This window comes from Serratia sp. BFP-2025, from assembly GCF_050880365.1.
Lineage (GTDB): Bacteria > Pseudomonadota > Gammaproteobacteria > Enterobacterales > Enterobacteriaceae > Serratia > Serratia surfactantfaciens.
Window position 1 is genome coordinate 346,030 of the sequence record NZ_JBPAFV010000002.1, and the last position, 55,699, is coordinate 401,728.

A 55,699-nucleotide genomic window follows, 5' to 3' on the forward strand; every position below is an offset into this window, starting at 1 on the left:
GTATAAGCGCGGGCGATCTTCACCGCGTTTTCCACCGCTTCCGCGCCGGTGGTGAAGAAGGCGGTTTTACACGGGCCGGCGATCGGCGCGCGCTGGTTGATGCGCTCCGCCAGCGAGACATAGCTTTCGTAAGGAACGATCTGATAGGCGGTGTGAGTGAAGGCCTGCAGCTGCTTTTCAATCGCGGCGATCACCTTCGGGTGACGGTGGCCGGTGTTCAGCACGGCAATCCCCGAGGCGAAGTCGATCACTTCTTTGCCCTCCACATCCCACAGCGTGGCGTTCTCTGCGCGCTCGGCGTAAAAACCACACATCACGCCCACTCCGCGCGGGGTGGCGTCCTGACGGCGTTGGTTCAATTCTGCGTTTTTCATGCTGTTCTCTCCGGTCGGTGCCAGTTACACGTTTCGTTCACATTCGTGAAACAATGCCGTTTATTTACACAGGATGTGGCCCTATAATCGAGTGCCAGTTACGAATAATTGAGGGATCCAATTGCGCTCATTGAGTGGTGATCTGTTGCTGCAGCGCCTTGGCGAACAGCCCGATGACAAGCTGCACAAGCGGCTTTACAACGCGATTCGCACCAGCATTCTCGACGGCAGCCTGCCACCCTCCAGCCGCCTGCCCGCCTCGCGCGACCTGGCGCAGGAGCTCAGCCTGTCACGCAACACTGTGTTAACCGTTTATGAACAACTGTTGGCGGAAGGCTACGTGTCGGCGCGCGCCGGCAGTGGCACCTTCGTCGCCGAAACGGTGCCGGACAGCTGCTTGTCCACCGGCGGCGCTCCGGCGGACGACAGCGGGCAACCGCGGCGCATCGAGCTGTCGGAACGCGGTGCCACGCTGCTGCACCACGCCAGCGCCAGCCCCAAACAGTGGGGGGCGTTTATTCCCGGCGTGCCCGACGTCAACGCCTTTCCCCACCAGCTGTTCAGCAAGATCCAGGCGCGCCTCAGCCGCCGCCCGGCGCCGCAGCGGCTGACCTACAGCAATCAGGGCGGCAGCCCGGAGCTGCAGCATGCGTTGGTGGAGTATTTGCGGGTGGCGCGCTCGGTGCGCTGCTCGCCGGAACAGATCCTGATCACCGAGGGCATCCATCAGGCGATCGATCTGGTGACGCGCATGTTGTGCAATCCGGGGGATGACGCCTGGATCGAAGAGCCGGGCTATTGGGGGATCCGCAATATCCTGCGCATCAATGCGCTGAACATCTGCCCGCTGGCGGTGGACGAGGCCGGGCTGGTGCCGCCGGAGCAGCCGGTCAACCCGCCGCGCCTGATCTTTGTCACCCCGTCGCACCAGTACCCGCTCGGTTCGGTGATGAGCCTGGCGCGCCGCCAACGGCTGCTGGCGCTGGCGCGCAATGCCGGCGGCTGGATCGTCGAGGACGACTACGACAGCGAATTCCGCTTTTCCGGCCAACCGATCCCGGCATTGCAGGGGCTGGAAGCCGACGCGCCGGTGATCTACATCGGCACCTTCAGCAAAACGCTCTACCCGGCGCTGCGCCTCGGCTATGTGGTGTTGCCGCCGCCGCTGGTGCAGGCGCTGAAAACCGCCCACGCCGAGCTGTACCGCGGCGGGCACCTGCTGATCCAGAGTGCGCTGGCGGAGTTTATTCAGGAGGGGCACTACACTGCGCACATCCGCCGCATGCGACTGCTGTACGCCCGGCGGCGCGCCTTCCTGACCGGGTTGATCGAACAGCACCTCGGCAAGCAGGCGCTCAGCGAGTTCAACAGCAACGCCGGCTTGCACCTGATCCTCAACCTGCCGGACGAGGCCGACGACGTGGCGATCGCCGCCGCCGCCGGCGCGCGCGGGGTGTTGGTGCGGCCACTGTCGCGCTATTACATGCTGCCCAACCGCCGACGCGGCCTGCTGATGGGCTTCGCCTGCGTGCCGGAAGAGCAAATGGCCGCCGCCTTCACCCAACTGCTGGCGTGCATCAACGCCCCGCACTAGGTCAGAGCGCCGCCCGCCTGCCTCACCAGGCCTGCAGTCGCCAACCGTCCGCCCGTAGGTGCAGGCGATGCGTCGGCCGCAGCGCCTGCAGGAAGTCCTCGTCATGCGACACCACCAGCATCGCGCCGGGGAAATCCGCCAGGGCGGTTTCGATCGCCAGCGACGACGCCAGATCCAGATGGTTGGTTGGCTCGTCCAGCAACAGCAGCTGCGCCGGTTGTCGCCGCCACAGCGCACAGGCCAGCGCCGCCTTCAAGCGTTCACCGCCGCTGAGCGAGCCCAGCGGCAACGCGATGCGGTCCGCACCGAGCTGCAGCTGCGCCAGACGGGTGCGCAACGCGCCTTCCGCCAGCGGTGAATCCTGCAGCCCCAGATGTTCCATCACCGACAGGCTCGGGTCGAGCTGCGACAGGGTTTGATCGAGGTAGGCCGTCGACAGCGGGCAATGACAATGGCCGGAAAGCGCCGTCAGCTGGCCGAGAACGGTCTTCAGCAGGGTGGATTTGCCGCAGCCGTTGGGGCCGGTCAACGCCACGCGCATCGGGCCGTCGATCCGCAAATCCAGCGGCGGCGCGCTGACGAACGGCAGCTGCAGCCGCTCGAGCACCAGCACCTGCTTATTTGCGCTCACTTCGCTGCCCGGCAACGCCAGCAACACCGGCTGTTCCTCTTCTACCCGCTGATAGGCTTCGCGCACCGCCGCATCGAGACTGTCGCGCTGATCCTGATGCTGTTTGCGCAGCGTGCCGAGGCTCTCCTTCGCCGCTGATTTGTAGGCCACCCGCTCGAAAGAGGCGATATTCAACGTATCGACGACGCGCAGCGTTTGTGCCGAGCGCCGCTGGCTCATGTCGTGCTCTTTCTGCTGACGGGCGCGAGTGCGGCGGCGCTCTTCGCGCGCATGCTCCAGATCGGCGCGCGCCGCCTGCTGCTGCGCATCGCGCTGGCGCCGGTAGTCGTCGTAGTTGCCACCGTAACTGCGCAGCGCGCCGGGCGTCAGTTCGACGATGCGCTCCATGCGCGCCAGCAGTTGCCGGTCGTGGCTGGCGATCAGCAACCCGCCGCGCCACTGATCCAGCTGGTGATACAGCCAGGCGCGGCCGGCGCTGTCGAGGTGGTTGGTCGGTTCGTCCAGCAGCAGAAAGTCCGCCTCGCCCAGCAAGGCGCCGCACAGCGCCGCGCGCATCCGCTCGCCGCCGCTCAGAGAGTGTGCGGATCGCAAAGGATCGAAGGCCGGCAGCCCGGCGGCAGCGAAGGCATTTTTCAGGCGATCGTGGAGATCCCATCGCCCTTCCAGACGATCGATATCGTCCGCCAGCGGCCGCCCCTGATCGAGACGCGCCAGCGCGGCGAACACCTCACCGTAGCCCAGCAGCTGCGCCAGCGTGGTGTCCGCGCCGATCTCCGGCTGCTGCGCAACGTAAGCCAATGCGGCATGGGATTCGACGTGCCCGTTGCCCGGCTGATCCAGCCCGGCGATCAGGCGCAGCAGCTGGGTTTTGCCGACGCCGTTGCGCCCTACCAGGCCGCAGCGCTGCCGATCGAAAGCGAGATCCAACGGGCCGAACAGCGTTTCGCCGTCAGCAAATTGGTAGGTCAGTTGATGTAAAACGAAATAAGGGGACTGCGCAAAATGAGCCATAAGCACTCCTGAATGAGATCAAAACATCCCCACAGGGCGCGAGAGCGCACGGCGTGGGACCAGATATCAACAGGCGTGGTTGTTCATTTTCGGTTATGGCTCCGCAGAGAGAAGGAATTTGCAACGCACAAAGGCTAACCGATCTTTTGTTCGTTATGCAAACAGAGTCTGAGATTCATGATGTCTATCACATTCGGCACAACACAGATTCCCAAGCGGCGCGACAACGGCTAGATTTATCTCATCCGACCACTTTTGTTCACATAATAATAACAACGGGCCCTGATTTCACCCGATGGAGAGTGCAATGAGCAATTACCCTCACCTGCTGGCGCCACTGGATCTCGGTTTCACCACCCTGAAAAACCGGGTGCTGATGGGATCGATGCATACCGGCCTGGAAGAGCTGCCCGATGGCCCGCAGCGCCTGGCTGCGTTCTATGCCGAGCGCGCCGCCGCCGGCGTAGCGCTGATCGTCACCGGCGGCATTGCCCCGAACGAACAGGGCGTGGTGTTTCGCGGCGGATCGATCCTCAACAACGAGGCGCAATTGCCTCACCACCGCCCGGTGACCGAAGCCGTCCATCAAGCGGGCGGCAAAATTGCGCTGCAAATCCTGCACACCGGCCGCTACAGTTATCAACCTAAACTGGTGGCCCCTTCCGCGCTGCAGGCGCCGATCAACCCGTTTACGCCGAGCGCGCTCAGCGAAGCGGAGATTGAGCAAACCATCGCCGATTTCGCCCGCTGTGCGGCGCTGGCGCAGCAGGCCGGCTACGACGGCGTTGAGGTGATGGGTTCCGAAGGCTACCTGATCAACCAATTCTTGACGACGCGCACCAACCAGCGCGACGACCAATGGGGCGGCAGCTTCACCAATCGCATGCGCTTCGCCGTCGAGACCGTCAGGGCGGTGCGCCAGGCGGTGGGCCCGGAATTCATTCTGATCTACCGGCTGTCGATGCTCGACCTGGTGGAAGACGGCTCCAGCTGGCAGGAGATCGAACAGCTGGCGCTGGCGGTCGAACAGGCGGGGGCGACGATCATCAACACCGGCATCGGCTGGCACGAAGCGCGCATCCCGACCATCGCCACCATGGTGCCGCGCGCCGGGTTCAGCTGGGTGACCCGCAAGCTGATGGGCAAGGTCGGCATCCCGCTGATCACCACCAACCGCATCAACGACCCGGCGGTGGCCGAGCAGGTGCTGGCGGACGGCTGCGCCGATATGGTGTCGATGGCGCGTCCGTTCCTCGCCGACGCTGCCTTTGTGCAAAAAGCCGCCGAAGGGCGCGCCGACGAGATCAATACCTGCATCGGTTGCAATCAGGCCTGTCTCGACCAGATCTTCGAAGGCAAGTTGACTTCCTGCCTGGTCAACCCGCGCGCCTGCCGCGAAACTGAAATGCCGCTGACGATGGCGGAGAAACCGAAAAAACTGGCGGTGATCGGCGCCGGCCCCGCCGGACTGGCCTTCGCCACCACGGCCGCCAGCCGCGGCCATCAGGTGACGCTGTTCGACGCCGCCGATCAGATCGGCGGCCAGTTCAACATCGCCAAGCAGATCCCCGGCAAGGAAGAATTCCATGAGACCCTGCGCTACTTCCGCCGCCAGCTGGCGCTGCGTGAAGTGACGGTCAGGTTGGGCGTTAAGGTCGAGGCGGCGGATTTAAGCGAATTCGATGAGGTGATCCTCGCCTGCGGCATCGTGCCGCGCACCCCGGACATTCCCGGCATCGGGCACGCCAAGGTGCTGAGCTATCTGGACGTGCTGCGCGATAAAAAACCGGTCGGCCAGCGCGTGGCGATCATCGGCGCCGGCGGCATCGGCTTCGATACCGCCGAGTACCTCAGCCAGCACGGCGTGTCCAGCAGCCTGGATCAGGCTGAATTCAACCGCGAATGGGGCATCGACGGCCGCCTTGAGCAGCGCGGTGGGCTGGCGGAGCAAGGGCCGCAGGCGCCGCGCGCCGCCCGGCAAATCTACCTGTTGCAACGCAAAACCAGCAAAGTGGGTGAAGGCCTGGGCAAAACCACCGGTTGGATCCACCGCGCCAGCCTGGCGATGCGCGGCGTGAAGATGCTCAACAGCGTCAGCTATCGGCTGATCGACGACGAAGGGCTGCACATCACCCGCGCCGAGCAAGATAGCTGCCTGCCGGTGGACACGGTGATCGTCTGCGCCGGGCAGGAACCGCGCCGCGAGCTGCAGCAGCCGCTGCTGGCGATGGGCAAAACCGTGCACCTGATCGGCGGCGCCGACGTGGCCGCCGAGTTAGACGCTCGTCGCGCGATCGATCAGGGTACGCGGTTGGCGATGGCGCTATAAAAAAGGGGCGCCCGGCGCCCCTTGTTATTCACTCTCAGCGACGCGCGCCAGATTTCACCGCTCGAAGGATCACGAACTTCTTGTTCGAGGCCACCAGCGTACAGTTGCCGAACAGGCGCTTGAGCTTCTGGTGATAGTCGAGATGACGGTTGCCGACGATGCGCAGTTCGCCGCCCACCTGCAGGCAGCGCTTGGCGTCGCAGAACATCTGCCAGGCAGTGTGATCGGTGATGGCGTGTTGCTGGTGGAACGGCGGGTTGCACAGTACCGCCTGCACGCTTTCACGCTCGATGCCCGCCAGCGCGTTGTTCACCTCAAACTGACAGCGATCCAACTCTTGCGGCAGATTGTGCTCCACGTTCAGTTCGCTGGAGGCCACCGCCATGTATGATTCATCGACGAAGGTCACCTGCGCTTCCGGGTTCTGCGCCAGCGCCGTCAGACCAATCACGCCGTTGCCGCAGCCCAGATCAACAATGTGGCCGTTCAGGCCGCGCGGCAGATGTTGCATAAACAGGCGCGCGCCGATATCCAGGCTGCCGCGCGAGAAGACGTTGGCGTGGTTGTGGATCAGCCAATCGGTGCCGTCCAGCGTCCAGTCGGTGGTTTCTGCCGCCGCCGGTGGGACGATGTCCGCCGCCTGGCAGAAGATCAGGCGCGCCTTCTTCCACGCCAGGCTGGTGCGCGTTGGGCCCAGCACCTTTTCAAACAGCTGCATCGTCGAGGTGTGCACGTCGCGGGCTTTGGCGCCGGCGACGATCAGCGTGTCTTCGGTAACAACGTGGCGCAGCGCGCGCAGCTGCTGTTCCAGCAGCGCCAACGCTTTCGGCACGCGAATCAGCACCACCGCCGGCGCCGCCGGCAGTTCGGCCAGGCTGTCCAACAGCGTGACCTGCTCAGGATCCAATCCGTTGAGCTTCAGGTTGTGGCGCGTCGCCAGCTGGCTCATGTACGAGTCGCTGACGCTGTAAGGGCGATGCGCGTGCAACGCACAGGCCAGGGTGCCGAAGTTATCGTTGAAAATCAGCACCGGGCGGCCGCCGATATCTACATTTTCAAGCTGTTGCAGCAGATATTCGTCCGCCGCTTCCCACGCCTGCAGTTGGGTGGATTCTTCCTGTTGGGGATAACGCTCCAGCTCAAGTTGCTGTGTTCCCAGATCGAGTTGGCTCATTGCCCCTCCTGACTGATAAAATTTGGGCTGTTTATCCCCTAAAAACGCCCATCAGTAAAATGTTTTTTCGGATAAATTGCGTATGTCAGGATTTGAGCGAAAAAACAGCATAGAATGACCAGCTGAATGGCCGTTGATACGGAACAAGAATGTCTGAATTGACCTACCTGCAAGGCTACCCAACGCATCTGCAAAGTCAGGTGCAGCAACTGATCCATCAAAACCGGCTGGGTGACGTGCTGCTGCAGCGCTATCCGCAGGTGCACGACTGTACCACCGACAAATCGCTGTATCAGTTTACCGTCGATCTGAAAAATCAGTATCTGCGCAACGCCCAGCCGCTGAGCAAGGTGGCTTACGACAGCAAGATCCACGTCATGAAGCATGCGCTTGGCCTGCATACCGCCATCTCGCGCGTGCAGGGCGGCAAGCTGAAGGCCAAGGCGGAGATCCGCGTGGCGACGGTGTTCAAAGTCGCGCCCGAGCCGTTCCTGCGCATGATCGTGGTGCATGAGCTGGCGCACCTGAAAGAGAAAGATCACAACAAGGCGTTCTACAGCCTGTGCTGCCACATGGAGCCGGATTACCACCAGCTGGAGTTCGATACCCGGCTGTATCTGACGCACCTTTCGCTGTTCGGCGAGCTGTATGCATAGCGAGTGGGGGCGTGATAATCTGCGGTTTTAGGCCTGGACCGGAGCTCGCCATGATTCGCTTTGCCGTCGTCGGCACCAACTGGATTACGGAACGTTTTATCGATGCCGCCCATGAAAGCGGCAAACTCAAGCTGAGCGCCGTGTATTCACGCTCGCTGGAACAGGCGCAGGCGTTTGGCGCCAACTATCAGGTCACGCAGTTTTTCGACTCGCTGGAGGCAATGGCCCAGTCCGACGTCATAGACGCGGTGTATATCGCCAGCCCCAATTCCCTGCACTGCCCGCAATCGCTGCTGTTCCTGCGCCATAAGAAGCACGTGATCTGCGAGAAGCCGCTGGCTTCCAACCAACGCGAAGCGGAACAGCTGGTGGCCTGCGCGCGGGAAAATCAGGTGGTGCTGTTCGAGGCGTTCAAAAGCGCCTATCTGCCTAATTTCCTGGCGCTGCAGCAGGCGTTGCCGAAAGTCGGCCGGCTGCGCAAAGTCTTCATCAACTACTGCCAATACTCGTCACGCTACCCGCGCTATCTGGCCGGCGAGAACCCCAACACCTTTAACCCGCAGTTCTCCAATGGCTCCATCATGGACATCGGCTACTACTGCCTGGCCAGCGCGGTGGCGCTGTTCGGCGCGCCGCAGTCGGTGCTCGCCAGCGCCACGCTGCTGGATACCGGCGTGGACGCCCACGGCACCGTCTGCCTGAACTACGGCGATTTCGACGTTACGCTTTCCCATTCCAAGGTCAGCGACTCGGCGCTCCCCAGCGAGATCCAGGGAGAAGAAGGCACACTGATTATCGACAAGATTTCCGAGTGCCAGGGCGTGGCGCTGACGCCGCGCGGCGGCAACCGCCAGGATCTGAGCCAGACGCAGCACATCAACACCATGCTGTATGAAGCGCTGGCCTTTGCCGAGCGGGTTGAGAAGCACCAGGTCGAGCATCCGGGATTGGAGCATTCGCTTATCGTCGCCCGCCTGCTGACCGACATCCGCCGCCAGACCGGCGTCGTCTTCCCCGCCGACGGAGAATAAGATGAAACCGCTGCTCGTCATGCAAACCGGCGATGCGCCGCAGGCCATTCGTCAGGAACTGGCCAACTTCGAAGGCATGTTCCTGCAACAGGGCAATATCGATGCCGAACGCGCGCACATCGTGCATCTGCCCGCCGGCGAGCGGCCACTGCCGCCGGCCACCTATTGCGGCGTGGTGATCACCGGTTCGCCGGCGATGGTGACCGAACAGCTGCCGTGGAGCGAAGAGGCCGCCGAGTGGCTGCGTCAGGCGATGGCGATCAAACTGCCACTGTTCGGTGTTTGTTATGGTCACCAACTGCTGGCCTATGCGCTTGGCGGCGAAGTGGGCTACCACCCGCAGGGCATGGAGGTCGGCACGCTGGAGATCGAGCTGCTGCCCGCCGCGGCCGACGATCGGCGGCTCACCCTGCTGCCGCCACGCTTCAAGGCCAATCTTATCCACTCGCAGAGCGTGCTGGCGCCGCCCGCCGGCGCGCAGACGCTGGCGCGTTCGCAACAGGATGCGCACCAGATCCTGCGCTATGGCGATCATGCCCTGACCACTCAGTTCCACCCGGAATTCAACGGCGCGGTGATGAGCCAGTATCTGCAGTGGCTCGGTGAGCTGCATCCCGAGCAGCAATCCCTCTATCAGCAGAAACAACAACAGGTTAGCGATACGCCGTTCAGCCGCCTGCTGCTGCAGGGATTCGTCGTCAGCCTCGGCGCGCAAAAAGCGTTGGCCGGCTAACGCGATTCACGTTGACCGCCGACATATTTTGCATTACTTTCTGCTCTGCAAAGGGGAGTAACTTCATTGCCGGTCAATCGTCATTACGATGCGCAAGCATCCGGTTACCGGGCAACCTGATGTCAAAGGTGTAACTACCTTCATCAACGTTGTAAGTGAGACCTTGCCGGAAGGCGAGGTTTGCTTGCAGCGTTCACAGAGCGGCTGGCGTCTTCCGACGTTGGCCGTTTTTGTTTTTGAAGGATACCTCTGATGATGAATACCGTTGGCACACCGTGGTTATGGGGCAGCTTCGCCGCCGTCATAGTCGTGATGCTCGCAATCGACCTCCTGTTGCAGGGCCGTAAAGGCGCGCACACCATGACCCTGAAGCAGGCCGCCAGCTGGTCGCTGGTGTGGGTCAGCCTCTCCCTGCTGTTCAACTTCGGTTTCTGGTACTACCTGAACGAAACCGCCGGGCGCGCCGTCGCCGACACCCAGGCGCTGGCCTTCCTGACCGGTTACCTGATCGAAAAAGCGCTGGCGGTGGATAACGTGTTCGTCTGGCTGATGCTGTTCAGCTACTTCTCCGTGCCGGCCAACCTGCAGCGGCGAGTGCTGATCTACGGCGTGTTGGGCGCGATCGTGCTGCGTACTATCATGATCTTCGCCGGCAGCTGGCTGGTCAGCCAGTTCCAGTGGCTGCTGTATCTGTTCGGCGCTTTCCTGCTGTTCACCGGTATCAAGATGGCGCTGGCGAAGGAAGATGACTCGGCGATCGGCGACAAGCCGCTGGTAAAATGGCTGCGCAGCCGCCTGCGCATGACCGACAGCCTCGAAGGCGAGCGCTTCTTCGTGCGCCGCAACGGCATCCTGTTCGCCACCCCGCTGGTGCTGGTGCTGATCCTGGTAGAGCTGAGCGACGTGATCTTCGCGGTGGACAGCATTCCGGCGATCTTCGCCGTGACTACCGATCCGTTCATCGTGCTGACCTCTAACCTGTTCGCCATCATGGGTCTGCGCGCCATGTACTTCCTGCTGGCCAACGTGGCGGAGCGGTTCTCGATGCTGAAATACGGCCTGTCGGTGATCCTGGTGTTTATCGGCATCAAGATGCTGATTATCGACTTCTTCCACATCCCGATCGGCGTGTCGCTCGGCGTGGTGGCGGGCATCCTGGCGCTCACCTTGCTGATCAACGCCTGGGTCAATCGCCGCAACGATCGCCTGGCGAAGAAATAACCATAATCTGTTATCCGGGGCGCTAGTCGCCCCGTGATTGTTTGGCAATTCCCGCAAAACGCCAAACGTTATTACGATCACACAAATGTAACCAGTATGTTATCAAGTGTTGATCCGCGCTCAGAATTTCACCCTCGCCTCTTTCCAACATCATTCTATTGCTGAATACTGATTCGGCAAACACACTTAGTTACAGAATCACATAAAGCTACCCGGCGTCGTTCCCGCCGCGGCGGCCAGATAACATCAGGAAGAGAAGCACTATGCAAAAACTACTACAAAGGATCACACAGGGCAGCCTGGTCAAACAAATCATGGTCGGCCTGGTGGCCGGCATTCTGCTGGCGCTGGTTTCGCCGGCGGCGGCAACGGCGGTCGGCCTGCTCGGTTCCCTGTTCGTCGGCGCGCTGAAAGCGGTGGCGCCGGTGCTGGTACTGATTCTGGTCATGGCCTCCATCGCCAATCATAAACAGGGGCAGAAGACCAATATTCGTCCGATCCTGTTTCTCTACCTGCTGGGCACCTTCGCCGCCGCGCTGGTGGCGGTGGTCGTCAGCTTTATCTTCCCTTCCACGCTGGCGCTGACCACCGGGGCGACGGACATCACCCCGCCAGGCGGTATCGTGGACGTCATGAAGGGCCTGTTGATGAGCGTGGTGGCCAACCCGTTCCATGCGCTGATTAACGCCAACTACATCGGCATTCTGGCCTGGGCCGTCGGGCTGGGGCTGGCGCTGCGCCACGCCTCCGAAACCACCAAAAACCTGATCAACGACATGTCCCATGCGGTTACGCTGGTGGTGCGTGCGGTCATTCGCTGTGCGCCGCTCGGCATCTTCGGCCTGGTGGCTTCCACGCTGGCGGAAACCGGCTTCGGCGTGCTGTGGGGCTATGCCCAGCTGCTGATGGTGCTGCTCGGCTGCATGCTGCTGGTGGCGCTGGTGCTCAACCCGCTGATCGTTTACTGGAAGATCCGCCGCAACCCATACCCGCTGGTGTTCGCCTGCCTGCGCGAGAGCGGCGTGACCGCCTTCTTCACCCGCAGCTCGGCCGCCAATATCCCGGTGAACATGGAGCTGTGCAAGAAGCTGAACCTGAATGAAGACACCTACTCGGTTTCCATTCCGCTGGGCGCAACCATCAACATGGCTGGCGCGGCGATCACCATCACCGTGCTGACGCTGGCGGCGGTGAACACGCTGGGCATTGCGGTGGACGTACCGACCGCCCTGCTGCTTAGCGTGGTGGCGGCGCTGTGCGCCTGCGGCGCCTCCGGCGTAGCGGGCGGCTCGCTGCTGCTGATCCCGCTGGCGTGCAATATGTTCGGCATTCCGAACGACGTGGCGATGCAGGTGGTAGCGGTCGGCTTTATCATCGGCGTGCTGCAGGATTCGGCGGAAACCGCCCTCAACTCCTCCACCGACGTGCTGTTCACCGCCGCCGCCTGCCAGGCGGAAGACCAACGGCTGGCGAATGAAGATCCGCTGAAGGTGCGTTAATCCCACCTGGCCTCATAGAAAAGGCGCTCTTTCGAGCGCCTTTTTTGTCAGTCTTACAGCGTCACCCCGCTTTTAAATATCGCCAGCTCGCGGAAATCGTTGGCTTCATTGCGCGCCGGGCGGCCGTTGGCGATCTCGACAATCAGATCGACGAAGCGGCTGAGCAGCTCGTCCATGGTTATCCCGTGAATCAAGCCGCCGGCGTCGAAATCGATCCAGTGCGGTTTCTTCGCCGCCAGCTCGCTGTTGGTGGCCAGCTTCACCGTCGGTACAAAACCGCCGTACGGCGTGCCGCGTCCGGTGCTGAACAGCACCATATGGCAGCCGGCGCCGGCCAGCGCGCTGGTCGCCACCGCATCGTTGCCCGGCGCGCTGAGCAGGTTCAGCCCCGGCACGCGCAGCCGCTCGCCGTATTTCAGCACGTCCACCACCTGGCTCAGGCCCGCCTTTTGGGTGCAGCCGAGCGATTTTTCCTCCAGCGTGGTGATGCCGCCGGCCTTGTTGCCCGGCGACGGATTCTCATAAATAGGCTGCTGGTGGGCGATGAAATAGCGTTTGAAGTCGTTGATCATGTCGACGGTCTTGCCAAAGGTTTCCCAATCGCGACAGCGGCTCATCAGAATGCGCTCGGCGCCAAACATCTCCGGCACTTCGGTCAGCACCGTGGTGCCGCCGTTGGCGATCGCATAGTCGGAAAAGCGCCCCAGCAGCGGGTTGGCGGTAATGCCCGACAGCCCGTCCGAACCGCCGCACTCCAGGCCAAACCTCAGCTCGCTCAAGTGGCCTGGTTCGCGCCTATCGTGGCGCATCTCCCGATACAGCTCGTGCAGCAGCGCCAGTCCGGCCTCCACCTCGTCGTCCTGTTGCTGGCACACCATAAAGCGCAGCCGCCGATCGTCCTCGATCCCCAAGGTGGCGCGAAAGGCCTCCACCTGATTGTTCTCGCAACCCAGCCCGATCACCAGCACCGCGCCGGCATTGGGATGGCGGACCATGTTTTGCAGCATGATGCGGGTATTGGCATGATCTTGCCCCAACTGCGAGCAGCCGAACGGATGGTTGAACAGATGCACGCCGTCGATCCCGTCCGCCTGAGTTTGCTGTAAAAAGCGCTGCTGGATCTGGCGGGCGATGCCGTTGACGCAGCCGACGGTGGGCACGATCCACAGCTCGTTGCGGATCCCCACTTCGCCGCCGGCCCGGCGATACAGCTGCACCTCGCGATCCGCCGCCTGCGGCGGCAGCGCGGGGAACTGCGGCTGGTAACGGTAGCTGTCCAGATCGCTCAGGTTGGTTTTGGCGTTTTGCGAATGAATATGCTCCCCTGGCGCGATGGCCGCGAGCGCATGGCCGATCGGCTGACCATATTTGATGATGTCCTCACCCTCGGCGATCGGGCCGAGCGCAAACTTGTGCCCGCGCGCCACCGGCTGCGCCAATCGAACGCTCTCCGCTTCCAGCTCAACCGTTTCTCCAGCGGCCAGGTCGCGCAGCGCCACCGCTACGTTATCCTGCTCATGAATCTTTATCGTACTTTGCATAAACCGGTCCCGGATAACGGCTACGCCAGTTCAATGGCGAAATAGTTTTTGGCGTTGTCGAAGCAGATGTTTTGCACCATCTCGCCCAGCAGCGCGATGTCCGCCGGCGCTTCGCCATCCGTCACCCAGCGGCCGATCATCTGGCAAAGGATGCGACGGAAGTATTCATGGCGCGTGTACGACAGGAAGCTGCGGCTGTCGGTCAACATGCCGACGAAACGGCTCAGCAGCCCGAGCTGCGCCAGCTGCGTCATCTGCCGTTGCATGCCGTCCTTTTGATCGTTGAACCACCAGCCGGAGCCGAATTGCATCTTGCCGGGCGTGCCTTCCCCCTGGAAGTTGCCGACCATGGTGCCGATCACTTCGTTATCGCGCGGGTTGAGGCAGTAGAGAATGGTTTTCGGCAGGCCGCCCTGCCGCGCCTGGGCATCCAGCAGCCGCGACAGCGGTTCCGCCAACGGCCGGTCGTTGATCGAATCGAAACCGATATCCGGGCCAACGGCGGCCAGCATACGGCTGTTGTTATTGCGCAGCGCGCCGATGTGATACTGCTGCACCCAACCACGGCGCCGGTACTCGCCGGCCAGAAACAGCAGCACCGCGCTTTTGAACTGGGCGCTCTGTTCCGGCGTCGGCAGCTCGCCGTTCAGGCGGCGCAGCAGGATCGCATCCAGCGTCGCTTCATCGGCCTCGCCGAACACCACCACGTCCAGCGCATGGTCGGCCACCTTGCAACCGTGGGCGGCAAAGTGATCCATGCGCTGGTACAGGGCATCGCACAGCGTGCTGAAGCGGCCGATGGCAGTGTCTGCCGCCGCCTCCAGCTGCCGCAGATAGTCGCTGAAGCCCGGTGCATCGATAGTGAAAGCCTTGTCCGGCCGCCAGCTCGGCAGCACTTTGATCTCGAAGCTGCAATCGTCGGCGATCGCCCGATGATGGCGCAGATCGTCGATAGGATCGTCGGTGGTGCCGACCATTCTCACGTTCATCTGGCGCATGATGCCGCGCGCGCGAAACTCATCCTGCGCCAGCAGCGCATTGCCGCGCTGCCAGATCTCGTCCGCCGTGGCCGGCGACAGCAGCGTGCCGGTGATGCCGAACGGCCGGCGCAGCTCCAGATGCGTCCAGTGATAGAGCGGATTGCCGATGGTATGCGGCACCGTGGCGGCCCAGGCGTCGAACTTCTCGCGATCGCCCGCATCGCCGGTGCACAGCCGCTCCGCTACGCCGTTGGTGCGCATCGCCCGCCATTTGTAGTGATCGCCCCGCAGCCAAATATCGTACAGGTTGCTGAAGCGGGTGTTCTCCGCGATCTGCTGCGGCGGCAAATGGCAGTGATAATCGAAAATCGGCTGCGGCGCCGCATAGTCGTGATACAAGCGCCGGGCAAACTCGCTGTCCAGCAGGAAATCTTCGCTCAAAAACGTCGCCATTTCGGGCTCCTTACTTGCCGTGCGGCACGGGAATCGAATCGCAAAAGTTATCACACCAATTTTAATGAGCGTCCAGCAAATTTTTCCCGCCATTTGCCGTTTTGCTGTCCTTCAATCCCTTTTTCGCTCAGTTTTACGGCAAATGTGCGGCATAAACGCACTATTTCACCGGCAACAGTATCGCTCAGGCGAATAATTCCTTTTGTGATATCACTCAACTTTTAAACCTGTATGACAGGTTATTGTCTCGCCAGCCGCATCGCCGGCCACACCTTCAAACGGGGAGACTTTTCGGATGCGTAAAATTAAAGGGTTACGCTGGTACATGATCGGACTAGTGACCATCGGCACCGTGCTGGGCTACCTGACCCGCAACGCCATCGCCGTCGCGGCGCCAACGCTGGAAGATACGCTGCACATCACCACCCAACAGTATTCCTATATCGTCGCCGCCTATTCCGCCTGCTACACCGTGATGCAGCCGGTGGCGGGCTATGTGCTGGACGTACTGGGCACCAAAATCGGCTACGCCATGTTCGCCATTCTGTGGGCGCTGTTCTGCATGGGCACCGCGTTGGCCAACAGCTGGGGCGGCCTGGCGCTGGCGCGCGGCGCGGTCGGCATGGCCGAAGCGGCGATGATCCCCGCCGGGCTGAAGGCCAGCAGCGAGTGGTTTCCGGCCAAAGAACGTTCGATCGCCGTCGGCTATTTCAACGTGGGGTCGTCGATCGGCGGCATGATCGCCCCGCCGCTGGTGGTCTGGGCCATCGTGGCGCACAGCTGGGAAATGGCGTTCATCATCACCGGCGTGCTGAGCCTGATCTGGGCCATCTGTTGGCTGCTGTTCTACAAACATCCGAAAGATCAGAAGAAACTGAGTCAGGAAGAGCGCAGTTACATCCTCGAAGGCCAGGAAGCGCAACACCAGACCACCCACGCCAAAAAGATGTCGGCCTGGCAGATCGTGCGCAACCGCCAGTTCTGGGGCATCGCGCTGCCGCGCTTTCTGGCGGAGCCGGCCTGGGGCACCTTCAACGCCTGGATCCCGCTGTTCATGTTCAAGGCCTACGGCTTTAATTTGAAAGAGATCGCCATGTTCGCCTGGATGCCGATGCTGTTCGCCGATCTCGGCTGCATCGTCGGCGGCTACCTGCCGCCGCTGTTCCAGAAGTATTTCAAGGTCAATCTGATCGTCTCGCGCAAGCTGGTGGTGACGATGGGAGCGGTGTTGATGATCGGCCCCGGCATGATCGGCCTGTTCACCAGCCCTTACGCCGCCATCGCGCTGCTGTGCGTCGGCGGCTTCGCCCATCAGGCGTTGTCCGGGGCGCTGATCACCCTCTCTTCCGACGTATTCGGCCGCAATGAGGTAGCGACCGCCAACGGCCTGACCGGCATGGCGGCCTGGACCGCCAGCACACTGTTCGCCCTGGTGGTCGGCGCGCTGGCGGATACGCTCGGCTTCAGCCCGCTGTTCGCGGCGCTGTCGGTATTCGACATTCTCGGCGCGATCGTCATCTGGACGGTGCTGCAAAACCGTCCGGCCGCCGAACCGCAGTCAACCGCGCTGCAGCCGACCCCGGCGCGCAGCTGATCCCACCGCCCGGCCGCCGCGCCGGGCCCCTTACCCCTCTGGCAGCAGTGCCGAATAAGTGGTATAACAAATCCAATGGCTACGCGCCCCTTCCCACCGCACCGTATAGAGCATTCACTATGGAATTCACTGAAACCAGACGCCTGTATCAGCAACTGGCCGCCGAGCTTAAGCACCGTATCGAAAGCGGCCGCTACCCGGTGGGCGACAAACTGCCGGCCGAGCGATACATCGCCGAAGAGATGAATGTCAGCCGCACCGTGGTGCGCGAAGCGATCATCATGCTGGAAGTGGAAGGCTATGTGGACGTGCGCAAAGGATCCGGGATCCACGTGGTCTCCAACCAGCAAAAGCACCTGGTGGTGCCGGGCGACAGCATCGAATTCGCCACCGCCGGCCCGTTTGAGCTGCTGCAGGCGCGCCAGCTGATCGAAAGCAACATCGCCGAATTCGCCGCCACCCAGGTGACCAAGCAGGATATCGTGCAACTGATGGAGATCCAGGAGCACGCCCGCAAAGAGGATCGCTTCCGCGACTCGCAGTGGGATCTGAAGTTCCACGTGCAGGTGGCGCTGGCCACTCAGAACACCGCCATGGCCACCATCGTGGAAAAAATGTGGGTGCAGCGGGTCAACAACCCTTACTGGAAAAAGCTGCACGAGCACATCGACGAACGCTCGATCGCCAGCTGGTGCGACGATCACGATCAAATCCTCAAGGCGCTGATGCGCAAAGACCCTTACGCCGCCAAGCTGGCAATGTGGCAACATCTGGAAAACACCAAGCAGATGCTGTTCAACGCCACCAGCGACGATTTCGAATACAACGCCGACCGCTACCTGTTCGCCGAGAATCCGGTAGTGCATCTGGATGGCGTGAGCCACGAGCCGAAATAGCCACTGCGGTCAAAAACCGTCGGCTTATGTCAGGTAATGTAAAATCCGCTGAATCGATGCCGTAACCGCCGTTTGCCGTGTACTATTTCACCGCTGGCAACGTAGATTTCCCTGTTGCCAATCGTGCTATTTTGGTAGAGTTAGCCCACTTTTTTACCCATTGCTGCAGGGGCGGAACGCGAATAAATGCGCTGGTTGTTTGCCATGCTGATTGCTCTTTTCTGCTGGACCGGTTCGGTCTCCGGCCAACAGCTTTGCGTGGCGTCATCCAAGCCCACCCCCAGCGCGCTGAGCAGCCTGCCGCTGCTGGCGGAGCCGGCGCTTTCCCCCTATGATCATGTATATCGGGCGCCGGCCGAAGCGCGCCGCAAAGCCCCCGGCAAGCTGCCGCTGCTGCTGCCCAGAGCGCACTCTTTCTCCGGCTCGCTGCTCGCATTTTCCCTGCTGGCGCCGGTCTATACCTTGGCCGCAGAGCCGGGCTACCGAATTCGTTTCCCCCGCCAGGACACCCCGGCCCCCAACCGGCTTGCCCAGGTCGACTGGATGCTGGACGCCTCCAGGCAACAGAGTCGGCAAGCCGGCTGGAAAGAAAGTAACATGCAGTACCGTGGCACGCTGACTTACCACCTATGACCGGTGTCGCACCGCTTAGAAACTTTAAAGCAACGCCGTTTCATCGTTATCAGCAATCAGGATCGCCGCGCGCTTTCAGCCCACGTCCGCTCCGCCGCTGAGATAAAAATAAACAATGACGTTTTAGGAACACCGGATGGATATCATTAAAGAACTGATACATGCCTTGTGGCAGCAGGATTTTGAGACGCTGGCGAACCCTTCGTTGGTGTGGACCCTCTACATCCTGCTGTTCATGATCCTGTTTTTGGAAAACGGCCTGCTGCCGGCCGCTTTCCTGCCGGGCGACAGCCTGCTGATCCTGGTCGGCGTGCTGATCGCCAAAGGCACCATGGGCTTCCCGCTGACCGTCGTGATCCTGACCGTCGCCGCCAGCCTGGGGTGCTGGGTCAGTTACATACAGGGCCGATGGCTCGGCAATACGCGAACGGTGCAAGGCTGGCTTTCGCACCTGCCGGCCCACTACCATCAGCGGGCGCACAACCTGTTCCACCGCCACGGGCTTTCCGCCCTGCTGGTGGGCCGCTTCCTGGCCTTCGTGCGCACCCTGCTGCCGACCATCGCCGGGCTGTCCGGCCTGAGCAACGCGCGCTTCCAGTTCTTCAACTGGATGAGCGGCCTGCTGTGGGTCTTGATCCTGACGACGCTGGGCTTCGCGCTGGGTAAAACCCCGGTGTTCCGCAAGTATGAAGATCAGCTGATGTTCTGCCTGATGATGTTGCCGCTGGTGTTGCTGGTGGTCGGTCTGGTCGGCTCGCTGATCGTGCTGTGGCGCAAGAAACGCGCCAGTGGCCAGAACCCGGGGAAAGGGGCGTGACAGCAAAGCGCCCGCGCTGGCAATACGTCCTGATGATCGCGCTCGCCCTGCTGGCGTTGGCGACGCTGTTGGTGCCCTGCATGGTGCGCACCGAGAGCGAGCTGCGCATTCGCGCCAGCCAGCAGGGGCTGTCGCTGCCCGACGGATTTTATGTCTACCAGCGCCTCGATGAGCGCGGCATCCGCATCAAGAGCATCACGCCAGAAGGCGATGGCCTGGTCATTCGCCTGGATTCGCCGGAGCAGCAATTGCTGGCGCGCGAAGCGTTGCAAACCATCCTGCCGCCCGGTTACCACATCGCATTGAGCGAGTCTCCGGTGCCGTCGCATTGGGTGCGCGAATTTGCGCGTTCCCCACTCAATCTGGGATAATCCCCCTTCAGATGAAGGGGTTTCCTTTCGCTGCCGCTATCTTCATTTTCATTCGCACCGTTTAGCTCAAAAATCAGTCAGTCGACACCAGACCGCGGCTGATTCTTTGGGGGCACGCCGGTTTCATGACTATGCTGAAGGGTAACTTCAGCCGGCGATGAACGCCCTCCTCTCGCGCTGCCGTCTTCGGCAGTCAGGAAAGCGGATGCCTGTGCAGGCATCCCATGAAAAGGAACTGAAAGATGAAATTACGCCATTCACTGTTACTGCTGCTGCCACTCTGCGCGCTGCCGGCACTCGCTTCGGCCGCTGAGGGCGGCTGCGCCGCCAAAGCGCAAAGCATCCAGCAACAAATCGACTACGCCACCCAGCACGGCAATACCCACCGCGTGGACGGGCTGAAAAAGGCGCTGAGCGAAGTGCAGACCCACTGCACCGAAGCCGGTCTGCAGGCCGAACGCCAGAAAAATATCGCGGAGAAACAGCGCAAGGTTGACGAACGCCGGGAAGAGCTGAAAGAAGCGCAGCAAACCGGCAAGCTGGACAAGGTCGCCAAGAAGCAGCAAAAGCTGGCTGAAGCGCAGGCTGAGTTGAAACGCGCCCAGGCGGAATAATTTTTTTACACCAGCGGATTTATCGATGAGAGCCCCATCACGCGGGATTTCTTAAGCATATAAAAGTGATGTCTGGTGTTATCTGCTAGCCATCACCCCTTTGCTCCGGCGAAAAAATCCGCTATGTTAAAAGTCTGTCGAAATAAACGTTAAGGAATAATCACATGGCACATGATTCAAATGCAGAAAACTTACGCGCTGAACTGAAGTCCTTAGCCGATACGCTGGAGGAAGTGCTGAACTCCTCCACCGACAAGCCGAAAGCCGAGCTGGAGAAGCTGCGTTCGAAAGCGGAAGGCGCGCTGAAAGAGACCCGCGCTCGCCTGAGCGACGCCGGTGACAAGCTGGCTTCGCAAACCAAACAGATCGCCGGCCAAGCCGACGACTACGTGCGCGACAACCCGTGGACCGGCATCGGTATCGGCGCGGCGGTCGGCGTGGTGCTGGGCGTGCTGCTCGCGCGTCGCTAATCATGGCTGAACAACCGCAAGTGCGCGCGCAGGGCCCCGCCAAAGGGGTCCTGGATATCGGTCAGCGCATCGTCACGATCCTGGTCGGCATGGTGGAAACCCGTGTCCGGCTGGCGGTCGTCGAGCTGGAAGAGGAGAAAGCCAACCTCATTCAGCTGCTGATCATGGCCGGTATGACGCTGCTGTTCACCGCCTTCGGTTTGATGAGCCTGCTGATCCTGATCTTCTGGGCCATCGATCCGGTCTACCGGCTGGTGGCGCTGGGTGCCACGACCGGCGTGCTGCTGTTCCTGGCCGTGGTCGGCACCATCTGGACGCTGGTCAAGGCCCGTCGCACCACGCTGCTGGGCGCCACGCGCAAGCAGCTGGAGCTCGACCGCGCCGAGCTGGAGCGCGAACCATGAGCCGCCGCCGCTACCTGGAATGGAAGAAAGAGAGGCTGATTCGGCAGATCCAGCAACAGCGTCTGGATCTGGCCGAACACAAGTCTCTGTGGCTGGAAAAGACCGAACGCATCGACCGCGGCTGGCAAACGGTGTTTGGCCTGCGCCGCTATCTGGTGCTCGGTTCCAGCATCATGGCGCTGTACGGCATCCGCCATCCCAGCAAGATGATCCGCTGGTCGCGCCGCGCTTTCGGCGCCTGGAGCGCTATCCGTCTGTTTAAGAAGACGTTCTCCACCAAGTAAGCCGCCGCGTTTTTCCTTCAAACCTCCTGTTGCTCTGCCCCCATTTTTCCCCCTGAAACAGCATGCCTAATCCCGGGGCCGGGCAACCTGCTGACCAACGGCAATTTATTAGCACGCTAAAGATTCAGATTTTTTGAAAAATTACGACAGTTTTACTTGCTAACAACCTGAGCACTTCCCGCTTAACATTCACTCCATCAATACGATACGGACCGGACAGGGTCAGAGACCCGCTACGCCGCCCGCTGATATGACTACCGCCGAACAGGCGCACAAAAACACTTTTGGAGTTGATGATGAAAAAATTAGAAGATACAGGTTTGCTGGTTGCTCGTATTCTGATGCCAATCCTGTTCATCGTGGCAGGCTACGGCAAAATGGGTGACGCCTACGCCGGTACCCAACAATACATGCAATCGATGGGCGTGCCTGGCTTCTTGCTGCCGCTGACCATCCTGCTGGAATTTGGCGGCGGCCTGGCGATCCTGTTCGGTTTCCTGACCCGCACCGTGGCGCTGTTCACCGCCGGTTTCACCATCCTGACCGCGCTGCTGTTCCACACTGATTTTGCGAACGAAGTAAACCAGCTGATGTTCATGAAAAACCTGACCATCGCCGGCGGCTTCATCGTGTTGGCGGTCGCAGGCCCAGGCGGCTTCAGCATCGACCGTATTCTGAACAAGAAATGGTAATCTAAACTGTCATTCAGGGCCCGGCATGCCGGGCCCTGTCGTTTTTCACTCGGACACCAAGGAGATTCCCATGGGACAACTCGTCGATGGCGTTTGGCAAGACATCTGGTATGACACGAAATCTACCGGCGGCCGTTTCAAACGTTCAACCGCTCAGTTTCGCAATTGGGTGACCGCCGACGGTCAGCCGGGCGAACACGGCGCGGGCGGCTTCCAGGCCGAAGCGGGCCGTTATCACCTGTATGTTTCTCTCGCCTGCCCCTGGGCGCACCGCACGCTGCTGATGCGCAAATTGAAAGGGCTGGAGCAGATCATTCCAGTTTCCGTGGTGCACCCGCTGATGCTGGAAAACGGCTGGACCTTTGGCCAGGATTTTCCTGAGACCACCGGCGATCCGCTGTATCACGCCGACTTCCTGTACCAGATCTACCTGCGGGCCGACCCGCACTACAGCGGGCGCGTGACCGTGCCGGTGCTGTGGGATAAACAGCAGCAAACCATCGTCAGCAACGAATCCGCCGACATCATTCGCATGTTCAACAGCGCATTTGACGGCGTGGGCGCCCGCGCGGGCGATTACTACCCGGCCGAACTGCGCGGCAAGATCGATGAGCTGAACGGTTGGATTTACGATCGGGTGAACAACGGCGTGTACAAGGCCGGTTTCGCCACCAGCCAGGAAGCGTATGACGAAGCGGTCCACGGGGTATTCAGCGCGCTGGAGCGCCTGGAGCAGATCCTGGGGCAGCACCGCTATCTGACCGGCGATCGGCTGACCGAGGCCGACCTGCGGCTGTGGACCACGCTGGTGCGTTTCGATCCGGTATACGTCACCCACTTCAAGTGCGACAAACACCGCATCAGCGACTACCTGAACCTGTACGGTTTCCTGCGCGACATCTACCAGATGCCGGGCATCGCCGAGACGGTCAGCCTGCCGCACATTCGCAATCACTACTACCGCAGCCACGCCACCATCAACCCGTATGGCATCATTTCCATCGGGCCGGCGCAGGATCTGGACGAGCCGCACGGCCGCGACCAGCGCTTCGGTTAAGACGAAAAAAATCCCCTTGCCGCCCGGCAAGGGGATGTCATTCAACGAACGTTAACGCTGTGCGAACAGGCGCGGAATTTCGCGCAGGAACCAGGCTTTCGCCTCTCCCATGCTGTCGCGCCGCCAGGCCATGATGATGTCGGCTTCGCGGCTGTATTCCGGCCCCACCACCCGCAGCCGCCCGGCTTCGATATCTTTCTCCACCATCGGATACGGCATGGTCGCCACCCCCAACCCGGCCAGCAGCGCCAGACGCTTGTCTTCAATGGTGCTCACCGTCAGACGTTGTTGTTTATCCAGCAGCTGAACGGTCAACACCGGGCGCTCGCGGGCGGTATCCGCCACGGCGATGCCGCGGTACTTCACGCGGGTCACCTCGGACAACGGCTCCGGCTCCTGATGGATCGGGTGATCCGGCGCGGCGACATAGACGCTCATCACCTTGTACAGTTTGCGGGTGTTGATCTCCGAGGATGCGCGGAAATGCATATCCGGTGCGATCACGATGTCGGCGCGCCCCTGCTCCAGCCGCTCCCAGGCGCCCGCCAACACTTCGGTGAAAATCGACACCTGGGTATTGGCCTTCAGCGCCAGCTTGTCGACCAGCGGGAACAGCAGGCTCGGCGGTGATAACGCTTCGCTGACGATGGTCAGGTGGGTTTCCCAACCGCGCGCCAGCGCTTCGGCGTCAGTGGTCAGCTTGTCTGCCGCCTCCAGCAGCACCCGCCCGCGCTCCAGCAGCATGCGCCCCACGTTGGTGAACTTGGTGCGGTGGCCCGAACGGTCGAACAGCACCACGTCCAATTCTTCTTCCAATTTTTGCATGGTGTAGCTGAGCGCCGACGGCACCCGGCCCAATTCGTCGGCGGCCGCGGCGAAACTGCCACGCCGGTCGATCGCGTCCATCACTCTCAGCGCCTCAAGCGTGAGCGCCCGATCTCTGGCCATCACATCCCTCTGTCAGGAAATTTGAATATGCCGACCAGATTAACTGGCTAACAATCCGACGTCCAGATGCTTACCATTTGGATAATGAATTTAGAGAGCCGATTGCCATGATTACATGCAGAACAGCACAACAATGCGGGCAAGCTGACTTTGGTTGGCTGCAGGCTCGCTACACCTTTTCCTTTGGTCACTACTTCGATCCCAAACTGATGGGCTACGCCTCGCTGCGGGTACTGAATCAGGAGGTGCTGGCACCGGGCGCGTCGTTCCAGCCGCGCACCTATCCCAGCGTGGACATCCTGAACCTGATCCTGCAGGGCGAGGCGGAGTACCGCGACAGCGACGGTAACACGGTGCGTGCCAAAGCCGGCGAAGCGCTGCTGTTGGCCACCCAGCCGGGCCTGAGTTACAGCGAGCAGAACGTCAGCGGCGACACGCCGCTCACCCGTCTGCAGCTGTGGCTGGACGCCTGTCCGGAACGCAGCAACGAGCGGGTGCAGCGCCTGACGCTGCCGGCGGCAGGCAACCTGCTGCTGGCCTCGCCGGACGGCGCGCAGGGCAGCCTGCAGCTGCGCCAGCAGGTCTGGATCCACCATCTCGATCTGCAAGCGGGTGAACAGCTGACGCTGGCGATTAACGGGCCGCGCGCTTATTTGCAGTCGATCCACGGCACCATCACCGCCAACGGCGAGCACCACGAAGAACAGCGTCTGACCTGCGGCGACGGCGCCTTCGTGCGCGAGGAGAATCGCCTGACGATCCGCGCCGAGACGCCGCTGCGCGCGCTGCTGATCGACCTGCCGGTGTAAACCAAACCGGCCGGAAAACGAAAAACCCCGCGCAACTGACGTTGCGCGGGGTTTTCTTTTGTCGAGGGAGTTGACCGGTAAGCCGGGTTCTGTCGTGGACAGTCATTCCTCTAGGCCAGCAATCGCTCACTGGCTCAAGCAGCCTACCCGGGTTCAGTACGGGCCGTACCATGTGAACCCCTATTTGGCCTTGCTCCGGGTGGAGTTTACCGTGCCACGAACTGTTGCCAGCCGCGCGGTGCGCTCTTACCGCACCCTTTCACCCTTACCTGATCCCGCTTGCGCGGGCCATCGGCGGTTTGCTCTCTGTTGCACTAGTCGTAGGCTTGCGCCTCCCAGGCGTTACCTGGCACCCTGCCCTATGGAGCCCGGACTTTCCTCCCCTCCATCTGTCTCCCCGAAGAGGACGGCAATGAAGCGGCGACTGTCTGGTCAACTCCGGCGCGGATAGTAGCGTCGCGACGGCGGCAGGTCAACCGCTTTACGGCTGTTGTTGCTCCAGCGCGTGCTTATACAACGCATTTTTCTTCACGCCGTGGATTTCCGCCGCCAGCGCCGCCGCCTTTTTTAGCGGCAGCTCTTTTTGCAGCAGCGCCAGCGTGCGCAGCGCCTCGAGCGGTAACGCATCCTCCTGCGCCTTGTGGCCTTCGACGATCAGCACCATTTCGCCGCGGCGGCGCACTTCATCTTCCTGCACCCACGCCAGCAGTTCGCCCACCGGCGCGCCGTGGATGGATTCCCAGGTCTTGGTGAGTTCGCGCGCCAGCACCACATAGCGCTGCGGGCCCCAGACGGTGACCATGTCCTGCAGGCTTTCCAGCAGACGATGGGTGGACTCATAGAAAATCAGCGTGCGCGGCTCCTCCGCCAGCGCCATCAGCGTATCCTTGCGCCCCTTGGTTTTCGCCGGCAGGAAGCCTTCGTAGCAGAAACGGTCGGAAGCGACGCCCGCAGCACACAGCGCAGTCGTGGCGGCGCAGGCGCCCGGCAGCGGCACCACGCGAATGCCTGCCTCGCGGCAACGGCGCACCAGGTGATAACCGGGATCGTTGATCAATGGCGTTCCGGCGTCGGACACCAGCGCGATGCTCTGGCCTTCCTGCAGTTTCGCCAGCAGTTGATCGGCCTTTTGCTGTTCGTTGTGATCGTGCAGTGCGAACAGGCGCGCGTTGATCGCGAAGTGTTGCAGCAGCAATCCGGTATGGCGCGTATCTTCCGCCGCGATCAGATCAACGCTTTTCAGTACCTCTAACGCACGGTGGGTAATATCGCCCAGATTGCCGATTGGAGTGGGCACCACATACAGCGTTGATGCAGAAATGACTGATTGTTGGTGTTGATTCATTGTTTCATCCGGGTTGCCGATTTAATATTGAGCATCTTGAAAAAAACATCACTGGATACAGTATGCTTTCCTCAACATTCGTTCGTACCAAAGCAGGGCGTTCCAAGCCTGTCCGACTGACCGCAGTCATCGCCGCCGCCCTTTTCCTGGCGGGCTGTCCAAGTCGGGCCCCGCAAACGCCGCCCGCCAATATACAGGACGAAGCGAGCGCCAGCTCCGATTACTACCTGCAGCAGTTGCAGCAAAGCAGCGATGATAACAAGGCTGACTGGCAATTACTTGCTATTCGCGCCTTGCTGCGTGAAGGAAAACTGCCGCAGGCCGGCGACCAGTTGAATCAACTGCCGAAAAACCTCAGCGGCGCGCAGCAGACCGAACGCCAATTGCTGACCGCCGAACTGCAGATCGCCAACAAGAGCTACGTCAGCGCCCGCAGCACGCTGGGCCACCTGGACAGCGGTTCGCTGTCGCCGAATCAGAAGGTGCGTTACTACCAGGCGCAGATCGCCGCCAATCAGGGCAAAGCGTCGCTGCCGCTGATCCGCGCCTATATCGCGCAGGAGCCGCTGCTGACCGGTAAACCGCACCAGGAAAACCTGGACCAGACCTGGCAGGCGCTGCTGCAGCTGACGCCGCAGGAGATGAACAGCCTGGTGATCAACGCCGATGAAAACGTGCTGCAAGGCTGGTTGGATCTGCTGCGCGTCTATCAGGACAACAAGCAGGATCCCGATCTGCTGAAGGCCGGCATCAAAGATTGGCAGAACCGTTATCCGAAAAACCCGGCGGCCAAAACGCTGCCGGCTCGCCTGAACCAGGTGCTGAACTTCACCCAAGCCTCTACCTCGAAAATCGCCCTGCTGCTGCCGTTGAACGGCCAGGCGAAGGTGTTCGCCGACGCCATCCAGCAAGGCTTCGAAGCGGCGAAAAACGGCGGCTCCATGCCGGCGCCACAGCCTCAAGCCGCACAACCGGCTGCCACAGCGGCCCAAACGGCGCCGGCCGACCAGGCCGCTGCGGGTGACATCAACGCCAACGGCGCGGTCAGCCCTTCAGCGCAAGAGAGCCAGCCTGCAGTGACCGCCGCGCAACCCGCCGCACCGTCCAGCGCGCCGGTAACGCCGCTGCAGGCCGCCAATGCGCAGGTCAAAGTGTACGACACCACCAGCCAGCCGCTGGCCGCCTTGCTAAGCCAGGCGCAGCAGGATGGCGCCACTCTGGTGGTCGGGCCGCTGCTGAAAGAGAACGTCGACCAACTGTCCGCCAGCACCACCACGCTGAACGTACTGGCGCTCAACCAGCCGGAAACGCCGAAGGATAACCTGAACATCTGTTACTTCGCTCTGTCGCCGGAAGATGAAGCGCGCGACGCCGCCCGCCACATCTGGGAACAACAGAAGCGCCAGCCGTTGCTGCTGGTGCCGCGCGGTGCCTTCGGCGATCGCGTCGCCAAGGCCTTTAACCAGGAATGGCAGAAACAGGGGGGGCAAACCGTGCTGCGTCAGGACATCGGCTCCGCCGGTGAACTGCGCCAGATGGTGAACAGCGGCGGCATCCGCATGACCGGCACGCCGATGTCGAGCGCCCCGGCGCCGCAGAGCGTCACCATCGCCGGGCTGACCATTCCGGCGCCGCCGAGCGACGTACCCGCCGCCACCGGCGGCAACGTCGACGCGGTATATATCGTCGCCACCCAGTCCCAGCTGACGCTGATCAAACCGATGATCGACATGGCCACCAGCTCGCGCGGCAAACCGGCGATGTACGCCAGCTCGCGCAGCTACCAGGCCGGCGCCGGCCCGGACTTCCGTCTGGAAATGGAAGGCCTGCAGTTCAGCGATATTCCGCTGTTGGCCGGCTCAAACCCTCAGCTGCTGCAGCAGGCCAGCGCGCGTTTCCGCAACGATTACTCGCTGGTGCGCCTGTATGCAATGGGGATGGATGCCTGGACATTGGCCAACCATTTTGCTGAAATGCGCCAGCTGCCGGGCTTCCAGGTTTCCGGCACCACCGGTACGCTGAGCGCGTCGCCGAACTGCGTGATCAACCGCAAACTGCCTTGGCTGCAATACCGTCAGGGTACGGTCGTCCCGGTCTCTTGAACCCACGCGCCTCAGGGGCGGGCTATGAGTTACTGGCCCGCCGTCATCTGGAACACGCCGGGCTCACCTTCTGCGCCGCCAACGTCGCGGTGCGCGGCGGTGAGCTCGACCTCATCATGCGCGACGGCGCCACCTGGGTGTTCGTCGAAGTGCGCTACCGCCGCAACGACGCTTTCGGCGGCGCGGCCGCCAGCGTCACCTCTCGCAAACAGCAGCGGTTGCTGCACGCCGCCGCCGTCTGGTTGGCGGGACGCGGAGCCAGTTTTGACACATCATCTTGCCGTTTTGATGTTTTGGCCATTACCGGTAGCCAGTTAGAATGGATACCCAACGCCTTCAATGCGGATTAATCGGGGTTTTGCGGCGCAGACCGGCCCTTTGACTTAGTGGATTAATACAACGTGCTGGATAGAATTAAAGTCTGTTTTACCGAAAGCATCCAAACCCAGATCGCGGCGGCGGAAGCGTTGCCTGACGCCATTTCCCGCGCGGCGATGACGCTGGTTCAATCCTTACTCAACGGCAACAAAATCCTGTGCTGCGGCAACGGCACCTCGGCGGCCAACGCGCAGCACTTCGCCGCCAGCATGATCAACCGTTTTGAAACCGAGCGCCCCAGCCTGCCGGCCATCGCCCTCAATGCCGACAACGTGGTGCTGACGGCGATCAGCAACGATCGGCTGCACGACGAAGTGTACGCCAAGCAGGTGCGCGCGCTCGGGCACACCGGCGACGTGCTGCTGGCGATTTCCACCCGCGGCAACAGCCGTGATATTGTGAAAGCGGTCGAAGCGGCCGTCACGCGCGACATGACCATCGTCGCGCTCACCGGCTACGACGGCGGCGAACTGGCCGGGTTGCTCGGCCAACAGGATGTCGAGATCCGCATCCCGTCGCACCGCAGTTCGCGCATTCAGGAAATGCATATGCTTACCGTAAACTGCCTGTGCGACCTGATAGACAATACGTTATTCCCCCACCAGGACGATTAAGGAACTGAGATGAAGCTAAAAGCCACATTTGCAGTGCTGTCCAGCGCCCTGCTGTTGCAAGGCTGTATCGCCGGCGTCGTCGTCGGCAGTGCGGCCGTCGCCACCAAAACCGCCACCGACCCGCGCAGCGTAGGGACTCAGGTAGATGACGGCACGCTGGAAGCCAGGGTCGAGAGCGCCCTGAGCAAAGACCAGCAGTTGAAGAAAGAAGCCCGGGTGGTCGCCACCGCCTATCAGGGCAAGGTGCTGTTGACCGGTCAGTCGCCTAACGCCGACCTCACCGCGCGCGCCAAGCAGATCGCCATGGGCGTGGAAGGCACCACCGAAGTGTATAACGAAATCCGCCAGGGCACGCCGGTCAGCCTGAGCACCGCCTCCTCCGACACCTGGATCACCACCAAGGTGCGTTCGCAGCTGTTGACCAGCGATACGGTGAAATCGTCCAACGTGAAGGTCACCACCGAAAACGGCGAAGTGTTCTTGCTGGGCCTGGTCACGCAGCAGGAAGGGCAATCGGCGGCGCAGATCGCCAGCCAGGTCAGCGGCGTGAAGCACGTCACTACCGCCTTTACCTATGTGAAGTAACCCTCTCTGCGGGAGCGGCGCTACGCCGTTCCCGCTCGCTTAATCCAGCTTGTTCTCGCGTAAAAACGTTTCCCCGCCCAACTGCCGCATCTGACGCATGATCCACTGTTGACGCTGCACCACATAGCCGGACGGCGCATCGGCCCTGAAACGGTGCGGATTCGGCAATACCGCCGCCAGCAGCGCCGCTTCGGCTGCGGTCAGGCGCTTGGCCGGCTTATGGAAAAAGCGTTGTGAAGCCTCCTCCACGCCGAACACCCCATCGCCGAACTCTACGATGTTCAGATACACCGTCAGAATGCGCCGCTTGGTCCACACCAGCTCGATGCCCGACGTCAGCCCGGCCTCCAGCCCTTTGCGCAGCCAGCTGCGGCCATCCCACAGAAACAGATTCTTGGCGGTTTGCTGCGACAGCGTGGACGCGCCGCGGATGCGCGTCGGGCGTTTCTCGTTGTGGCTGAGCGCCTTTTCAATGGCCGCCACGTCGAAGCCCCAATGATCGGGAAACTTCTGATCTTCCGCCGCCATCACCGCCAGCGCCATCTGCGGCGAGATATCGTCCATCGACACCCAGTCAGAATGAGCGACGTAGCCGAAGTCGCCGCTCAACCAGGCGCTGACTTGCCGCTCCACCATCACGGCGGAAAACGGCACCGGCAGGAAAGCAAAGGCCACAATGCCCAGCACCCACAGGCCGATAATCGCGATGACGCCGCGCTTCAGCCAATACCACGGGCGCAGCCGCCGCCATCCGCCGAGCGATTTTCTCATTCAGCCAGTTCCAGCACCCGCGCCACCAGTTTGTCGATGCCGAGGGCCGCCTGCGCGATCGACGGCGCCAGCATATAGGCCGGCGTGGTCACGATCTTATGTTCGCGGTCCACCACGATGTCGTCCACCGGGCAAATCACCGGCTCTCCGCCCATGGCGTCAATCACTTCCCCCAGGTCGGGATCGTTGCCAATGGTCAGCCGCGCTTGTTGATCCAGCAGCTTCGGCAACAGCGCCGGCGCGATGCACATCAGGCCAATTGGTTTGTTGGCCTTATGCATCTCGCGCGTCAGGCGCGCCAAATCTTCATCGACCCAACATTCCACGCCGGCTTCGGCGAAATTGCTGAGATTCTTGGCGGCGCCGAAGCCGCCGGGCACGATCAGCGCATCCAGCTGCGCGGCTTCCGCCAGCGCCAGCGGCTGCACAGCGCCGCGGGCGATGCGCGCCGATTCAATCAGGACATTGCGCGACTCCGCCATCTCATCACCGGATAAGTGATTGATAACATGGCGTTGAGGTTTATCCGGCGCAAAGCACACCGCCTGGGCGCCGGCGCGGTCCAACGCCAGCAGCGTCAACACCGCTTCATGGATCTCTGTACCGTCATAAACGCCGCTGCCGCTGAGGACGACACCCACCTTTTTCATCACTCTTACTCCTGTCGCTGCTGTCAACTGGTTCGTGCTCGGAGTTGACAAACACTAATCTACATCACACATTTTAATGAATCTTCTAACAAGAGCGCTTACATTTGCTATGTTGTTGGCTGTATGATGTTTAGGAATTCGCTACAACCTGCTCGACCAGAACACTGAAACCAATACGCAGGTTCACAATTTCCCTGGTGTTGGCGCAATATTCGCGCACCCCGGCTTAGGTCGGGGTCATTTTTTTTCAGCGTTCTCAACCCAAGCCCGCAGCACCTGCACATCGTTGCGCCACTCTTGTTTCAACTCATCCACCCAATCCTGCACGTTATCCCACCAGGCCGGCAGCGTAGGCGTTTGAATTTGTTGTGCCAGCTGCTGCAGGTGACGCAGACCGACCGAACCGGCGGCGCCCTTGATCTTGTGCCCTTCCTCGGTGATGCCTTTCTGATCGCGCGCCGTCATGTTGGAATCCAGCACCGCCAGATAGCCCGGCATCATCTGTTCGAACATCTCCAGGCTTTGGTGGATCAACTGCGGGCCAACCAGGTCCATGTACTGCTCCAGCATCGCGGTATCGAGTAACGACTCATTAATCTGCATCGCCTTGTGCTCCGTTTTCTTAGAAGTGTGAGAAGGTTGATGATCCCAATAGTGTTTGATGACCTGGGTCAGCGCCGGCACCGACAACGGCTTGCTCAGCACATCGTCCATGCCCGCCTCGAGATACTCTTTTTTGTCTTTCAGCACGTTGGCGGTCAGGGCCACCAGCGGCGGCAGCGCCTGCCCGGCATAGCGCTCACGCAGCGCCCGGGCGATATCCAGCCCTGTCATGTCCGGCAGTTGGATGTCCAGCAGCACCAGATCGAACTCGTCCGGATCGAACATCGCCAGCGCGTCGTGGCCGTTCATCGCCACCTCGACGCTGTTGCCCAGCTTCTCCAGCACCGAGCGCGCCACGATCACGTTCAGTTCGATATCCTCCACCAGCAGGATGTGCAGCGCCGGCAACGGCAGCTCCTCTTCCTCCGGCGCCGCGCTGACGGCTTCCTGCACCGCCGGCGCCTTGATGGTCAGGGTGAAGCAAGAACCGTGCCCCTGTTCGCTGCGCACGGTGATGTCGCCGCCCATGCTCTGCGCCAGCCGCTTGGAGACCGCCAGCCCGATGCCGGTGCCGGTGGCCGGGCGGCCACCGCGCTGATCTTTCACCTGATAATACATGGCGAAGATCTTGTCCTGCTCGTCCTGCGGGATGCCCATGCCCGAGTCCTCCACCTCGAACACCAGCTTCTCCGGCGCCTCGCGCCGCACGCGCACCACGATTTGGCCCTGCTGGGTAAATTTCACCGCGTTGCCGATCAGGTTCCACAGGATCTGCCGCAGGCGGGTGCCGTCGGTCACGATCTGCTGCGGCAGCGGCGTCTGCGGCTCCATGACGAACTGCAGCCCTTTCGGCTGCGCCAGCAGGCCCGAGAGGTTCTCCAAATCCGCCAGGAAGCCGGTGAAGTCCACCGGCTGGTTGTCGAGCTGCACCTTGCGCCGCTCGAGCTTATCCATTTCGATAATGTCGTTGAAGATGTTGCCGAGGGTGATGGCGCTGACGTGAATGGTCTTCAGGTATTTCAGCTGCTCATCGTTCAGCTCGGTATCGAGCAGGATGCGGCTCAGGCCGACGATGCCGTTAAGCGGCGTACGCAGCTCGTGGCTGATCGTTGAGATAAAGGTGGTCTTCTCCCTGCTGGCATTCTCCAGCGCGTCCTGGTAGCGCTTACGCTCGGTAATATCGCGGCCGAAGCCCATCAGCCCGTGGCGTTTGCCCACCCGGTCGTAAAACGGCACCTTGCGCAGCTCGAAACAGGCCTTGCGGCCATCGGGATACACCAACCACTGTTCGTAGGTCAGCGAGACGTTGTGGCGGAACACCTTCTCGTCGGTTTCGATCACCTTTTCGGCGATCTCCTGGCCGTAGACGTCGAACGGCGTCAGGCCGATCAACTGCTTCTCGCTCTTGCCGGTCAGCAGCTCCATCGCGCGGTTGCAACCGGAAAATTCTTTGTCTTCGTTGCGGTAATAAACCAGATCCGGCGAGGCATCGAGGAAGGAACGCAACAGCGCCGATTGCTGGCCCAGCTCAATCTGCGCCAGTTCGCGCTGTTCCATCTCTTCCGTCAGCTTTTCCATCACCTGCAGACGCTCTTCCTCCGCCTTGATACGGTCGGCGATCTCCTGGTTCAGCTGGCTGATATTGTCTTTAAGCTGCTGGTTGAGCTCCAGATCGCGGTGGCGCATCTCCTCCAGCTTGTCCACCAACCGCGCCAGCCGTTGGCGCGACTCCTCCAGCTGCTCCACCACCACAGAGAGGAAATAGACTGCCCACGGGGTGATCAGCAGGCCGAAGAAGATCGAACGCACCACGTCGATGCTTTCCACTTCGCCGCGCAGCAGCATGGTCACCGCCATCTGCACCACCATCGCCAGCACCACCAGCGCCGAGGCCAGCAGCAGCGAGAAGCGCACCAACCCCAGTTTTACCATTAAATCGACGTAGTACTGGGCCAACACCCGGATTTGCTTCATAGCGGCTCCCATCAGACACAATCTTTTGAATCATACCGTAAAACAGCGGTGAGATAAGGCGGCAAACGCCGAAGTGTGGCAAAGATTGCACTTCAGAGCGGCATGCCAGGGCGGTAGCGCCGCTTTTCATCCAGCGCGCTGCCCTGCCCGCCGTGCCGTTGCAGATAAGCGCCGACCGCCTGCATGCCGCTCCAGCGGTTTTCGCACCACAGCGGCGCCAGCAGCGTAGGCCGGCGGGCGCTGGCGGAAAGGCGGTGGTACACCACGTCCCCCGGCGTATGGCGGATCATCTCCCCGGCGCTGGCGGCATAATCCTCCAGCGCCAGTTCGGACAAACGCCCGGCCTGCCAAGCCCGCGCCAGGGTGCTGCCGGTGACGACGTGCAGCGGGTGGAGCTTGATGCCGTCGACGCCGGTCTGCGTCACCTGCTGCAGCGTGAGCAGATGATCGCGCTGGGTTTCTCCCGGCAGCCCGACGATCAGATGGCAGCACACCTTCAGACCGCGCTGTCGAGCCAGCCGTGCGGTCTGCTGATAGCAGCGAAAATCATGGCCGCGGTTGATGCGCTTTAGCGTTTTATCGTGCGCCGTCTGCAGCCCCAGTTCCAGCCACACTTCATAGCCTTGTTCGCGGTAGCCCGCCAGCAGGTCCAACGCGGCGGGCGGCACGCAGTCCGGCCGGGTGCCGACGCACAGGCCGACCATGTCGCTCTGCGCCAGCGCCTGCCGATACATCGACGCCAGCAGTTCGACCTCCGCATAGGTGCTGGTATAGGCCTGGAAATAGGCCAGATAGCGCCGCGCCCGGTCGACCCGCGCGGCCTGCCGCGCCAGCTGTTCGGCGATGCTCTGCTGCTGCATCGTTTCATCGGCGAACGACGCGACGTTGCAAAATGTACAGCCACCGCGTCCCAGCGTGCCGTCGCGGTTTGGGCAGCTGAATCCGCCGTGTAGCGTGAGTTTATGGATCTTTTCGCCATAGCGGCGCTGGAGATCCGCGCCAAACATATTGACTAATTGCGGCAACTGCATAATCTTGGTGATTCTCTGTGTTCAAAGCCGCGATGCTAATAAGAAACGGTTTTTCCCGCGATGACAGAGATCAACGCTTTCCCCGCAAGGCGCCATCACGCATAACCATTCATCATAAACGCAAATAAATTCACTATAATTCTGATGAATTATTCTAATCGTCACGCAACCGTTAACGGCAATATGACAATGCGGTGAAAAATAGTCATAAACATCAACAAAGCAATATCTTATAGAATAAAACTCTGCTATTAACCCCCGCACTAGCATGGTGCAGAGATTAAGGGGTTGCACTATAGTGAGACAGCTCACACTTCTGCGGGGATCCGCGTTGCCCCACGATAGTGCAAAAATGCATTAAAACACTTATTTTTCAAATAAATAAACATCATCAATTCGATAAGAATCTATCTTAAGCCCACATTTGACCTGCGAATTCTTTCTCGCTAAGTTGGAAGTCCGCTGGAAGCTTTCTGGACGGGCAAACGTCTCGTCATATTTATGCAGTAATTGAAGACTCCCTCTTAAAACAAGTCCTATACCACTTGTGAGACCGTCACGAGAGGCCATTGATGGAGGGCGGAAAAGCAGATTGGCGGGGTTAACTTGCTGATTGGACTTCTGCCTGAAATTGGGAAGCCCCCTCGCAGTAGGTTGTGAGAGTCACGCAGAGCCTGGGGAGGTTCACTGATATGTTGTACGATAAATCCCAAGAGAGGGACAACTGTGGTTTCGGCCTGATCGCCCACATAGAAGGCGAACCTAGCCACAAGGTGGTGCGCACCGCCATTCACGCGCTGGCCCGCATGCAGCACCGCGGCGCGATCCTGGCCGACGGCAAGACCGGCGACGGCTGCGGCCTGTTGCTGCAAAAACCCGATCGCTTCTTCCGCATGGTGGCGGAAGAGCGCGGTTGGCGCTTGGCCAAGAACTACGCCGTCGGCATGATGTTCCTCAGCCAGAATGAAGAGGAAGCGCGCCTCAGCCGCCGCATCGTGGAAGAAGAGCTGCAAAACGAAACGCTGTCGATCGTCGGCTGGCGTGAAGTGCCGACCAACCCGGACGTGCTGGGTGAAATCGCCCTCTCCTCCCTGCCGCGCATCGAGCAAATCTTCGTTAACGCCCCGGCCGGCTGGCGCCCGCGCGATATGGAACGCCGCCTGTTCGTGGCGCGCCGCCGCATCGAGAAACGCGTGCAGGACAACAGTTTCTACGTCTGCAGCTTCTCCAACCTGGTGACGATCTATAAAGGCCTCTGCATGCCTGCGGATCTGCCGCGCTTCTATCTCGATCTGGCGGACCTGCGCCTGGAATCGGCCATTTGCCTGTTCCACCAGCGTTTCTCCACCAACACCGTGCCGCGCTGGCCGCTGGCGCAGCCGTTCCGTTACCTGGCGCACAACGGCGAAATCAACACCATCACCGGCAACCGCCAATGGGCGCGCGCCCGTACCTATAAATTCCAAACGCCGCTGATCCCGGATCTGCAGGCCGCCGCGCCGTTCGTCAACGAAACCGGCTCCGACTCCAGCTCGCTGGACAACATGCTGGAGCTGCTGCTGGCGGGCGGGATGGATCTCATCCGCGCCATGCGCCTGCTGGTGCCACCGGCCTGGCAGAACAACCCGGACATGGACGGCGATCTGCGCGCCTTCTTCGACTTCAACTCGATGCACATGGAGCCGTGGGACGGCCCGGCCGGCATCGTGATGTCCGACGGCCGCTACGCCGCCTGTAACCTCGATCGCAACGGCCTGCGCCCGGCGCGCTACGTGATCACCAAAGACAAGCTGATCACCTGCGCCTCCGAAGTCGGCATCTGGGATTACCAGCCGGACGAAGTGGTAGAAAAAGGCCGCGTCGGCCCCGGCGAGCTGATGGTGATCGACACCCGCAGCGGCCGTATCCTGCACTCGGCGGAAACCGACAACGATCTGAAAAGCCGCCATCCGTATAAAGAGTGGATGGAGAAAAACGTCAAACGTCTGGTGCCGTTCGAAGATCTGCCGGACGATCAGGTTGGCAGCCGCGAGCTCGACGACGCACAGCTCGAGACCTACCAGAAACAGTTCGGCTACAGCAGCGAAGAGCTGGATCAGGTGATCCGCGTGCTGGGCGAGATCGGCCAGGAAGCCACCGGCTCGATGGGCGACGATACCCCGTTCGCCGTGCTCTCCAGCCGGCCGCGCATCGTTTACGACTATTTCCGCCAGCAGTTCGCGCAGGTCACCAACCCGCCTATCGATCCGCTGCGCGAAGCGCACGTCATGTCGCTGGCCACCAGCATCGGCCGTGAAATGAACGTGTTCTGCGAAGCCGAAGGCCAGGCGCACCGCCTGAGCTTCAAATCGCCGATCCTGCTGTACTCCGATTTCAAACAGCTCACCACGCTGGAAGGCGAATACTATCGCGCCGAGACCCTCGATCTGACCTTCGATCCGCAACAGCAGGATCTGGAGCAGACCATTCGCGCCCTGTGCGACGAAGCGGAACGCAAGGTGCGCGAAGGCGCGGTGCTGCTGGTGCTGTCCGACCGCGCCATCGCGCCCGGCCGCCTGCCGGTACCGGCCCCGATGGCAGTTGGCGCCGTACAAACCCGCCTGGTGGAGAAAAGCCTGCGCTGCGACGCCAACCTGATCGTTGAAACCGCCAGCGCCCGCGATCCGCACCACTTCGCCGTGCTGCTCGGCTTCGGCGCGACCGCCATCTACCCATATCTGGCCTATGAAACCCTGGCCAAGCTGGTGGACAGCCAGGCGATCGACAAGAAATACCGCGACGTGATGCTGAACTACCGCAACGGCATCAACAAGGGCCTGTACAAGATCATGTCCAAAATGGGCATCTCGACCATCGCCTCTTACCGCTGTTCCAAGCTGTTCGAAGCGGTCGGCCTGCACCGCGATCTGGCAGATCTGTGCTTCCAGGGCGTGGTCAGCCGCATCGGCGGCGCCAGCTTCAGCGACTTCCAGCAGGATCTGCAGAACCTTTCCAAGCGTGCCTGGCTGAAACGCAAACCGCTGGAGCAAGGCGGCCTGCTGAAGTTCGTGCACGGCGGCGAATACCACGCTTACAACCCGGACGTGGTGAACTCGTTGCAAAAAGCGGTGCACAGCGGCGAGTACAGCGACTATCAAGCCTACGCCAAGCTGGTGAACGAGCGGCCGGTCGCCATGCTGCGCGATCTGCTGGCCATCACGCCGAAAGGCGAACCGATCCCGGTCGATCAGGTTGAACCGGCGGAGTCGCTGTTCAAACGCTTCGACACCGCGGCGATGTCGATCGGCGCACTGAGCCCGGAAGCGCACGAGTCGCTGGCGATCGCCATGAACGGCCTCGGCGGTTTCTCCAACTCCGGCGAAGGCGGCGAAGATCCGGCGCGCTACCGCACCAACAAGGTGTCGCGCATCAAACAGGTGGCCTCCGGCCGCTTCGGCGTGACGCCGGCCTATCTGGTGAACGCCGATGTGATCCAGATTAAGGTGGCGCAGGGCGCCAAGCCGGGCGAAGGCGGCCAGCTGCCGGGCGACAAAGTCACCCCGTATATCGCCAGACTGCGTTACTCGGTGCCGGGCGTGACCCTGATCTCCCCGCCGCCGCACCACGATATCTACTCGATCGAAGATCTGGCGCAGCTGATCTTCGACCTGAAGCAGGTCAATCCGAAGGCGGTGATCTCGGTGAAACTGGTGTCCGAACCGGGCGTCGGCACCATCGCCACCGGCGTGGCGAAAGCCTATGCCGATCTCATCACCATCGCCGGTTACGACGGCGGCACCGGCGCCAGCCCGCTGTCCTCGGTGAAATACGCCGGCTGTCCGTGGGAATTGGGCCTGGTGGAAACCCAGCAGGCGCTGGTGGCCAACGGCCTGCGCCACAAGATCCGCCTGCAGGTGGACGGCGGCCTGAAAACCGGCGTGGACATCGTCAAAGCGGCGATCCTGGGCGCGGAAAGCTTCGGCTTCGGCACCGGGCCAATGGTGGCGCTGGGCTGCAAATACCTGCGCATCTGCCATCTCAACAACTGCGCGACCGGCGTCGCGACTCAGGACGACAAACTGCGTCGCGATCACTACCACGGCCTGCCGGAACGCGTGACGAATTACTTCCAGTTTATCGCGCGTGAAACCCGCGAGATCATGGCGCAGCTGGGCGTGAGCCAGCTGGTGGATCTGATCGGCCGCACCGAGTTCCTGACCGAACTGGACGGCATTTCCGCCAAGCAGAACAAGCTGGATCTGTCGCCGCTGCTGAAAACCGCCACGCCGCATCCGGGCAAAGCGGTGTACTGCACCGAAAGCAGCAACCCGGCGTTCGACAAGGGCCTGCTGAACAAAGAGCTGCTGGCGCAGGCGCAGCCGCACATCGAAGCGAAACAGGGCAAAACCTTCTACTTCGACATTCGCAACACTGACCGCTCCGTGGGCGCCATGCTGTCCGGCGCTATCGCCAACGCGCACGGCGATCAGGGCATGGCGGCCGATCCGATCAAGGCGCACTTCTCCGGCACCGCCGGGCAGAGCTTCGGCGTCTGGAACGCCGGCGGCGTCGAGCTGACCCTGACCGGCGACGCCAACGACTATGTCGGTAAAGGCATGGCCGGCGGCAGCATCGCGGTACGTCCGCCGATCGGCTCCGCCTTCCGCAGCCATGAAGCCAGCATCGTCGGCAACACCTGCCTGTACGGCGCCACCGGCGGCAAACTGTTCGCCGCCGGCCGCGCGGGCGAACGTTTCGCGGTGCGCAACTCCGGCGCCATCACCGTGGTGGAAGGCATCGGCGACAACGGCTGTGAATACATGACCGGCGGCATCGTCTGCGTGCTGGGTAAAACCGGCATCAACTTCGGTGCCGGCATGACCGGCGGCTTCGCCTACGTGCTGGACGAAGACGGCGAGTTCCGCAAGCGCGTGAACCCGGAGCTGGTGGAAGTGCTGGATGTCGATCAGCTGGCGATCCACGAGGAGCACCTGCGCGGCCTGATCACCGAACACGTGCAGGCGACCGGCTCTTCCCGCGCGGAAGAGATCCTGGCCAACTGGCCGGAGTGGGCGCCGAAGTTCGCCCTGGTCAAACCGAAGTCCAGCGATGTCAAAGCGCTGTTGGGTCACCGTAGCCGTTCCGCAGCCGAGCTGCGGGTGCAGGCGCAGTAAGAGGTAGGTCATTAATGAGCCAGAACGTTTATCAATTTATCGACCTGCAGCGTGTTGATCCGCCAAAGAAACCGCTGAAAATCCGCAAAATCGAGTTCGTCGAGATCTACGAACCGTTTTCGGAAACCCAGGCCAAGGCCCAGGCGGATCGCTGTCTGTCCTGCGGCAACCCGTATTGCGAGTGGAAGTGCCCGGTGCACAACTACATCCCGAACTGGCTGAAGCTGGCCAACGAAGGCCGCATCATGGAAGCGGCGGACCTGGCGCATCAGACCAACAGCCTGCCGGAAGTGTGCGGCCGCGTATGCCCGCAGGATCGCCTGTGCGAAGGCTCCTGCACCCTGAACGACGAGTTCGGCGCGGTCACCATCGGCAATATCGAGCGCTACATCAGCGATAAGGCCATCGAAATGGGCTGGAAGCCGGACATGTCGCACGTGCAGCCAACCGGCAAGCGCGTGGCGATCGTCGGCGCCGGCCCCGCCGGGCTGGCCTGCGCCGACGTGCTGACCCGCAACGGTGTCAAAGCGGTGGTGTATGATCGTCATCCGGAGATCGGCGGCCTGCTGACCTTCGGTATCCCGGCCTTCAAGCTGGAAAAGGACGTGATGATCAAACGCCGCGGCATCTTCAGCGAGATGGGCATCGAGTTCCAGTTGAATACCGAAGTGGGCAAAGACGTCAGCATGGAGACTTTGCTGAGCGAGTACGATGCGGTGTTCCTCGGCGTCGGTACCTATCAGTCAATGCGCGGCGGTCTGGAGAACGAGGAGGCGCAGGGTGTGTACGACGCGCTGCCGTTCCTCATCGCCAACACCAAGCAGCTGATGGGGTATGAAACCGAGCAGCACGAGCCTTATGTCAGCATGGAAGGCAAACGCGTGGTGGTGCTAGGCGGCGGCGATACCGCCATGGACTGCGTGCGCACCTCGGTGCGTCAGGGCGCGACGCAGGTCACCTGCGCCTACCGCCGCGACGAAGCCAACATGCCGGGCTCCAAGCGCGAAGTGAAGAACGCCCGGGAAGAAGGGGTGGACTTCCAGTTCAACCTGCAGCCGCTGAGCATCGAACTGAACAACGCCGGCCGCGTAGCCGGAGTGAAAATGGTGCGCACTCAGTTAGGCGCGCCGGATGTCAACGGCCGTCAGGCGGCGGAGCAGGTGCCGGGTTCCGAGCACGTGATCGACGCCGACGCGGTGGTGATGGCGTTCGGCTTCCGCCCGCACCGCATGGACTGGCTGGCGGCGCATGACGTGCAGCTCGACAAACAGGGCCGCATCCTGGCACCGGAAGGCAACGACAACGCGTTCCAGACCAGCAACCCGAAAATCTTCGCCGGTGGCGACGCGGTGCGCGGCTCCGACCTGGTGGTGACGGCGATCGCCGAAGGCCGCAAAGCGGCAGACGGCATCATGAACTACCTGGAAGTGTAAACCTCCCGTACCATCCGAGGCCCGGCACATTGACGGGCCTCTGTTTTTAGCCTGCCACGCTTTGTAACAACCTCCCCTCTCCTTACCGCCTCAACGCGCTATAGTATTGAGTTAGCACCATTGCGGGGCGCGGCTGCGCCTGACACCGAGATAAGGATAGCGAACATGAAATGCTCCATTTCCCTGTTGGCCGGCGCGCTGCTGGCCGCCAGTTTCAGCGCTTCAGCCATGGCGCCGGATTCGCAGGAGGTCGGTTACAATATCGAAGCGCGCGGCGCGCGGCCGGTCGTGGCGCAGTTGGGTAAGGCCGGGCAGTTCAGCGCCGTAGAAAACAGCATCCGGCTGGGGGACGACAACTGGATTGCCCTGGCGCCCAAGCTGGCCGGCGGCGGCAACGCCGGCTTTACCGCCGGTATCAAATCGGCCCTTTCCGCGGCCCTGATCTACAATCCGGCGGCGGTGTTGCAGGCGCTCAACCAAGGCAACGATCTGCCGCTTAATGACATCTGCACCGCGCCGCCGGAGGTGCAAGGCGACACCGCCATCACCAGTTTCCGCCAGCGCGCAACCCGCGCCCTGTCTACCGTGCGCGTCGGCGATCTCAGCGCGCCCCGCGATGCCTGCATTGCCGCCCTGAAAGGCTGACCCGCTTCTGCCGGGCAAAAAAAAAGCACCCCTTAGGGTGCTTTTTCGTTCGCTCTGGCGGGATTATTTCACCACGCGCAGCGCCGGGCGGCCACCGCGCGGCGGCTGCGGCGGCTCGTCATCCGGGCCGTTGTCTTCCGCAGTATCCGGGCGATCGCCGTCGATCACTGACATCAGCGTTTCCGAAGGGATCGTCTCATTGTCCAGACCTTCGAACACGCCTTCGCTCTCGTCGTAGGCGGCTTCCGGTTCGAACATCGTGCCGGCGCCGTTTTCACGCGCATAGATCGCCAGCACGGCGGCCATCGGCACCGAAACCTGACGCGGCACGCCGCCGAAGCGCGCGTTGAACTGCACGTCTTCGTTGCCCAACGCCAGGTTGCCTACCGCGCGCGGCGCGATATTCAGCACGATCTGGCCGTCACGCGCGAATTCCATCGGCACCTGAACATCAGGGCGAGTCACGTCGACCACCAGGTGCGGCGTCAGCTGGTTATCCAGCAGCCAGTCGTAGAACGCCCGCAGCAGATACGGGCGACGCGGCGTCATCTGAGACATGTCCATCGCGCTTAGCCCCGGGTTTGCAGGCGCATTTCACGCTCGGCTTCGGTCAGAGAAGCCAGGAAAGCGTCGCGTTCAAAGACGCGGGTCATGTAGCCTTTCAGCTCTTTGGAGCCGGCGCCGCTCAATTCGATGCCCAGCTGCGGCAGACGCCACAACAGCGGTGCCAGGTAGCAATCCACCAGGCTGAACTCTTCGCTCATGAAATACGGCGCCTGACCGAAGATCGGCGCGATCGCCAGCAGCTCTTCGCGCAGTTGGCGACGGGCGGACTCCGCTTCCTGACCGCTGCTTTTCTCGATCTTGTCCATCAGCGAGTACCAGTTCTTCTCGATGCGCAGCATCATCAGACGGCTCTCGCCACGGGCAACCGGGTAAACCGGCATCAGCGGCGGGTGCGGGAAACGCTCATCCAGGTATTCCATGATGATGCGGGATTCATACAGGGTCAGTTCGCGATCGACCAGCGTAGGCACCGTCTGGTAAGGGTTGAGGTCAATCAGATCTTGCGGCAGGTTATCCATTTCGACCTGCTCGATCTCGACGCTGACACCTTTCTCCGCCAGTACGATGCGTACTTGATGGCTAAAAATGTCGGTCGGGCCAGAGAACAGCGTCATTACCGAACGTTTGTTGGCAGCGACAGCCATGAAAACCTCCAAGTTATCTAGAAAATACTGCGAATAGCCAACTGACAGGCTGCTATCCTGAATAATCTTGCCGCAGGCCGGCAGCACGCAGCGCGACCCGAGCCCATGAAAAACCGGCCCAGGCGGTCAACTGCACGGCGAACAGGCGCAAAAGTGGGTGATAGTTTACCAGATTTTGCTTGTTTTGTGGGGACGGTGCGGCGAATTCATGTTGAATTGTCTGATATGCCACAGATTTTAGTCGGGGACGGCGGATTTCAGGCATAAAAAAACCCGGTGCAGCACCGGGTTTTTTGCGTAAATCGCACTGCCGAAGCAGCGAAAATTAACGCTTGGAGAACTGCGGACGACGACGTGCTTTACGCAGGCCGACTTTCTTACGTTCAACCTGACGAGCGTCACGGGTGACGAAGCCAGCTTTACGCAGTTCAGAACGCAGAGTCTCATCGTACTCCATCAGTGCACGGGTGATACCGTGACGGATAGCGCCAGCTTGACCGGAGATACCACCACCTTTAACGGTGATGTACAGGTCCAGTTTGCCAACCATGTCGACCAGCTCCAGCGGCTGACGAACTACCATGCGGGCAGTTTCGCGACCGAAGTACTGTTCCAGGCTGCGCTGGTTGATAACGATGTTACCGTTGCCCGGCTTGATGAAGACGCGAGCGGCGGAGCTTTTGCGGCGACCAGTGCCGTAGTATTGATTTTCAGCCATTGCCATTAATCCCGATTAAATGTCCAGAACTTGCGGTTGCTGTGCCGCGTGATTGTGCTCGGTGCCCGCGTAAACTTTCAGTTTACGGAACATAGCACGACCCAGCGGGCCCTTTGGCAGCATGCCTTTAACCGCGATTTCAATCACGCGCTCAGGACGGCGGGCAATCATCTCTTCAAAGGTCGCTTGCTTGATACCACCGATGTGGCCGGTGTGGTGGTAGTACACTTTGTCTGTACGCTTGTTGCCGGTTACAGCAACTTTGTCAGCGTTCAGAACGATGATGTAATCACCGGTATCCACGTGCGGGGTGTATTCCGCTTTATGCTTGCCGCGCAGGCGACGAGCCAGTTCAGTAGCGAGACGGCCTAAAGTTTTACCATCTGCATCAACAACGTACCAGTCGCGTTTTACGGTTTCTGGTTTAGCTGTAAAAGTTTTCATTAGAAAGCTTACCCAATAATTAGTTACACGTTGGTGAACACCCAAACGCTCGAAAACAGTTGAGGCTCACACGACCATACAAGTCCAGCAAACCTACCCCTTCGAATAGCCATTGCCGGCACTATAAAGTTTTTGGGAAAAAAAACTTTGTTGTAACGTGGGGTCGCAAGATTATAGAGAAGTCGCTCACAAAGATCGAACGGTTTTTGAATGGAAAATAAATTTATCGCCGGTGGCGGACAACCGGCGATACGGCGGCGACAAGCCTGCGGACTCAGGGCAGATGCGGCAGCTTGAGATACTCTTCGCTCTGCATTTCCTGCAGGCGCGACAGGCAGCGCTGGAATTCAAATTTCAGTTGCACCCCCTGATAGATCTCGAACATCGACGCTTCGGCACCGATCACCAGCTTGATGTGCCGCTCGTAGAATTCGTCCACCAACGCCAGGAAACGGCGCGCGGTATTCTCTTTCAGCGGCCCCATCACCTGCACATTATACAGGATCACGCTGTGATACAGCCGCGACAGCGCAATATAGTCCAGCTGGCTGCGCGCCTCTTCGCACAGCGTGTGGAAATCTACCGCCAGCACGCCGTCCACCGAACGGATCGCCTGCAGCGGCCGATGGTTAATCTGCAGCACCGGCGCCTCTTCCCCCGCCTTGCCCGCCAGCTTGACGAACATCCGATCCAGGGTCTCGCGCGTTTGCTCGCCCAGCGGCGTCAGATAGAGGTGCGCCTGGGTCAGGGTACGCAGGCGATAGTCGATGCCGGCGTCGACGTTCATCACGTCGCAGTATTCGTTGATGAGATCGATGGCCGGCAGAAAACGCGCCCGCTGCAGGCCGTTGCGGTACAGATCGTCCGGCGGGATGTTCGAGGTGGCCACCAGGGTGATGCCGCGCGCGAACAGCGCCTGCAGCAGCGTGGCCAGCAGCATGGCGTCGGTGATGTCGGACACGAAGAACTCGTCGAAGCACAGCACGTCGGTTTCGGCCTTGAAGCCGTCGGCGACGATTTCCAGCGGGTTTTCCTGCCCTTGCAGCTCGGTCAACTCTTCATGCACCCGCAGCATGAAGCGGTGGAAGTGCAGACGCATTTTGCGATCGCTCGGCAGGCTGTGGAAAAACATGTCCATCAGCCAGGTTTTGCCGCGCCCGACGCCGCCCCACATATACAGCCCCTGCACCGGACGCTGCGGCGCCGTTTCGCCGCCCTTGCCCAGCAAACGGCTGAGCTTGCCGCGCAGCCCGCCGGCAGGTGCGCTCATCGCCGGTTTTTGCAGCAGGGCCTGATAAATGCGATCCAGTTGAGTGACGGCCCGGCGTTGAACCTCATCGGCCTGATATTCCCCCGCATCCAGCGCCTGCTGGTAGCGAGATAACGGTGATAGTGCCTGCATCTGTTCGATGTTCCCTAAGAACGCTTAGAAATTATTTAGCCAACGTTGGCGGCAAGTTGATGCCGATTCGCACCGTTATCGCCACAAATGCCCGCTGCGGGCGCCGTTGAAAACCCCTGTAAACACTGGGTGGAAGCGCATCAGGATTCCACTCGGACAAGGTTAACGGTTATAGTGGATATTATTAAGTGAAAAATCCCTGCGGAACAACGAAGTCAAAATAGGAGTCATCATGACCTGGGAGTATGCGCTGATTGGTTTGGTCGTCGGTATCGTGATTGGTGCGGTGGCGATGCGTTTTGGCAACCGTAAATTGCGTCAACAACAAGTCTTGCAGAATGAGCTGGACAAGAGCAAAACCGAGCTGGAAGAGTACCGTCAGGAGCTGGTCGGCCACTTCGCCCGCAGCGCCGAGCTGCTGGACAACATGGCGCGTGATTATCGCCAGCTGTATCAGCATATGGCGAAAAGCTCCAACAACCTGCTGCCGGATCTGCCGATGCAGGAGAACCCGTTCCGCTATCGCCTGACCGAAGCGGAAGCGGACAACGATCAGGCGCCGGTGGAAATGCCGCGCGACTATTCGGAAGGCGCTTCCGGCCTGCTGCGCGGCCAAGGCGCGCGCCGCGACTAACATCTCGCCCTTCGCCCGCGGGGCCACCCGCGGGTTTATTTCTCCGTTTGCCTGATTGACCTTCCTTCGCATTACCTTTACTGAACTTTGCACGCAAATTCACGGTCTTACCCTTCACTATGACAAGGTGATTGCCTTATCATCAAATTTTCATCGGCAGGTATTGAGAGAGTTATCATCAATGAAGAAAAAATCGTTAATTCTTAGCGCATTGGCAATGAGCCTCGGCCTGGCGCTCAGCTCCGTACCGGCGGCTAACGCGGCCCTGCCCGTCGCCGTTCAGGGTCAGCCGCTGCCGAGCCTGGCGCCGATGCTGGAAAAAGTCTTGCCCGCCGTCGTGAGCGTGCATGTCGCAGGCACTCAGGTGCAGCGCCAACAGCTGCCGGAAGAGTTCAGACGCTTCTTCGGCCCCAATTTCCCCGGCCAACAGCAGAGCTCCCGCCCGTTTGAAGGGCTGGGTTCCGGCGTGATCATCGACGCCGCCAAAGGCTACGTGCTGACCAACAACCACGTCATCAACAACGCCGATAAAATCCGCGTGCAGTTGAACGACGGCCGTGAGCTGGACGCCAAGCTGGTCGGCCGCGATGAGCAATCCGACATCGCCCTGCTGCAGCTCAGCGACACCAAAAATCTGACCGCCATCAAGATGGCCGACTCCGATCAGCTGCGCGTCGGCGACTTCGCCGTGGCGGTCGGCAACCCGTTTGGCCTGGGCCAAACCGCCACCTCCGGCATTATCTCGGCGTTGGGCCGCACCGGCCTGAATCTGGAAGGGCTGGAAAACTTCATTCAGACCGACGCCTCGATCAACCGCGGCAACTCCGGCGGTGCGCTGGTTAACCTGAACGGCGAGCTGATCGGCATCAATACCGCCATCCTGGCGCCGAGCGGCGGCAACGTCGGCATCGGCTTCGCCATTCCGAGCAATATGGCGCAGAACCTGAGCCAGCAGCTGATCGAATTCGGCGAAGTGAAGCGCGGCCTCTTGGGCATCAAGGGCAGCGAAATGACCCCGGACATGGCCAAAGCCTTCAACACCGACGCGCAGCGCGGCGCCTTCGTCAGCGAAGTGCTGCCGAAATCCGCCGCCGCCAAGGCCGGCATCAAAGCCGGGGATATTCTGGTCTCCGTCGACGGCAAGCCGGTGAACAGCTTCGCCGAGCTGCGCGCCAAGGTCGGCACCACCGCGCCGGGCAAAACCCTCAAGGTAGGCCTGCTGCGCGACGGCAAAGCGCAGGAAGTCTCGGTCACGCTGGACAACAGCGAGAGCGCCTCGACCAACGCCGAAACGCTGTCGCCGGCGCTGCAGGGGGTTTCCCTCAGCAACGGCGCGCTGCCGAGCGGCGACAAGGGCGTGAAGGTGGAGAACGTGGATAAAGGCTCAACGGCGGCGCAGATCGGTCTGCAAAAAGGCGACGTGATCATCGGCGTCAACCGCCAGCGCGTGGACAGCATCACTGCGCTGCGTAAGGTGCTGGAAGCCAAGCCGCCGGTGATGGCGCTCAATATCGTGCGCGGTAACGAAACCATTTATCTGCTGCTGCGTTAATTTGTGCAAAAACCGGGCTCGGTGACATACTGCGCCCGGTTAACTCATGCTATCCTCCGAACATCGTTCACCACACCACGAAAACTCCATGTTTGCTAAGCTCTTGCGTTCTGTCGTTATCGGTCTCATCGTTGCCGGCCTGCTGTTGGCCGCCCTGCCCATGCTGCGCTCTTCCAACGGCCTGTTTGCAGAAAAAACCGAGAATACCAGCGACGAAACGCCGGTGAGCTACAACAAAGCGGTGCGCCGTGCTGCGCCCGCCGTGGTGAACATCTACAACCGCAACCTGAACGGCGCCGCCAACGTGCTGTCGCTCGGTTCCGGCGTGATCATGAACGAACGCGGCTATATCATCACCAACCGCCACGTGATCAAAGACGCACAGCAGATCACCGTGGTGTTGCAGGATGGCCGCCGCTACGAAGCGCTGCTGGTCGGCTCCGATGGCCTGACCGACCTGGCGGTGCTGAAGATCGATCCCGGCAATTTACCGGTGATCCCGACCAATAAAAATCGCGTTGCCCACGTCGGCGACGTGGTGCTGGCGATCGGCAATCCCTATAACCTGGGGCAGACCGTCACTCAGGGCATCCTCAGCGCCACCGGGCGCATCAGTATGAGCACCACCGGCCGGCAGACGTTTCTGCAGACCGACGCCTCGATCAACCGCGGCAACTCCGGCGGCGCGCTGGTCAACTCGCTGGGCGAGCTGATCGGCATCAACACCCTGACCTATGACAAAATCACCGACGGCGAAACGCCGGAGGGCCTCGGCTTCGCCATTCCGATCGAACTGGCCACCAAAATCATGGACAAGCTGATCCGCGACGGCCGCGTGATCCGTGGCTATTTCGGCATTCAGGGCAAAGAGATCATCCCGCTGCGCTCGTCCAATTCCGGCATCGATCGCCTGCAGGGCATCATCGTAACCGAGATTACGCCAAACGGTCCGGCGAGCAGCGCCGGTTTCCAGATCAACGACATCATCATCAACGTGGATAACAAACCGGCGGTGTCCGTGCTGGAAACCATGGATCAGGTGGCGGAGATCAGGCCGGGCACCGAGATACCGGTTATCGTGCTGCGCGACGGCAAGCGCATTACGTTGAAAATGACGGTGGGTGAATTCCCGGAAGACAGCAATTAAAAAAGGGCCGGCTTGATAGCCGGCCCTTTGATTTTCATCCTGCCGACGCAGCCGCGCCGGCGCTAATGCGTTATTCGCCTTTCACACGCTCGATGTTCGCACCCAGCGCGCGCAGCTTGTCTTCAATACGTTCATAGCCGCGATCGATGTGATAGATGCGATCGACAACGGTCACGCCGTCGGCGATGCAGCCGGCAATCACCAGGCTGGCGGAAGCGCGCAGGTCGGTCGCCATCACCTGAGCGCCGGACAGCTGTTCAACGCCATGACAGATCACGGTGTTGCTCTCGATTTCCGCGTGCGCGCCCATGCGGATCAATTCCGGCACGTGCATGAAGCGGTTTTCGAAGATGGTCTCGGTGATGACGCCGGTGCCTTCCGCCACCAGGTTCAGCAGGCTGAACTGGGCCTGCATGTCGGTCGGGAAGCCCGGGTGCGGCGCGGTGCGCACGGTGACCGCCTTCGGACGTTTGCCGTGCATGTCCAGGCTGATCCAGTCTTCGCCCACTTCGATATCGGCACCGGCTTCGCGCAGCTTGGCCAACACCGCATCCAGCGTGTCCGGACGGGTGTTGCGGCACATCACTTTACCGCCGGAAACTGCGGCGGCGATCAGGAAGGTACCGGTCTCGATGCGGTCAGGCAGCACGCGATACACGCCGCCGCCCAGACGCTCGACGCCCTCGATGGTGATCTTGTCGCTGCCGGCGCCGCTGATCTTCGCGCCCAGCGTGTTGAGGAAGTTGGCGGTATCGACAATTTCCGGCTCACGCGCGGCGTTCTCGATAACGGTGGTGCCGGTCGCCAGGGTCGCAGCGCTCATGATGGTCACAGTCGCGCCCACGCTCACCTTGTCCATAACGATGTGCGCGCCTTTCAGGCGGCCATCGACGGACGCCTTGACGTAACCTTCTTCCAGCTTGATCTCGGCGCCCAGCTGCTCCAGGCCGGTGATGTGCAGATCGACCGGACGCGCGCCGATGGCGCAGCCGCCCGGCAGAGAAACCTGACCGCGGCCGAAGCGCGCCACCAGCGGCCCCAACGCCCAGATGGAAGCGCGCATGGTTTTCACCAGATCGTAAGGGGCGCAGAACTCGTTCACGCCGCTGGCGTCCACAAAGACTGAACCGTTGCGCTCAATCTTGGTACCCAATTGGTTGAGTAGTTTAATGGTGGTGTCGATGTCCTTCAGTTTAGGGACATTCTGCAGCTCGACCGGCTCTTCCGCCAACAGGGCGGCGAACAGGATCGGCAGGGCGGCGTTTTTGGCCCCGGAAATAGACACTTCACCGCTCAGGCGAGTCCGACCCTGCACACGAAATTTATCCATCTGACTACTCTCTGTTATCTAATCTGAAGCTGCCCGCCCGGCAGGGCAAACAGCCTTAAAATCCGTTGAGTTTGCGGTCTCGCTGCCACTCTTCAGGGGTGTACGCCTTGATAGACAAGGCATGAATGCGGTTGTCCGCAATGTATTCCATCAGCGGCGCGTAAACCGTCTGCTGTTTTTTGACGCGGCTCATGCCGGCGAACAGTTCGCCGACCACGATCGCCTGAAAGTGGCTGCCGTCGCCCGTCACATGTACTTCATCCAGTGCCAATGCCTGCATCAGCACGTCTTTAATCTCGTTGGTTTCCATAGTATCCAGTTCTGCCGCTAAAGGATCATAAACAGCCTAGTATCTTAGTGGAATACGATGTTTTCTTAAACTAAAGAAAAAGCCCCTGCGTAACAGGGGCTTTGTATCGCTTTACCACGTAAAGGCGGCGTAAAGCGCCGCTAACCGGCGGTATCGACAGGCATTATCGCCTGCAGGTTGTAGAGCGCGATCAGCGTTTTCAAGCGCTCGGTAGCGCCGAAAATTTTTAGCGCGACGCCGCGTTGGCGCTGCTCTTCCTGCAGATGCAGCAACAGCGCCAGCCCGGAGGAGTCCACACGCTGCAGTTGCGCCACGTCTATCGCGGTTTTATCCGCCATCAACGCGTCGCGCTGCCGCCACAACGGCTGCAGCGTTTCCCGGTCCAGTTCACCGCGCAGGATCAGCGTCTGCTGCTGTGATTCGAAGCTGAGCGCTGCCGACATCAGTTTTTCTTGTCCAGCGTGATAGGCTGCGCGGCGGCGGCCTGCAGCTGTTTGGTCAGGCCGTCGATGCCCTGGGTACGCAGCGTAGACGCCCACTCGTTCTGCTTGGTGGTGATCATGCTGACGCCTTCGGCGATCATGTCATATGCCTGCCAGTAGCCGGTTTTGCTGTTCTTGCGCCATTGGAAGTCCAGACGCACCGGCGGGCGGCCGCCGTTGTCGATGATGGTGACGCGAATGGCCACGATATCGGCGTTGCCCAGCGGCTGTTCAGGCGCGATCTGGTAAGTCTGGCCGTGGTACATCGCCAGCGCCTGGCCGTAAGCCTGCTCCAGGTAAGACTGGAAGGCGGTGAAATAAGCTTCGCGCTGCGCAGGCGTCGCGTCTTTGTAGTAACGGCCCAGCACCAGCGCGCCGGCATATTTCACCTGCACGAACGGCATCAGTTCCTGATGCACGATGGCGCGCAGATAATTCGGGTCCTGCTTGATCTTCGGCTGTTCGTTCTTCAAACGGCTGAAGGTCTTCTGCGCCGCTTCTTGCATCATGCTGTAAGGATTGGTTTGGTCGGCTGCGCTCGCCAGCGGCGCAACCACCAGCAGGGCCACCATCAGTAAACGTTTAAACATGCAGGTATCCTCTCTTAATGATTTGGAACAGCGGGTTGCGGTGCAGCGCCGGCAGCCGGCTCAGCGGCCGCGTCTCCCGATTTGGCGCTGTCCTGACCGCCGCTTTTATACAGGAACTGGCCGATCAGATCTTCCAGAACCATGGCTGACTTGGTGTCCTGAATGGTGCCGCCGTCTTTCAGAATGGCGGTGCCCATTTCAGGATCTTCGAAGCCCACGTTAAGCGCCAGATATTGTTCGCCCAGCAGGCCGGAGGTGCGGATCGCCAGCGAGCTGGTATCCGGGATTTGGTCGTACTTTTTCTGGATATCCATCGCCACGCGCGGCGTGTAGGTTTTCGGATCGAGTTCGATGTCCGCCACGCGGCCGATCACTACGCCGCCGATCTTCACCGGCGAACGCGGCTTCAGGCCGCCGATGTTGTCGAACGTCGCGTAAACGCGGTAGGTCGGCTCGCTGCCGATCGATTTAAGGTTCGCCACCTGCAGGCAGATAAACACGATGGCGCACAGTGCGATCAGCATAAATGCCCCAACCCAGATTTCACTCTTCTTCGTTTGCATCGAATCAATTCCCAAACATCAGTGCTGTCAGCACGAAATCCAATCCCAACACCGCCAGTGACGAATGCACCACGGTCCGCGTCGTCGCCCGGCTAATCCCTTCAGAGGTAGGCACGGCGTCGTACCCGTTGAAAATGGCAATCCAGGTTACGGTAATGGCGAACACCACGCTTTTGATCAGACAGTTGAGCAGATCTTTTTTCCACTCTACGGCGCCCTGCATCGCCGACCAGAAGAAGCCGCTGTCGATGCCCTTCCAATCCACGCCGACCACCGAGCCGCCCCAAATGCCGATCGCCACGAAGATGATGGTCAACAGCGGCATGCTGATAAGCCCGGCCCAGAAGCGCGGCGCCACGATGCGCCGCAGCGGATCGACCGCCATCATTTCCAGGCTGGAGATCTGTTCCGTCGCCTTCATCAGGCCGATTTCCGCCGTGAGCGCGGAACCGGCGCGGCCGGCGAACAGCAGCGCCGTCACCACCGGCCCCAGCTCGCGCAGCAGCGACAGCGCCACCATCATGCCGAGGCTGGCTTCAGCGCTGTAGGTGGTGAGCACGATGTACCCCTGCAGACCCAGCACCATGCCGATGAACAGCCCGGAAACCATGATGATCAACAGCGACTGCACGCCGACGCTATAGAGCTGCTTCAGCAACAACGGCCACTGCTTGCCGGGTTCCGGCCGGCCAATCAATGCGTTGAACAGCATCAGCCCGGCGCGGCCGAAGCTGGCGCTGGTGTTGATGCCACTGCGCCCCAACGACGCTAACGCTCTTAATAACATGAGCTTATTTACTCCCTAAGCCTAGCAGTTCAGTCTGATAGTCCCCGGCCGGATAGCGGAACGGCACCGGCCCATCCGCTATACCATCCAGGAACTGGCGCACGCGCGCATCAGGATTGTTCTGCAATTGCTGCGTGGTGCCTTCGGCGATCACCCGGTGATCGGCCACGATGTAGGCGTAGTCGGCGATGCTCAGCACCTCCGGTACGTCGTGCGACACCACGATGCAGGTAATGCCCAACGCATGGTTCAGCTCGTCAATCAGCTTGACCAGCACCCCCATGGTGATCGGATCCTGGCCGACGAAGGGCTCGTCGAACATGATCATTTCAGGGTCCAGCGCGATCGCCCGCGCCAACGCCGCCCGGCGCGCCATGCCGCCGGAGAGTTCATTGGGCATCAGTTGGGCCGCGCCGCGCAGCCCCACCGCTTCCAGCTTCATCAGCACCGTGCTGCGCAGCAGGGGTTCAGGCAGGTTGCTGTGTTCACGCAGCGGGTAGGCCACGTTTTCGAATACGGTCAAATCGGTGAACAGCGCGCCCGACTGGAACAGCATGCTCATCTTTTTGCGCGCGTCGTATAACTGACGGCGGGACAACGCGGGAATGTTGTCGCCGTCAAACCAAATCTCCCCGCTGTCCGGCGTCAGTTGACCGCCGATCAGACGCAGCAGCGTGGTTTTGCCGATGCCCGATGGCCCCATGATCGCCGTGACCTTACCGCGAGGCACCGTCAGGTTGATGTCTTCAAATATCCGTCGGTCGCCGCGCGAGAAGCTCATGTCGCGCACTTCGACCAAATTATCTGCCTTTTGGAGCATGTTAATGGACCCTTTACGACTCATCTTTTGCTGAATCTACCCGTGATGTTAAAGCAATGGGCGCAATCCGTCTCATCTTTACAAAAACTTACTGCCATTTCGCAACCAATGGTGCCATTGGTTTTACTTTTCCGCGCCACCCGGTCAAAATTGGCGCCATAACGAAAAAAAACGAAAGTGTTCAACTATTAGCCGGGAAAAACCGTTGCTGCGACTCAAACGCGCGCAACGGAGGGCAAGCAATACCGCCGCATTGACGGCTTTAACCAACGAACCGGGATAATACCCGACAAAGGACCCTGCATGTTTCTCGCGATAGCATTATTAATCGTTGGTTTATTTCTACTGGTGTACGGTGCAGACCGCTTAGTTTATGGTGCTGCCGTGATTTCCCGCTCGCTCGGCGTGCCGCCGTTGATCATCGGCATGACCATCGTCGGCATCGGCACGTCGCTGCCGGAGTTGATCGTGTCGACCACCGCCGCGCTCAACGGGCAGATAGATATGGCCGTTGGCAACGTATTAGGTTCCAACATCACCAACATTTTATTGATCCTGGGCGTCGCGGCGCTGATCCACCCGCTGGCGGCGCGCTCCGAAATACTGCGGCGCGAACTGCCGTTGATGTTAGCGGTCACAGTATTGTGCGGTTTCGTGTTGATGGACGGCACCCTCAGCAGGCTGGACGGCGTGCTGCTGTTGGCCGCCGCCGCCGGCTTCATCCTGCTGATGCTGAAAATCGCCCGTCTGGCGCAGCGCGAGGGCAGCGACAGCCTGACCATGGAGCAGATCGCCGAGTTGCCGCAGGACAGCAGCAACACCGTGGCGGTGCTGTGGCTGGTGCTGGCGTTTATCATTCTGCCGCTCTCTTCCAGAATGGTGGTCGATAACGCGACGGTGATCGCGCACTATTTCGGCCTGAGCGAACTGGTGGTCGGCCTGACCATTATCGCCATCGGCACCAGTCTGCCCGAGTTGGCCACCTCCATCGCCGGGGCGCTGAAGGGCGAAGATGATATGGCGATTGGCAACATCATCGGCTCCAATATTTTCAACACGGTGATCGTGCTGGGCGTACCCGCCCTGCTGTCGCCGGGCAGCGTGGACGCCTCCGCCTTCCAGCGCGATTACTGGGTGATGCTGGCGGCCAGCGTGCTGCTGAGCGTGCTGTGCATCGGCCGCAAACACCGCATCGGCCACCTGGCGGGCGCGCTGTTATTATGCGGCTTTATTGCGTATCTTGCGGTGCTGTTCTTTAACCCTTTCAGTACTTTCGGCTAAACCGACGGGAATGAGTATGTCGAACATTGAGTTGCAACCGGGCTTCGATTTTCAACAGGCCGGTAAAGAAGTGCTTCAGATAGAGCGTGAAGGGCTGGCCCAGCTCGACAGCTACATCAACGCAGACTTCACCCACGCCTGCGAAACCATCGCCGCCTGCAGCGGCAAAGTGGTGGTGATGGGCATGGGCAAGTCCGGTCATATCGGCTGCAAGATCGCCGCGACATTCGCCAGCACCGGCACCCCCTCATTCTTCGTTCATCCGGCGGAAGCCAGCCATGGCGATTTGGGTATGGTCACCTCGCAGGACATCGTGCTCGCGATTTCC

General features: G+C 60.9%; 55 protein-coding genes and 1 other RNA gene (2 of these 56 running past the window's edge). 31 read left to right on the top strand and 25 right to left on the bottom strand.

From position 1 onward, the window contains the following. Positions 1-374 carry the 5' portion of a 4-aminobutyrate--2-oxoglutarate transaminase gene (locus tag ACRAWE_RS17075; RefSeq protein WP_019453096.1) on the bottom strand. It extends 892 nt beyond the left edge of the window, so the window shows 374 of its 1,266 coding nt (coding positions 1-374); it begins with the start codon at positions 372-374; its stop codon lies off the left edge, out of view. Positions 375-495: 121 nt separating this feature from the next. Between ACRAWE_RS17075 and ACRAWE_RS17080 the strand changes: the two genes are divergently transcribed. Continuing rightward, positions 496-1,968 (top strand): PLP-dependent aminotransferase family protein, encoded by a 1,473-nt coding sequence (locus ACRAWE_RS17080; protein ID WP_074055029.1) that lies wholly within the window; start codon positions 496-498, stop codon positions 1,966-1,968. Positions 1,969-1,990: 22 nt separating this feature from the next. On the opposite strand, the gene ACRAWE_RS17085 is transcribed toward ACRAWE_RS17080, so the two are convergent. After that, complete coding sequence (locus ACRAWE_RS17085) at positions 1,991-3,610, bottom strand: ABC-F family ATP-binding cassette domain-containing protein (RefSeq protein WP_432525649.1); 1,620 nt, start codon at positions 3,608-3,610, stop codon at positions 1,991-1,993. Between the two features lie 307 nt (positions 3,611-3,917). On the opposite strand from ACRAWE_RS17085, the gene ACRAWE_RS17090 reads away from it, so the two are divergent. Further along, entirely contained in the window at positions 3,918-5,939 is a 2,022-nt protein-coding gene (locus ACRAWE_RS17090) for an FAD-dependent oxidoreductase (protein WP_019453099.1), read from the top strand. A 34-nt stretch (positions 5,940-5,973) separates the two neighbouring features. Here ACRAWE_RS17090 and rlmG read toward each other — a convergent pair whose 3' ends face one another. Beyond that, a complete protein-coding gene (gene rlmG, locus ACRAWE_RS17095; protein WP_019453100.1) occupies positions 5,974-7,113 on the bottom strand; it encodes a 23S rRNA (guanine(1835)-N(2))-methyltransferase RlmG in 1,140 nt (379 codons plus the stop codon). A gap of 149 nt (positions 7,114-7,262) precedes the next feature. On the opposite strand from rlmG, the gene ACRAWE_RS17100 reads away from it, so the two are divergent. From ACRAWE_RS17100 to sstT, 5 genes are all read left to right on the top strand, one after another. Further along, the gene (locus ACRAWE_RS17100; protein WP_004937154.1) at positions 7,263-7,769 is read left to right on the top strand and encodes a M48 metallopeptidase family protein; all 507 of its coding nucleotides are present in this window, start codon (positions 7,263-7,265) and stop codon (positions 7,767-7,769) included. A 50-nt stretch (positions 7,770-7,819) separates the two neighbouring features. Next, positions 7,820-8,800: a Gfo/Idh/MocA family protein gene (locus ACRAWE_RS17105; protein ID WP_019453101.1), complete on the top strand. Its 981-nt coding sequence runs from the start codon at positions 7,820-7,822 to the stop codon at positions 8,798-8,800. A gap of 1 nt (position 8,801) precedes the next feature. Beyond that, positions 8,802-9,533, top strand: a complete 732-nt coding sequence (locus tag ACRAWE_RS17110; protein ID WP_019453102.1) for a glutamine amidotransferase — start codon at positions 8,802-8,804, stop codon at positions 9,531-9,533. 252 nt (positions 9,534-9,785) lie between these two features. Next, entirely contained in the window at positions 9,786-10,754 is a 969-nt protein-coding gene (locus ACRAWE_RS17115) for a TerC family protein (RefSeq protein WP_019453103.1), read from the top strand. A gap of 263 nt (positions 10,755-11,017) precedes the next feature. After that, complete coding sequence (gene sstT / locus ACRAWE_RS17120; protein WP_063918713.1) at positions 11,018-12,253, top strand: serine/threonine transporter SstT; 1,236 nt, start codon at positions 11,018-11,020, stop codon at positions 12,251-12,253. A gap of 53 nt (positions 12,254-12,306) precedes the next feature. Here sstT and ACRAWE_RS17125 read toward each other — a convergent pair whose 3' ends face one another. From ACRAWE_RS17125 to ACRAWE_RS17135, 3 genes are read right to left on the bottom strand one after another with little or no spacing between them, the layout of a single operon-like run. Further along, positions 12,307-13,794: a UxaA family hydrolase gene (locus ACRAWE_RS17125; protein ID WP_432525652.1), complete on the bottom strand. Its 1,488-nt coding sequence runs from the start codon at positions 13,792-13,794 to the stop codon at positions 12,307-12,309. A gap of 20 nt (positions 13,795-13,814) precedes the next feature. Beyond that, a complete protein-coding gene (uxaC, locus tag ACRAWE_RS17130; protein ID WP_432525653.1) occupies positions 13,815-15,227 on the bottom strand; it encodes a glucuronate isomerase in 1,413 nt (470 codons plus the stop codon). Positions 15,228-15,277: 50 nt separating this feature from the next. After that, complete coding sequence (locus tag ACRAWE_RS17135) at positions 15,278-15,445, bottom strand: hypothetical protein (protein WP_154747287.1); 168 nt, start codon at positions 15,443-15,445, stop codon at positions 15,278-15,280. Between the two features lie 77 nt (positions 15,446-15,522). On the opposite strand from ACRAWE_RS17135, the gene ACRAWE_RS17140 reads away from it, so the two are divergent. The 11 genes from ACRAWE_RS17140 to ACRAWE_RS17190 all read left to right on the top strand — a co-directional run bounded on the left by ACRAWE_RS17140 (position 15,523) and on the right by ACRAWE_RS17190 (position 23,059). After that, complete coding sequence (locus ACRAWE_RS17140; protein ID WP_063918710.1) at positions 15,523-16,821, top strand: MFS transporter; 1,299 nt, start codon at positions 15,523-15,525, stop codon at positions 16,819-16,821. A 119-nt stretch (positions 16,822-16,940) separates the two neighbouring features. Next, positions 16,941-17,717: a transcriptional regulator ExuR gene (gene exuR, locus ACRAWE_RS17145; protein ID WP_019453108.1), complete on the top strand. Its 777-nt coding sequence runs from the start codon at positions 16,941-16,943 to the stop codon at positions 17,715-17,717. Between the two features lie 186 nt (positions 17,718-17,903). After that, the gene (locus ACRAWE_RS17150) at positions 17,904-18,350 is read left to right on the top strand and encodes a hypothetical protein (RefSeq protein WP_063918709.1); all 447 of its coding nucleotides are present in this window, start codon (positions 17,904-17,906) and stop codon (positions 18,348-18,350) included. Between the two features lie 136 nt (positions 18,351-18,486). Next, complete coding sequence (locus tag ACRAWE_RS17155) at positions 18,487-19,167, top strand: DedA family protein (RefSeq protein ID WP_063918708.1); 681 nt, start codon at positions 18,487-18,489, stop codon at positions 19,165-19,167. Continuing rightward, entirely contained in the window at positions 19,164-19,538 is a 375-nt protein-coding gene (gene mzrA / locus ACRAWE_RS17160) for an EnvZ/OmpR regulon moderator MzrA (protein ID WP_004937130.1), read from the top strand. The genes ACRAWE_RS17155 and mzrA overlap by 4 nt, the downstream gene beginning before the upstream one ends. Positions 19,539-19,780: 242 nt before the next feature. Next, on the top strand, positions 19,781-20,152 hold the full coding sequence (locus ACRAWE_RS17165; RefSeq protein WP_019453111.1) for a DUF1090 domain-containing protein: 372 nt from the start codon (positions 19,781-19,783) through the stop codon (positions 20,150-20,152). A gap of 164 nt (positions 20,153-20,316) precedes the next feature. Further along, a complete protein-coding gene (locus ACRAWE_RS17170) occupies positions 20,317-20,622 on the top strand; it encodes a DUF883 family protein (protein ID WP_004937125.1) in 306 nt (101 codons plus the stop codon). A gap of 2 nt (positions 20,623-20,624) precedes the next feature. Then, on the top strand, positions 20,625-21,026 hold the full coding sequence (locus ACRAWE_RS17175; RefSeq protein ID WP_432525654.1) for a phage holin family protein: 402 nt from the start codon (positions 20,625-20,627) through the stop codon (positions 21,024-21,026). Further along, complete coding sequence (locus tag ACRAWE_RS17180; protein WP_019453112.1) at positions 21,023-21,310, top strand: YqjK-like family protein; 288 nt, start codon at positions 21,023-21,025, stop codon at positions 21,308-21,310. Before ACRAWE_RS17175 ends, ACRAWE_RS17180 begins: the two co-directional genes overlap by 4 nt. Before the next feature lie 296 nt (positions 21,311-21,606). After that, positions 21,607-22,002 (top strand): DoxX family protein, encoded by a 396-nt coding sequence (locus tag ACRAWE_RS17185; protein WP_046897355.1) that lies wholly within the window; start codon positions 21,607-21,609, stop codon positions 22,000-22,002. Positions 22,003-22,072: 70 nt separating this feature from the next. Next, positions 22,073-23,059, top strand: coding sequence for a glutathione S-transferase family protein (locus tag ACRAWE_RS17190; RefSeq protein ID WP_063918705.1), 987 nt, complete (start codon positions 22,073-22,075; stop codon positions 23,057-23,059). Positions 23,060-23,110: 51 nt separating this feature from the next. Here ACRAWE_RS17190 and ACRAWE_RS17195 read toward each other — a convergent pair whose 3' ends face one another. Next, the gene (locus ACRAWE_RS17195; RefSeq protein ID WP_004937113.1) at positions 23,111-24,007 is read right to left on the bottom strand and encodes a LysR family transcriptional regulator; all 897 of its coding nucleotides are present in this window, start codon (positions 24,005-24,007) and stop codon (positions 23,111-23,113) included. 107 nt (positions 24,008-24,114) lie between these two features. Here ACRAWE_RS17195 and ACRAWE_RS17200 point away from each other — a divergent pair, with 107 nt between their 5' ends. Beyond that, the gene (locus ACRAWE_RS17200; protein ID WP_025160116.1) at positions 24,115-24,816 is read left to right on the top strand and encodes a pirin family protein; all 702 of its coding nucleotides are present in this window, start codon (positions 24,115-24,117) and stop codon (positions 24,814-24,816) included. 62 nt (positions 24,817-24,878) lie between these two features. Here the strand turns inward: ACRAWE_RS17200 and rnpB are convergent. Both rnpB and rsmI read right to left on the bottom strand, forming a co-directional pair. Continuing rightward, an RNA gene (gene rnpB / locus ACRAWE_RS17205) (RNase P RNA component class A) lies at positions 24,879-25,256 on the bottom strand. A 41-nt stretch (positions 25,257-25,297) separates the two neighbouring features. Then, a complete protein-coding gene (gene rsmI / locus ACRAWE_RS17210; RefSeq protein ID WP_004937108.1) occupies positions 25,298-26,161 on the bottom strand; it encodes a 16S rRNA (cytidine(1402)-2'-O)-methyltransferase in 864 nt (287 codons plus the stop codon). A 62-nt stretch (positions 26,162-26,223) separates the two neighbouring features. Between rsmI and ACRAWE_RS17215 the strand changes: the two genes are divergently transcribed. The 4 genes from ACRAWE_RS17215 to dolP are packed head-to-tail and all read left to right on the top strand — an operon-like array spanning position 26,224 to position 29,840. Continuing rightward, positions 26,224-28,263 carry a penicillin-binding protein activator gene (locus ACRAWE_RS17215; RefSeq protein WP_025160117.1) on the top strand — a complete coding sequence of 680 codons (2,040 nt, stop codon included), beginning with the start codon at positions 26,224-26,226 and terminating at the stop codon, positions 28,261-28,263. After that, the gene (locus tag ACRAWE_RS17220; protein WP_019453117.1) at positions 28,260-28,613 is read left to right on the top strand and encodes a YraN family protein; all 354 of its coding nucleotides are present in this window, start codon (positions 28,260-28,262) and stop codon (positions 28,611-28,613) included. The genes ACRAWE_RS17215 and ACRAWE_RS17220 overlap by 4 nt, the downstream gene beginning before the upstream one ends. Positions 28,614-28,664: 51 nt before the next feature. Continuing rightward, entirely contained in the window at positions 28,665-29,255 is a 591-nt protein-coding gene (diaA, locus tag ACRAWE_RS17225) for a DnaA initiator-associating protein DiaA (RefSeq protein WP_004937103.1), read from the top strand. Positions 29,256-29,264: 9 nt separating this feature from the next. After that, entirely contained in the window at positions 29,265-29,840 is a 576-nt protein-coding gene (gene dolP / locus ACRAWE_RS17230; protein WP_021505102.1) for a division/outer membrane stress-associated lipid-binding lipoprotein, read from the top strand. Between the two features lie 39 nt (positions 29,841-29,879). On the opposite strand, the gene mtgA is transcribed toward dolP, so the two are convergent. The 4 genes from mtgA to ACRAWE_RS17250 form a co-directional block, all read right to left on the bottom strand. Further along, entirely contained in the window at positions 29,880-30,611 is a 732-nt protein-coding gene (gene mtgA, locus ACRAWE_RS17235; protein ID WP_019453119.1) for a monofunctional biosynthetic peptidoglycan transglycosylase, read from the bottom strand. After that, positions 30,608-31,261, bottom strand: coding sequence for an isoprenoid biosynthesis glyoxalase ElbB (gene elbB / locus ACRAWE_RS17240; protein ID WP_432525655.1), 654 nt, complete (start codon positions 31,259-31,261; stop codon positions 30,608-30,610). The genes mtgA and elbB overlap by 4 nt, the downstream gene beginning before the upstream one ends. A gap of 237 nt (positions 31,262-31,498) precedes the next feature. Further along, on the bottom strand, positions 31,499-33,838 hold the full coding sequence (gene arcB / locus ACRAWE_RS17245) for an aerobic respiration two-component sensor histidine kinase ArcB (RefSeq protein ID WP_019453121.1): 2,340 nt from the start codon (positions 33,836-33,838) through the stop codon (positions 31,499-31,501). Positions 33,839-33,930: 92 nt separating this feature from the next. Beyond that, complete coding sequence (locus ACRAWE_RS17250; RefSeq protein WP_154747285.1) at positions 33,931-34,869, bottom strand: TIGR01212 family radical SAM protein; 939 nt, start codon at positions 34,867-34,869, stop codon at positions 33,931-33,933. 692 nt (positions 34,870-35,561) lie between these two features. Here ACRAWE_RS17250 and gltB point away from each other — a divergent pair. From gltB to ACRAWE_RS17265, 3 genes are all read left to right on the top strand, one after another. After that, positions 35,562-40,022 (top strand): glutamate synthase large subunit, encoded by a 4,461-nt coding sequence (gene gltB, locus ACRAWE_RS17255; protein WP_019453123.1) that lies wholly within the window; start codon positions 35,562-35,564, stop codon positions 40,020-40,022. A 14-nt stretch (positions 40,023-40,036) separates the two neighbouring features. Continuing rightward, a complete protein-coding gene (locus ACRAWE_RS17260; RefSeq protein WP_432525656.1) occupies positions 40,037-41,455 on the top strand; it encodes a glutamate synthase small subunit in 1,419 nt (472 codons plus the stop codon). Positions 41,456-41,620: 165 nt separating this feature from the next. Continuing rightward, positions 41,621-42,100 carry a hypothetical protein gene (locus tag ACRAWE_RS17265; RefSeq protein ID WP_019453125.1) on the top strand — a complete coding sequence of 160 codons (480 nt, stop codon included), beginning with the start codon at positions 41,621-41,623 and terminating at the stop codon, positions 42,098-42,100. Positions 42,101-42,163: 63 nt separating this feature from the next. Here the strand turns inward: ACRAWE_RS17265 and sspB are convergent, their stop codons facing one another. The 5 genes from sspB to zapE all read right to left on the bottom strand — a co-directional run bounded on the left by sspB (position 42,164) and on the right by zapE (position 45,875). Beyond that, positions 42,164-42,664, bottom strand: a complete 501-nt coding sequence (gene sspB, locus ACRAWE_RS17270) for a ClpXP protease specificity-enhancing factor (protein ID WP_004937084.1) — start codon at positions 42,662-42,664, stop codon at positions 42,164-42,166. A 5-nt stretch (positions 42,665-42,669) separates the two neighbouring features. Continuing rightward, the gene (sspA, locus tag ACRAWE_RS17275; protein ID WP_004937082.1) at positions 42,670-43,311 is read right to left on the bottom strand and encodes a stringent starvation protein SspA; all 642 of its coding nucleotides are present in this window, start codon (positions 43,309-43,311) and stop codon (positions 42,670-42,672) included. Positions 43,312-43,636: 325 nt separating this feature from the next. Then, on the bottom strand, positions 43,637-44,029 hold the full coding sequence (rpsI, locus tag ACRAWE_RS17280; RefSeq protein ID WP_004937080.1) for a 30S ribosomal protein S9: 393 nt from the start codon (positions 44,027-44,029) through the stop codon (positions 43,637-43,639). Positions 44,030-44,044: 15 nt separating this feature from the next. Continuing rightward, on the bottom strand, positions 44,045-44,473 hold the full coding sequence (rplM, locus tag ACRAWE_RS17285; protein WP_004937079.1) for a 50S ribosomal protein L13: 429 nt from the start codon (positions 44,471-44,473) through the stop codon (positions 44,045-44,047). 274 nt (positions 44,474-44,747) lie between these two features. Beyond that, positions 44,748-45,875: a cell division protein ZapE gene (gene zapE / locus ACRAWE_RS17290; protein WP_432525658.1), complete on the bottom strand. Its 1,128-nt coding sequence runs from the start codon at positions 45,873-45,875 to the stop codon at positions 44,748-44,750. A gap of 232 nt (positions 45,876-46,107) precedes the next feature. Here zapE and zapG point away from each other — a divergent pair, with 232 nt between their 5' ends. The 3 genes from zapG (at position 46,108) to degS (ending at position 49,208) form a co-directional block, all read left to right on the top strand. Then, a complete protein-coding gene (gene zapG / locus ACRAWE_RS17295) occupies positions 46,108-46,509 on the top strand; it encodes a Z-ring associated protein ZapG (protein ID WP_063918700.1) in 402 nt (133 codons plus the stop codon). Positions 46,510-46,690: 181 nt separating this feature from the next. After that, positions 46,691-48,061, top strand: a complete 1,371-nt coding sequence (degQ, locus tag ACRAWE_RS17300; protein WP_063918699.1) for a serine endoprotease DegQ — start codon at positions 46,691-46,693, stop codon at positions 48,059-48,061. 88 nt (positions 48,062-48,149) lie between these two features. Then, positions 48,150-49,208 carry an outer membrane-stress sensor serine endopeptidase DegS gene (gene degS, locus ACRAWE_RS17305; RefSeq protein WP_019453130.1) on the top strand — a complete coding sequence of 353 codons (1,059 nt, stop codon included), beginning with the start codon at positions 48,150-48,152 and terminating at the stop codon, positions 49,206-49,208. A gap of 70 nt (positions 49,209-49,278) precedes the next feature. On the opposite strand, the gene murA is transcribed toward degS, so the two are convergent. The 7 genes from murA to mlaF form a co-directional block, all read right to left on the bottom strand. Beyond that, positions 49,279-50,538 carry a UDP-N-acetylglucosamine 1-carboxyvinyltransferase gene (gene murA, locus ACRAWE_RS17310; RefSeq protein ID WP_063918698.1) on the bottom strand — a complete coding sequence of 420 codons (1,260 nt, stop codon included), beginning with the start codon at positions 50,536-50,538 and terminating at the stop codon, positions 49,279-49,281. Between the two features lie 55 nt (positions 50,539-50,593). Next, on the bottom strand, positions 50,594-50,848 hold the full coding sequence (gene ibaG / locus ACRAWE_RS17315; RefSeq protein ID WP_004937066.1) for a BolA family iron metabolism protein IbaG: 255 nt from the start codon (positions 50,846-50,848) through the stop codon (positions 50,594-50,596). A 140-nt stretch (positions 50,849-50,988) separates the two neighbouring features. Beyond that, positions 50,989-51,291 carry a lipid asymmetry maintenance protein MlaB gene (mlaB, locus tag ACRAWE_RS17320; RefSeq protein WP_074055004.1) on the bottom strand — a complete coding sequence of 101 codons (303 nt, stop codon included), beginning with the start codon at positions 51,289-51,291 and terminating at the stop codon, positions 50,989-50,991. Next, a complete protein-coding gene (gene mlaC, locus ACRAWE_RS17325) occupies positions 51,291-51,920 on the bottom strand; it encodes a phospholipid-binding protein MlaC (protein ID WP_019453133.1) in 630 nt (209 codons plus the stop codon). The genes mlaB and mlaC overlap by 1 nt, the downstream gene beginning before the upstream one ends. Before the next feature lie 14 nt (positions 51,921-51,934). Next, positions 51,935-52,483 (bottom strand): outer membrane lipid asymmetry maintenance protein MlaD, encoded by a 549-nt coding sequence (gene mlaD / locus ACRAWE_RS17330; RefSeq protein WP_025160119.1) that lies wholly within the window; start codon positions 52,481-52,483, stop codon positions 51,935-51,937. Positions 52,484-52,487: 4 nt separating this feature from the next. Further along, positions 52,488-53,270: a lipid asymmetry maintenance ABC transporter permease subunit MlaE gene (mlaE, locus tag ACRAWE_RS17335; RefSeq protein WP_004937059.1), complete on the bottom strand. Its 783-nt coding sequence runs from the start codon at positions 53,268-53,270 to the stop codon at positions 52,488-52,490. A gap of 4 nt (positions 53,271-53,274) precedes the next feature. Next, positions 53,275-54,090: a phospholipid ABC transporter ATP-binding protein MlaF gene (gene mlaF, locus ACRAWE_RS17340; RefSeq protein WP_043129180.1), complete on the bottom strand. Its 816-nt coding sequence runs from the start codon at positions 54,088-54,090 to the stop codon at positions 53,275-53,277. Between the two features lie 303 nt (positions 54,091-54,393). Here mlaF and ACRAWE_RS17345 point away from each other — a divergent pair, with 303 nt between their 5' ends. Together ACRAWE_RS17345 and kdsD are read left to right on the top strand one after the other, a co-directional pair. Beyond that, on the top strand, positions 54,394-55,371 hold the full coding sequence (locus ACRAWE_RS17345; RefSeq protein ID WP_432525659.1) for a calcium/sodium antiporter: 978 nt from the start codon (positions 54,394-54,396) through the stop codon (positions 55,369-55,371). A 16-nt stretch (positions 55,372-55,387) separates the two neighbouring features. After that, positions 55,388-55,699, top strand: partial view of an arabinose-5-phosphate isomerase KdsD gene (kdsD, locus tag ACRAWE_RS17350; RefSeq protein WP_432525660.1) — the beginning only. It continues 675 nt past the right edge of the window; only the first 312 of its 987 coding nucleotides appear in the window; its start codon is at positions 55,388-55,390; its stop codon lies off the right edge, out of view.

What these genes read in the sequence shown, in the direction of transcription:
- degS (WP_019453130.1), top strand. Translation starts at nt 48,150, where the DNA reads ATGTTTGCTAAGCTCTTGCGTTCTGTCGTTATCGGTCTCATCGTTGCC.
- ACRAWE_RS17115 (WP_019453103.1), top strand. Translation starts at nt 9,786, where the DNA reads ATGATGAATACCGTTGGCACACCGTGGTTATGGGGCAGCTTCGCCGCC.
- ACRAWE_RS17140 (WP_063918710.1), top strand. Translation starts at nt 15,523, where the DNA reads ATGCGTAAAATTAAAGGGTTACGCTGGTACATGATCGGACTAGTGACC.
- rlmG (WP_019453100.1), bottom strand. Translation starts at nt 7,113, where the DNA reads ATGAGCCAACTCGATCTGGGAACACAGCAACTTGAGCTGGAGCGTTAT.
- ACRAWE_RS17165 (WP_019453111.1), top strand. Translation starts at nt 19,781, where the DNA reads ATGAAATTACGCCATTCACTGTTACTGCTGCTGCCACTCTGCGCGCTG.
- mtgA (WP_019453119.1), bottom strand. Translation starts at nt 30,611, where the DNA reads ATGAGAAAATCGCTCGGCGGATGGCGGCGGCTGCGCCCGTGGTATTGG.
- mlaB (WP_074055004.1), bottom strand. Translation starts at nt 51,291, where the DNA reads ATGTCGGCAGCGCTCAGCTTCGAATCACAGCAGCAGACGCTGATCCTG.
- zapG (WP_063918700.1), top strand. Translation starts at nt 46,108, where the DNA reads ATGACCTGGGAGTATGCGCTGATTGGTTTGGTCGTCGGTATCGTGATT.
- degQ (WP_063918699.1), top strand. Translation starts at nt 46,691, where the DNA reads ATGAAGAAAAAATCGTTAATTCTTAGCGCATTGGCAATGAGCCTCGGC.
- ACRAWE_RS17265 (WP_019453125.1), top strand. Translation starts at nt 41,621, where the DNA reads ATGAAATGCTCCATTTCCCTGTTGGCCGGCGCGCTGCTGGCCGCCAGT.
- sspB (WP_004937084.1), bottom strand. Translation starts at nt 42,664, where the DNA reads ATGGACATGTCTCAGATGACGCCGCGTCGCCCGTATCTGCTGCGGGCG.
- mlaE (WP_004937059.1), bottom strand. Translation starts at nt 53,270, where the DNA reads ATGTTATTAAGAGCGTTAGCGTCGTTGGGGCGCAGTGGCATCAACACC.
- sstT (WP_063918713.1), top strand. Translation starts at nt 11,018, where the DNA reads ATGCAAAAACTACTACAAAGGATCACACAGGGCAGCCTGGTCAAACAA.
- elbB (WP_432525655.1), bottom strand. Translation starts at nt 31,261, where the DNA reads ATGAAAAAGGTGGGTGTCGTCCTCAGCGGCAGCGGCGTTTATGACGGT.
- ACRAWE_RS17100 (WP_004937154.1), top strand. Translation starts at nt 7,263, where the DNA reads ATGTCTGAATTGACCTACCTGCAAGGCTACCCAACGCATCTGCAAAGT.
- ACRAWE_RS17125 (WP_432525652.1), bottom strand. Translation starts at nt 13,794, where the DNA reads ATGCAAAGTACGATAAAGATTCATGAGCAGGATAACGTAGCGGTGGCG.
- ACRAWE_RS17200 (WP_025160116.1), top strand. Translation starts at nt 24,115, where the DNA reads ATGATTACATGCAGAACAGCACAACAATGCGGGCAAGCTGACTTTGGT.
- mlaF (WP_043129180.1), bottom strand. Translation starts at nt 54,090, where the DNA reads ATGCTCCAAAAGGCAGATAATTTGGTCGAAGTGCGCGACATGAGCTTC.
- ACRAWE_RS17215 (WP_025160117.1), top strand. Translation starts at nt 26,224, where the DNA reads ATGCTTTCCTCAACATTCGTTCGTACCAAAGCAGGGCGTTCCAAGCCT.
- dolP (WP_021505102.1), top strand. Translation starts at nt 29,265, where the DNA reads ATGAAGCTAAAAGCCACATTTGCAGTGCTGTCCAGCGCCCTGCTGTTG.
- ACRAWE_RS17150 (WP_063918709.1), top strand. Translation starts at nt 17,904, where the DNA reads ATGCGCTGGTTGTTTGCCATGCTGATTGCTCTTTTCTGCTGGACCGGT.
- ACRAWE_RS17180 (WP_019453112.1), top strand. Translation starts at nt 21,023, where the DNA reads ATGAGCCGCCGCCGCTACCTGGAATGGAAGAAAGAGAGGCTGATTCGG.
- exuR (WP_019453108.1), top strand. Translation starts at nt 16,941, where the DNA reads ATGGAATTCACTGAAACCAGACGCCTGTATCAGCAACTGGCCGCCGAG.
- zapE (WP_432525658.1), bottom strand. Translation starts at nt 45,875, where the DNA reads ATGCAGGCACTATCACCGTTATCTCGCTACCAGCAGGCGCTGGATGCG.
- mlaC (WP_019453133.1), bottom strand. Translation starts at nt 51,920, where the DNA reads ATGTTTAAACGTTTACTGATGGTGGCCCTGCTGGTGGTTGCGCCGCTG.
- murA (WP_063918698.1), bottom strand. Translation starts at nt 50,538, where the DNA reads ATGGATAAATTTCGTGTGCAGGGTCGGACTCGCCTGAGCGGTGAAGTG.
- ACRAWE_RS17185 (WP_046897355.1), top strand. Translation starts at nt 21,607, where the DNA reads ATGAAAAAATTAGAAGATACAGGTTTGCTGGTTGCTCGTATTCTGATG.
- sspA (WP_004937082.1), bottom strand. Translation starts at nt 43,311, where the DNA reads ATGGCTGTCGCTGCCAACAAACGTTCGGTAATGACGCTGTTCTCTGGC.
- ACRAWE_RS17155 (WP_063918708.1), top strand. Translation starts at nt 18,487, where the DNA reads ATGGATATCATTAAAGAACTGATACATGCCTTGTGGCAGCAGGATTTT.
- ACRAWE_RS17105 (WP_019453101.1), top strand. Translation starts at nt 7,820, where the DNA reads ATGATTCGCTTTGCCGTCGTCGGCACCAACTGGATTACGGAACGTTTT.
- ACRAWE_RS17260 (WP_432525656.1), top strand. Translation starts at nt 40,037, where the DNA reads ATGAGCCAGAACGTTTATCAATTTATCGACCTGCAGCGTGTTGATCCG.
- rsmI (WP_004937108.1), bottom strand. Translation starts at nt 26,161, where the DNA reads ATGAATCAACACCAACAATCAGTCATTTCTGCATCAACGCTGTATGTG.
- ACRAWE_RS17195 (WP_004937113.1), bottom strand. Translation starts at nt 24,007, where the DNA reads ATGGCCAGAGATCGGGCGCTCACGCTTGAGGCGCTGAGAGTGATGGAC.
- ACRAWE_RS17190 (WP_063918705.1), top strand. Translation starts at nt 22,073, where the DNA reads ATGGGACAACTCGTCGATGGCGTTTGGCAAGACATCTGGTATGACACG.
- ACRAWE_RS17250 (WP_154747285.1), bottom strand. Translation starts at nt 34,869, where the DNA reads ATGCAGTTGCCGCAATTAGTCAATATGTTTGGCGCGGATCTCCAGCGC.
- ACRAWE_RS17175 (WP_432525654.1), top strand. Translation starts at nt 20,625, where the DNA reads ATGGCTGAACAACCGCAAGTGCGCGCGCAGGGCCCCGCCAAAGGGGTC.
- uxaC (WP_432525653.1), bottom strand. Translation starts at nt 15,227, where the DNA reads ATGGCGACGTTTTTGAGCGAAGATTTCCTGCTGGACAGCGAGTTTGCC.
- rpsI (WP_004937080.1), bottom strand. Translation starts at nt 44,029, where the DNA reads ATGGCTGAAAATCAATACTACGGCACTGGTCGCCGCAAAAGCTCCGCC.
- rplM (WP_004937079.1), bottom strand. Translation starts at nt 44,473, where the DNA reads ATGAAAACTTTTACAGCTAAACCAGAAACCGTAAAACGCGACTGGTAC.
- mlaD (WP_025160119.1), bottom strand. Translation starts at nt 52,483, where the DNA reads ATGCAAACGAAGAAGAGTGAAATCTGGGTTGGGGCATTTATGCTGATC.
- gltB (WP_019453123.1), top strand. Translation starts at nt 35,562, where the DNA reads ATGTTGTACGATAAATCCCAAGAGAGGGACAACTGTGGTTTCGGCCTG.
- ACRAWE_RS17085 (WP_432525649.1), bottom strand. Translation starts at nt 3,610, where the DNA reads ATGGCTCATTTTGCGCAGTCCCCTTATTTCGTTTTACATCAACTGACC.
- arcB (WP_019453121.1), bottom strand. Translation starts at nt 33,838, where the DNA reads ATGAAGCAAATCCGGGTGTTGGCCCAGTACTACGTCGATTTAATGGTA.
- ibaG (WP_004937066.1), bottom strand. Translation starts at nt 50,848, where the DNA reads ATGGAAACCAACGAGATTAAAGACGTGCTGATGCAGGCATTGGCACTG.
- ACRAWE_RS17110 (WP_019453102.1), top strand. Translation starts at nt 8,802, where the DNA reads ATGAAACCGCTGCTCGTCATGCAAACCGGCGATGCGCCGCAGGCCATT.
- ACRAWE_RS17170 (WP_004937125.1), top strand. Translation starts at nt 20,317, where the DNA reads ATGGCACATGATTCAAATGCAGAAAACTTACGCGCTGAACTGAAGTCC.
- ACRAWE_RS17345 (WP_432525659.1), top strand. Translation starts at nt 54,394, where the DNA reads ATGTTTCTCGCGATAGCATTATTAATCGTTGGTTTATTTCTACTGGTG.
- ACRAWE_RS17090 (WP_019453099.1), top strand. Translation starts at nt 3,918, where the DNA reads ATGAGCAATTACCCTCACCTGCTGGCGCCACTGGATCTCGGTTTCACC.